Here is a 55,434-nt window from a genome sequence, read left to right on the forward strand (position 1 = left end):
GCGCGCGGGCGAGTTGGGCCAGCACCTCGCGGGAGGGGTGCGGGGCACGGGCCTGCTCCAGGCGCGCGTAGTACTCGGTCGAGATGAACGCCAGCTGTGCCACCTCCTCGCGGCGCAGCCCCGGGGTACGGCGGCGCGGCCCCGCGGGGAGCCCCACGTCGGCGGGGGTGATGCGCTCGCGTCTGCTGCGCAGGAAGCTGGCCAGTTCACGTCGGTCCATCTCCCCAGTCTGCGGGGGCGCCGCGCGGCCCAGCCAGGTACTGCCGGTGCCTGGATGAGCGGGGCGGCCGGCCCCAGGCTCGTCGGCATGAACCACACACCGATCACCACCACGACCTCGGAGCACACGACGGCCCCGGGCCCCTCCGGAACCTCGGGCGCCTCCGGCCTGCTCGCCGGCAAGGTCGCCTTCCTCACCGGCGCCGGCCGCGGCATCGGCGCGGCAGCGGCCCGGCTGTTCGCCCGGGAAGGCGCCCGGGTGCTCCTCGCGGCCCGTACGGAGAGCCAGCTCAAGGCGGTCACCGAGGAGATCCGGGCGGCCGGCGGCACCGCGGAGTACGTGGTGTGCGACCTGGCCGACCCGGCGAGCGTCCGGGCCGCCGTCGACCGGTCCGTCGAGCTGTACGGCCGGCTCGACGTGGCCTTCAACAACGGCGCGACGGGCCAGCCGCCCGGCCCGATGGACCAGCTGTCGGAGGCCGACTTCGACCATGTCTGCGCCGTCAACCTCAAGGGCCCGTGGCTGGCCATGAACGCCGAGGTCGCCGCCATCCGCGCCACCGCGCGGCGCGGGGCCGTCGTCAACACCTCCAGCGTCGGCGCCCTGATGGCCAACCCCTGGCTGCCCGCCTACGGAGCGGCGAAGCGGGCGGTCAACAGCCTCACCGCCTCGGCGGCCGCCACCTACGGCCCGGAGGGCATCCGCGTCAACGCCATCGCGCCCGGCACCACCCTCACCGAGATGCTGCACGAATGGGACGAGAAGACCCCCGGCATCATCGATCAGCTCAACGCGCAGACCCCGCTGGGCCGCGCCGCCGACCCGGAGGAGATCGCCCAGGCCGCCGCCTGGCTCCTCAGCGACCGCTCCTCCTACGTCACGGGCACGGTCCTCCGGGTCGACGGCGGCATGCGGGCCTGAGCCGGCACGGCGGCCTTGCGCCCGGTGCGGGGAGCACCCACCCGTCAGGCCACGCGCCGGCGGGTGCCGGTCCCCGCGGAGAGCCTGATCGCGTCGAGAAGGCGGTGCACCCGCAGTCCGGTGTCGAAGTCCGGAACGGTGCGTGAGCCGGTGCTGGTGCGCAGGTCGCGGGCCAGCCCGGCGTACATCCGGGCCACGTGGAAGCCCTCCGCGGAAGGGTCGATCCCCGAGGCCGGCACGTACCGGCCGGGAAGGGGCAGTTCCTCGCGCACCTCGCCCGCAGGAGGTGATCGGGGCTCGTCGCCTCGACCGTCTCTCCGGTTCCCACCTCGGCAGCCGCGGCATCATCCTGCAGAGCTACAGGCAAGGTCAAAAGGTATGGGGAGACGCCGCCATGGACTCCATGTGGTCCGCTTCCACGATCAAGGTCATCGGCCCCGGCATCGACGACCCAGACTTCGCCGACAAGCTCAGCAGGATGATCGGCGACCACGACGTGGTGAGCACCTCCACCTCACACTCCGAATCCGGCAAGTCCACCTCCGTCAGCATGCGGCAGGAACGCATCCTTCCTGCCGACGCCATCCGCGCCCTGCCCAAGGGCACCGCACTGTGCTTCGCCACCGGAATGCGCGTCGCCGTGCTCGATCTGAAGCCCTGGTACCTACAACCAGGAGCCGACGAGATCTCCGCAGCCTCCGAGCGTGCTTCACAGGGCATCACTCAGCGTGCCATCGCCAAGACAGCGCCTCGGCACCTCGACTTCGGCAAGGCAGCGTGAGCGCGCCTGGACCAAGTGGGGGGACACGGCCCCCTACGACGTCAACCGCCGCAGATAACGGGTGCGCCGCGGCCCGATCATCAGCACACCCACTACCGGCCCGGCTGCGGCGACCACGAGGCATGCCGTGCGCAGCACTCCACCGTCGTATCCGACCCCTGTCACCAGCAGGACCACGGCGAGGAAGGCGGCACCGAAGCAGATCGCGCCCGGTGTGTGGACATGGGGCTGCCACAGGGCGTAGGGGCCCACCGGGCCGGTCGGCTCGGGGTCGGGGTGGGTGTCGCTGACCGGTTCGCCCATCGGGGTTTCCGGGGGCGTGCCGATGGGTGTTGTTCCCCGTACGTAACGGCCGTCATCCAGTACGAGCAGGGCCGGGGTGGACCATTCGGGCCGGTCTTCCGTCCGGGGCGTCCAGTACAACCGGCCTTGAGCGCCTTGGAGGGTGTCTGCGAACGACACCGGGTCGAGGCAGCGGTCGAGGAACAGATCACGGGGGCCGTGCGACGAGGCGAGGCGCAACGAGGGTGACAGGAGCGGGCCCGGTTGCTTCGCAGCGCCTGGAGCGGTGGGGCGCCTGAGGAGGTTGCCGGCGCCGGGGCCGACGATCCGGACCCGAAGCATCCGGGGCTCGCCGTCACCGAAGATGCCGTCCGAAGCGTGGGGGGCGGCGCGCGGGCGGAGGGCTGCTGCGGCGGCGGACAAGGGGAACAGGCTGTACAGGGCCAGCATCACCAGGTCCCCCGGGCCGGCCGGCCCGCCGAGCAGCGCGCGCAGCTCGGCACGGCGGTCCAGAATGACCCCGGCGCCGGGGGCGTCCGCCGCGTAAAGTCCCGCGAACCGGTCACCCAGCTGCGGGAGTTGGGAGGTCTGTACCGTGCCCTTGAGCCGGGCTGTCCCTCTACTGGGCCGGTCGGCGGGCGACACCGTCACCGTGACCGCGGACTCGTAGTACCTGTAGTTCCTGCTGTTCTTCAGGTACGAGTGGTGAACCTCGGCGATGGCCACCTCCGAGATGCGTGGGTGATGGGCGAGGATCGCGGCCAGCTGGGGTGTGGCGGCCGTCGTCGAAAGGAAGAGCATGACGAGCGGCAGCGGGACGGCGGTGAGAGCGAGGACGACGTAGGCGAGGCGTCTTGCGGGCCACCATCGGAGCCGTCGTCGTCCCGTCGGGCCGGGTCGGGGCGGTGCCGGTGTCGCCCCGCCTGCCGGCAGCCACCGTCCGCTCGCCCGCAACCACCACGCCAGGACCGCTCCGGCTGACACCGCCAGGCAGGCGAGCAGATCCCAGCGGGGGTACGGGGCCACCTTCCGTACCAGCAGGCAGATCAGGAACGCTGCGGCACCGCCCCAGGCCACGGCGGTCGCCAGGGCGGTGCCGGCGTCACGCTTCCTCACCCGAATACGTCCTTCACTGATCCCTTCTCCGGCCCCTGCGGCGTCGCGGCGGCCTCGTTCTTCGCCTCGTCCGGCTGCTGTGACCAGATGGCGTCGTGCAGCGGTTTGCCGATGGCTCCGGCACCGCCGTAGATGATGCCCTGAGCGGGGCCCTCGACAGAGAAGTGCGGACCCTCCCGGCCGGGAGGCAGGTGAGTGTTCGCACCGTGTACGGCGGCGCCGCCTGCAGCGCCGCCGACTCCGTTGACGCCTGCGTCCCAGAGCATGTCGCGCCCGCTGACGTCGTTCGACGGGTCGTTGTCGAGGTTCTTCGTTCCGTCGACGGCGAACCCGCCGGCCATGCTTCCGGCGGCGCCGCCTGCGATGTCGCCGAGCAACGGTCGGCCCGCTTTGCCCAGTCCGCGGGCGACGGCGAGCCCGGGCCCGGTACCGACGAGGGAAGAGAGGCCTCCTTGCCAGGTCGCCTCGAACAGGTTGGTGTCCTGTCCGGTGAGCGCGTTGGTGATGACGGTGCCGCCGGTGTTGCTGGCCCAGTTGACCAGAACGTTCTTCAGAAAGCGGTGTTCCTTCGCCAGCCGGGAGATGGTCTTGAACGCCTGACTCACCTTGCGCAGGATCGTGCCGAGCGTTTTGGCAAGTTTTGCGGCGCGGGCAGCGAGTTGGGCGGCTCGGGCTGCCCCCGCGGCCGCCGAGAATCCCATGGTCAGGAACGAAAGGCCCACCGAGACGCCGATGGAGATGCCGATTTCCAGATAGATCTCATGTATTTCGCGGTTGATGTCTTCGATGGCATCCGCGGCTTCTTCGAGGCTCTCGGCTGCCTCCGGCAACTGCGGCAGGCTCTTCGTCATCGCCGCATCGAGGTTCTTCCAATGCGCGGCGAAGGAGTCGGCTGCCTGACCGCGCCAGCCGGAATCCATTGTCCGCTGCACTTCTCGGTCCAGGTCCCGGAACATGGTTTGGAGGTTTTCGTGGAGGTCCCGCCACCCCTTGGCAGCGGAACGCAAGACCTCCGGCTCGCCGCCGGGGTTGATGATTTCCAGGCCGGCCTCGTAAACCTGTTCCGCTACGGACTCGTCACCGCTCATGCGTGACGTCCCTGGTCAAAGCCGGTCGACAGGGACTCGTCCGTCGCCGTGGCATTCTGCTGGACCGTGCGCAGGCCCTGGCTGATCTGGTCGAAGTGCTGCCGCAGGCCGTTCAGCGTCTCCACCATGTCGTTGGACATCTCGATGTACGTGGAGGTGACCTCTTCGGATTCCGTGAGGACTCCAAAGCCGTCATGAATCACCTCGGCATCGGTCTTCGACCGGAAGTCCTTGATATAGCTCTCCAGGTCCGAACCGTAACTCTCGAAGCCCTTGGCCAACTTGGAAAGCGCCGCCGCATCCACTAACGACTCGTGGGCAGACACGAGTCACCCCCTGTTGTTTCTCGAAGCACACTGATGGCATGGCGCAGGCACGGTGTGGCGAACGCCCGCAGGGCAGCTTAGGAACGAAGTGATCAACGCGAGGGTGGCCGGAAGTTTTCTTGTCACGTCCTTTATGCGGCGACGTGAGTGGCGGCACCTGCTTCGACATTCCGCTGACGCGCCCCGTACTCTTCCGGACATGAAGCGCCCGGCATCGAGACCCAGGACCTGACGGACCCCCGTGACCTGCTCGCGGATCCGCCCCTTCTGGAGCGCGTCATCGCCAACCTGGTCGTCAACGCCATACGCCGCTCGCCCGGGGACCAAGGAGCGCTGATCAGGACTTGGCCCGGGCGGATGGTGGACCCAGACCGGGATCCACAGGGGCGCCATTGGCCCATGAGAAGCGGCACCCCGCCCAGGCCATCATCGGATTCTGCATCGCGAGCACCGTCCTGTTGTCCATCGCCTGGTGGGGCCGCGGCTTTGGGGCTCTCACGATGCCGGCAATCGCGGGCGGTTCCCTGCTTCTCCTGGCAGCCGTCATCGCACCCCGCTACCTAAGGAACTGGCCGCGGAAGACCCTGAATCTGCTCGAACGGTTCCGTCAGCAGCAAGCTGCACAGTTTCCCGTTCCTCCGCCCCCTCCCCCTCCGCCTCCGCCCGCAGGATCAACGCGTCATCGGGCAGGCCCCCGAAGCAGATTCGTAGGTGGCCGGGCCGCCGGTACCCGACATATGGGTTCCGACAAGATCACCTCTGACTGCCTCCTCGAAGATCACCCCACTTCTAGACTCCCATACCGCGGCCTTTCAGCGGCCGCCTTCCATGGCTAGGGCAGTAGGGGGAAGGGGAAATTCCCATGCCGAAAGATGACTCTTTTGTGGATGCAGAAGCACTGGTGAGGCTGACGAAGACCTTTGAGGCGTACGGATCCAGCCCGCAGGGCCACACCGAGGAACCCCCGGGGGACGCCGACTCCGCGGCAGCTCGCCACGGATCCCGAAAACCCATAAACAGCGACGAGTTGAGGCATGCGTACGTCGAGATGGCGAACCTCATGGCGGACAGTCTGGGTGCCCTGGTACGACAAGCGGGACGCCTCGACGACGCATTGCGTCCGGGAGAGCGCGCGATAGACAATTCCGCGGTACCCGATGCCGACCAGGGGCATCGTCCTGCCTACTGAAAGTGGCCGGCCCTCCCCCGCAGCAGAGAGCCGGCCACTTTCGGTGTTGGTGCCCGTGTGCGGGCGGCGTGGTCAGGTGCTGGCGGTGAGTTCTTCGATGCGGGTGGCGAAGTCGGCTTCGGGTAGCGGCAGGTCGACGTCATCAACGAAGCCGAGCGCGTCGGGGACGTAGGCGATGACGGCGTTGGCTGCCGCGGAGACGCCCGCTTTCTCCCTACGCAGGACGTCAAGGATCCGCAGGGCGGCGACCAGATCGCTGCAGTCGGCGAATTCGGGGGTCGATGGTTCGTGGCTTTCGAGTCTGGCCTGGTCGCGCCAGAGCTTGGCTTCGTGCCGCTCGCCGAGGGCCATGTGGTGCAGGTAGAGACAGCAGGCGGCCCCGATGTCTCCGGCGCCGGCGGCGAATTGCCACCAGAACTGGGCACTGTCGGAGCGGCGGGCCAGATGCAGCACACACCCCAGCACGCGGGCTGCTTCCGGCTCGAGAATGCGACGGGAGAAGAAGGTGCTGAGCTTGTGCAAGTCGCGGGCGACGACGGTCTCGCACAGCGTGTTCAGGTGCCGGGTCTGGATTCGGTGTGGCAGGCCCGCACGCTCGGCAGCCCGGGCCGCGGCCGCCCGGGCGGGCTCCATCTGGTCGTCGAAGGACAGGGCGCCCTGCCACATACGTTCGTTGATACGTGCGGTCAGCCGTGCCTCAGCCGCCGGGGTTCCGGAGTAGGCGCGTCTGGGCAGCCGGGCCTTGGCCAGTGCGCGATCAAGATCAGCAGAACTGCTCATCGTTCCTCCTTTTCAAGGCCCAGGGCGCGCTGCAGCCGGTGCCGGGCATAGCGGGTGGTGGACCGGACTCCCGCGGGGGTGACGCCGAGAATGTCGGCGGTCTCCTGGGTGCTGTAACCCAGGCAGTACTGCAGGACGATCACATCGTGCTGCCGCTCGGGCAGGGCCTGGATCGCCGTGTAGACGTGCATGCTCTCCGACAACTCGCCGATCGGGTCGACCGCGTCACGCAGGGCCGCGGTCTCGAACGCCGCCTGGTCGACCACGGTGGGGCGGCGTCCGCGTGCACGGGCATAGTCAATGGTCCGGTGTTTGACCACCACCCATGCATACGCATGGGGGTTCTCGTGCTCCAGTACCTCCGACCAGCTGAGGTAAAGCTGCTCGAAAGCGTCGTCCACGGCCTCCTCGGCATCGGCGAGGTTGGCGAGGTAGAGCTCGGACCAGTGGATGTAGACCTCTCGGAACAACTCGTGGAAGGCGCGGAAGTCAGCAGGCAGCTCAGTCATCGGGAGCGCTCTGAGGCGGCGGTATCGGGTCACCGCTCACCTCCCGGGCTCGGGCAGCGGCCTCGCAGCTCTGACAGGCCCATCAGTACCCCGGCCGCAGCAGCGCGCCGCAGTGCGGCCAGAGCGTCCCTACCGAAGACACGCGCGGCCATCGCGACTGTCAGTAGGTCGCCAACGAGATGAAGCTTCACGGTGCTTGGGAATCCCCTCCGCTGGTGAGAGAGGCGCCCTCCCCAACGCCTCAGAGAAACCTTGGTGTTCCTCTGGCTCTATAGCGTTTGCCGACCCCAGATCGTGCAACGGCTAACCGGAAAATCTTACGGATGGGGAAGCGCTCCACGCGAGAATCGCCCGTCTGCCCTCCAGACTGAGACGGCCGCCCAACTAACCACCGTGGCCGCAGCGTTGTGCTTCAACAGGCGCGGGCCGTGCGGGGCCGCCGGGCCCTGTCGCATGTCGCCACCGAGCACCGCTCTGAGCTGCGTCTACTACACCGAATTTCCTGATCCTGCCCTTCCTCATCGAGACCGCTCTGACGGAGGCGGTCGCAGTGCGCGATCGCAAACACCCCGCAGCAGAGCACGCGGGCGCGGCAGCAGGCTGCGCGGCTTGCCTCCGACTCTGCCGACCATCGCGGTGAGGGCGGAGGGCCGAGCCGTTCCGGGGTTTTTCACCTCCCTGGCCATCGCGTCAACAGGTTCGCACCCACACACGCATCACTCGACGCACAGCTCATCAGGGCAACGTCAAAAGCCATGCGGTTCCCTTGAAGGCAGGAACGACATGGAATGTGATGGGGGATGTGAACAGCGCCTGGCTCCTTCTCGACCGCCCGCCTCATCCGGCGGCCCTGGGTCGTGCGCCGCGCTGCACGGAGACCTCCGCCTCCCGCTGAGACGTCTCCCGCATTCCCACGGGGCGCCCTGACCTGATCAGGCGCCCCTTTCTCGTGCGTCCGTACGTCACGCCCCTGAGGGGCAGGTACGGCGCAATCAGCCCCTTTCCTCCCCTCCTGTGAATGGATCATGTCCGTCTTCGACCTTTCCTCCCGTACCGTCCTGGTCACCGGCGCCACCTCCGGCATCGGCTACGAGACATCCCGGCTGCTCGCCGAACGCGGCGCCACCGTCCTCGTCCACGGCCGCACCGCCGAGGAGGCGCAGGCCGCCACCGACAAGCTCGTCGCCACCGCGGGCGTCAACGCCGCCCAACTGTGCGGATTCGCCGCAGACTTCACGCGCCTGGAGGAGGTCGAGGCGATGGCGCGCCGCGTCGTCGCCGAGCACCCCCACCTGGACGTCGTGGTCAGCAACGCCGGCATGGCCGCCCCCGAGAGGCACACCCTCACCGCCGACGGCAACGAGATCGCCTTCCAGGTCAACTTCCTCGCCCACTACCTGCTGACCTGCCTCCTGGAGCCTGCGCTCACCAGCGAGCCCGGTGGCCGCGTCGTCAATGTGTCCTCGTCGCTGCACCGCACCGCCTCCATCCAGTGGAGCGACCCGCAGCGTGCCCGCCGCTACTCCCGGCTCGCCGCCTACGCCCAGTCGCAGCTGGCGCTCACCGTTTTCGCCGCCGACCCCCGCGTGACCGCCGTCTCCGTACACCCCGGAATTTGCGACACCGACCTGCTGCCGCTCTACGCGAACAGCGGTGAGCCGGCTGCCGAGGGCGCCGCCCATGTCGTGCGGCTGTGCGACCCGGCGGTCGAGATCGTCAACGGCGCCTACTACGACCGCGACCAGCGCACGGAGCCCGCGCCCGCCGCCACCGAAGACCGCACGGTCAAGCGCCTCACCAAACTCGCTGACCAGCTGGTCGGCCAACACGCCTGAGGAACACCGCCACCTGAAGGGCTCCACCGCCTGCAAAGCCCACAGGCGGTCCATCGACGTCGAAAGGCCGTACACCCACACCATGTCCAAGCGTTCCCGCCAGAAGAAGACCCGCCGCAAGAAGAAGGCCAACCACGGCAGCAAGGCCGGCCAGAGCTGAACCACCGGGCGGGGCGGCCCCCGTACCGCCCCGCCCGGCCCACCCCGCGAGCGTCACAAGGAGCCACCGTGATCAAGCTCTCCCCCGGTCAAGTCGCCGCAGTCTCCCACTGGTTCGACGGCGGACTCCCTGGGGCGACAGCGCTGGCCGAACACGCGCTGAGCCCGGGAGCCGGTCACTGGTGGGCGGACCGTCCCGTCGATCCCCGAGCCGTCGCCGTGGCCTGCGCCGACCACGTGCTGCTCCACGGCGAACCAACCGCCTTGGCCCCGCTCGCACTCGCCCCTTTCGCCGCGCACTACATCCAGGCCCCGGCCCGCTTCCTGCCCCTGCTGAGTTACGCGTTCGACCTCCTCGTGCCGTGGGAGCGGATGGGCTACGTGCACCGCGTCCACGTTGCGCCTCCGCACCCGTCGCGTGGGGTGACGGTGCGTCGGCTGATGCCTGAGGACGCTCCAGCAGTGGCTGCGCTGGGGCCTGAAGCTGCCTGGAGCCATGCCAGTTGGGGCGGCCCGGCACAGCTCGCCGCCTCCGGGCACGGCTGGGCGGCCTTCGCCAAAGACCGTGTGCTCGCCATGGCCTGTACGTACTTCCGCGGCAGCACCTACGAGGACGTCGCCTGCCTGACCGTCCCCGAACACCGCCGCCAGCGCCTCGCGCTGGCCTGCGTCAGCGCCCTGTGCCGGGACATCGCCGCCCGCGGCCACACCCCGAGCTGGACCTGCTCCCGAGACAACCGTCCCAGCCGGCTCCTCGCCTGGACCGCCGGTTTCCGCCTGGAACACGAGTACGTCCACTACCGCACCGGGCAGCCCGCGCGCCGCACCGCGGGGCTCGCCGCCTGAACACCACCGACGACCAGGAGCCCCCATGAAGACGCGTCGCACCCCGCGCACCACCCTCGCCACGGCGAGCATCCTCAACGGCCGCCACGAACTGTCCGTCCACAGCCTGAAGCGGCGAGACGACTCCTTCACCCTGCACTACACCATCGCACCGCCCCTGCCGGACGCCGGTGACACCACCCCCGTACTCCTGGCCCTCGAGGCGATGGACGACATCGGCAACGAATACTTCGACTGGGGCGGAGCCTACGGAGCCGCAGAGGGCGGCACGTACACCAACGGCAGCATCTCGGCACGGCCCGCCCTGGCGCCGAAGGCATGCGAGATCCGTGTGCGACTTACCTTCCTGCGCGACGGCGAGGAGCACCCCTGCCATCTGATGCTGCGCACGCAGGCCGTCAGGCCCTGAGTCCGAGCCCTCCAGGGGACGGGCCCACTCCGGCTATGCGCCTCCTCGCCCAGCCGTGCCCATGGCGTACCGGCCACCGTTCAGGGGACACCGGACCGCCATATTGACGATCGCCCTGGCGAGGAAGGCGCTGTACCTGCGTACCTGACGTGATCATCGCTTCGATGGCTGATCCGTTCGCGGTACGACAGGAGCACTCGATGGCCGCCTCCGCCCCTGCCGGTTCCGCGTCCGGAGCCGGTGTTCGGCATCGCGTCCGGGCGTGGATGCTGGAGGGGCTGACCGACATGGCCAAGCGCCATCCAGGTCCGCACGCCGGCCCGCAGAGTGCCCATCAGGGTCAGCGGTGGTGGCGGGTGATGTGCCTGACGGGCGTCGACTACTTCTCCACTCTCGGCTACCAGCCGGGCATCGCCGCCCTGGCGGCCGGACTGCTGTCGCCGGTTGCCACCGTCGTTCTGGTCATCGTGACCCTTGCCGGCGCGCTGCCGGTCTACCGCCGGGTGGCGAAGGAAAGCCCCCATGGCCAGGGGTCTATCGCCATGCTGGAGCGGCTGCTGTCCTTCTGGAAGGGCAAGCTGTTCGTCCTCACCCTGCTCGGCTTCGCCGCCACCGACTTCCTGATCACCATCACCCTCTCCGCCGCCGACGCCGCCACCCACCTGGTGGAGAACCCACACGTCAGCAGCGCCCTGCACGGCCGGCAGATGCTCATCACCCTGGTCCTGGTGGCGCTCCTCGGCGCGGTCTTCCTCAAGGGCTTCCTGGAGGCGATCGGCGTGGCGGTCGCGCTGGTGGGCCTCTACCTCGCGCTCAACGTCGTCGTGGCCGTCGTCGGCCTGTGGCACGTGTTCGCCGCGCCGCACGTCGTGCCCGACTGGACCCAGGCGCTGACCACCGAGCACGGCAACGCCCTGGCCATGATCGGCGTGGCCCTGCTGGTCTTCCCGAAGCTGGCCCTGGGCCTGTCCGGCTTCGAGACCGGCGTGGCGGTCATGCCCCACATCGAAGGCGACGCCGGCGACACCGAGGAGCGCCCCACCGGGCGGATCCGCGGCGCGAAGAAGCTGCTCACCACCGCCGCCGTGATCATGAGCGTCTTCCTCATCGTCACCAGCTTCGTCACGACCGTCCTCATTCCCGCGGCCGCCTTCAAGCCGGGTGGGGCGGCCAACGGGCGCGCCCTGGCCTACCTCGCCCACGAGTACCTGGGCTCCGCGTTCGGCACGGTCTACGACGTCTCGACCATCGCCATCCTCTGGTTCGCCGGCGCCTCGGCCATGGCCGGCCTGCTGAACCTCATGCCCCAGTACCTGCCGCGCTACGGCATGGCACCCCACTGGGCACGGGCCGTGCGGCCGATGGTGCTGGTCTTCACCGCCGTCGCCTTCCTGGTGACCTGGATCTTCGACGCCGACGTGGACGCCCAGGGCGGCGCCTACGCCACCGGGGTCCTGGTCCTGATCAGCTCCGCCGCCATTGCCGTGACCATCGCGGCGCATCGCGCCCGACAGCGCGGCTGGACGATCGGCTTCGCCGTGATCGCCGTGGTCTTCCTCTACACGACCGTCGCGAACGTCATCGAGCGGCCCGACGGCGTGAAGATCGGCGCTTGCTTCATCGCCGGAATCATCCTGATCTCGTTCCTCTCCCGCCTCGCCCGTGCCTTTGAGCTGCGGGTGACCAGCGTCGCGCTCGACGACATGTCCGAACGGTTCATCCGCGACGTCGCCCATCGCAAGATCCGGTTCATCGCGAACGAACCCGATACGCGCGACGTGGCCGAATACCGCGACAAGCTCCAGCAGATCCGCACCGACAACGACCTCCCGGTCTCCGAGGACATCATCTTCGTCGAGGTCACCGTCCTCGACCCGTCCGAGTTCGAGAGCGAGCTGCGGGTGCACGGCGAGGTACTGCATGGGCGCTACCGCGTGCTGTGTCTGGAAAGCACCACCATTTCCAACGCACTGGCCGCGCTGCTGCTGCACGTACGCGACATGACGGACCAGCGGCCGCACATCTACTTCGAGTGGACCGAAGGCAATCCCTTCGCCCAGTTCCTCCGTTTCTTCCTCTTCGGCCAGGGTGAGGTCGCCCCGGTCACCCGTGAGGTCCTCCGGGAGGCCGAACCGGATCGCGAGCGCCGGCCCCGCGTCCACGTCGGCTGACCGCCCGCACAGCGGCTCCGCGTCAAGAACGCGATAAAGATGAGCGACACGGCATCAGGGGGTTGTCAGGACTGGTAGTGCCCGCGCTCATCCTGCCTAATGTCAGCGAAATGGGACGGCGAACCGCTCCCGTCGCCGCGGCGCAGACCCGGCGGCCGGACACAGCCGTCGACCGCCACTGGCGTGCGGATGCCCGACGCGCCCTTCGTTATCCCCTGGCGTTCGTCGGTCTGATCATGATGCTCGACTGGGGCGCGGGCAGTCTCACGCTGCCCCGCGCCGGGCTCTGGACCGGGCTCGGGGTGGCCATCCTCGCCGTCTTCCTGCCGTCGCGCGTGACCGCGGGCGACGGGTGGCTGGCGGTGCGAGGCCTTATGGGCGAGCGCCGCGTACGCACCGACGCGTTGATCACCGTCCGCCGGTGTGGCGTCATCGCCTCCGACCTCGTACTGCGAGACGCGCACGGAGGGTGGCTGGAATTGGACCCTCACGTCCTGGAGACCAATCCGCTCCTGTGGCACCTGCTCGACGCCGGCGCCCGCCGCTCCCTCGAACGCGGCACGCTGCGCCACGGCGGCCAGGTGCTGCAGGCGTTGGCGGAGCGGATCGACGGGCAGGAAGCGCGCGCCGTGTTCAGAGCTTCCGGGCTGCGGTAAGCGCAGCGCTGCAGCTTCGGGCTGCGGTGCTCACGGCGATGAGCGCTCATCCTGAGTCAGACGTGCGCCGGACGACACACCGGGGGGAAGCATGGGGCGACACGCGAGAGCGGGCCGGCCAGGCGACACAGGACGAGGACAAGGTAAGGGGCCGGCATCGGGCGCGCGCGTGATCTCTACGCCGCGGCCCGATGCCGATTCCCTGCCTGAGCAGCCAGTTACGGTTGCCGCAAAGGCCCACGACTCGCCGCAGAGCCGCACATTCGCTGCGATAGGTACCCTGCTGGTCCTCGGCATCGTCGCCCTGGCCGGTCTGCTGCTGCGCATGCCGCTGGACGACTTCCGTTACGCCTCCGGCGCCTCCGGCACACCGGGTACCTTTTCTGCCACGCGCTGCCACACCGTCCCCGTAGGGCGCGGCGGCTCATCGCGGGCATGCACGGGGACGTTCGCCGCGGCGGACGGCGGGTTCACCGATCACGCGGCGCACCTCACCGACGCCCGAATCAAGCTCGGCCGGGCCATCCCCCTGCAACGCGCATCGGACGGACGCTACGTCCGGCCCCTGGCATCCGCTGCGGCACGGGACCTGGCAGGCGTCTTCGCGATCGTGTGGGGAGCCGGATTCCTGTTGGTGTTGGTTGCCGTGGGCTGGACGGGGGTTCGCTTACGAGGGGGCCTCCCGCTGCGGTCGAGCCGGCAGCCCGGCGGCAAGCTGCTGCCCCTGCTCGGCTGGCTCTACGTCGGGAGTGGCGCGGCGGCTGTGCTGTCCCTCGTCGCAGCAGTGGTGCTGGCGCTGACCGGCCGCTGAGCCTCCACGCCGCGCCGGTCGTGCCGGCGCACAGCAGCGGAAGCGGCCAGGCACCCTCCGCGCGGGAGGCAGGCCACCGCCAGGCGTTAAGGGTGTGGCAGTAACCCGAAAACAACCGGTAGGTTTCCGTGCGGAGTGCCGGGAAGTCTGGTCGGCGGCAGTTCAGCCTTTGCCGAAGCCATCGAGAGATGAGTACGTGACCGACCTTACTGCCCTCCTTCTTCTCGTCGTGTTCGCCACGTTGGTGGCCACCGGCGCCCGCCATTTGCGCATCCCCGCTCCCTCGCTGCTCGTCGTCGGCGGCCTGCTCATCGGGCTGCTTCCCTGGATACCGGACGTCCAGGTCACGCCCGAAGTGATCAGCGTGGCGGTGCTGCCGCCTCTGCTGTACGCGTCCGCCGAGGAGATTCCGTGGCGCGAACTGCGCGGGGTGTGGCGTCCGGTGACCGTCCTCGCCTTCGGCCTGGTGCTGGCCAGTGCGGCAGCCGTGGGTGCGGTGGCCTCCGCGGTCACCCCGCTCAGCACCACCATGGCGTTCGTCCTGGGCGCGGTGCTGGCCAGCACCGATCCGGTCGCGGTCACGGCCCTCGGACGCAAGATCGCGCTACCGCCCCGCATCCAGGTGCTCGTCCAGTCCGAGAGCCTCTTCAACGACGCCACCAGCCTCGTCCTCTTCAAGGTAGCGGTGGGCACGGCCGTGGCCGCCACCGCCGTCACCCTGCCGGCGGCCGGTGGACAGTTCGTCGTGCTGGGCGGTGGCGGGGCGCTGGTCGGCGGCGCGGTCGCGGGCGCCGTGACACTGATCCGGCGCCGGACCGAGGACCCGGTCCTGGAGACGGTGATCGCCCTGGTCACGCCGTACGCCGCCTACATACTCGCCGAGGACCTGCACACCTCCGGGGTGACCGCGGTCGTGGTCGCGGGCGTGGTGCTCGGCAGCACGGGCCATCGGCTCACCAACGCCACCATCCGGCTCCAGGTGCACGCGGTCTACGGCACCGTGATCTTCCTTCTGGAAAGCGTCGTCTTCGCCCTCATCGGCCTGGAACTCCCCACCGTTGTAAGGCAGTTGGGGCCGGACGAACGCGGCTGGCCGTTCGGTGTGCTCGCGGTGGCGGGCACGGTCATCGCGGTGCGTCTCCTCGGGGTGCTTCCGCTCTCCGTCATCATGCAGCGCCGCCGCGGCAACGGTGCGGTCACCTGGCGCATCCCCGCGGTGGTCTCCTGGGCCGGCACCCGTGGCGTGATGCCGCTGGCCGCCGCCCTGTCCATCCCGCTGGCCGCCGACGACGGCAGCCCGCTGCCGCACCGGCCCCTGATCCTGGTCCTCACCACCGGCGTCGTCGTCTTCACCCTCGTCCTGCAGGGCTTCACCCTGGCGCCCGTCGTCCGCTGGTCGAAGATCGCGCTGGAGCCGGAGCACACAGCCCGCGAAGAAGCAAACGCCCGGTCCGGTCTGGCCAGGGCCGGACTGGACTGCCTGGACGAGCTCGAAGCCGCCGAGGCGGCGCCCGCCCCGCTCATCGACCAACTGCGGCGCGGCCTGCTGGCCCGTCTGGACCAGGCCGACGCCGACCAGGCCGACGACGTGACATCGTCCTCATCCGTCTCCGCGGCCGGCTACCGGGAACTCCGGCGCACGGTGATAGCCGCCCAGACCACGAAGCTGCAGGCCCTGTACGCGGCCAACCACGTCAGCGACACCACCCGGCGCCGACTGCAGCGCAGGCTGGACCTGGAGGAGGCCGGACTCGGCGACGAGTGAGCACGGGACCAGCGCTCAAGGCTGCGACGCACGGAGAGCCGCACGCAGCGTCAGAACCGGTCCCGGAACTTGATGCCGGCCAGCAGAAGACCGACCAGCGACGCCGCCACCAGCAGCCCCACGATGCGCTCCACGCTCACGACACCACCGCCGGCACCATGTCTGCGCACACCACACGGACCTCCTCAGTTCTCTGCCCACCCCCGCACGGGTCCACCGTGACGGCCCGCGCGAGGACACGCGCACGCCACGCCGGTTCCCTAACGACATTCCAACGGTGTCGGCTCGCTGCCCGCCTCCGTGAGCGCTACACCGCCACCGTCTGGAACCCATCAAGAACACGGAACGCCACCACTGAAAATCAGCCATCCCGGGGAAGCCGCATGCAGTATCCGTGCGGGCCGCTGGGAGGGACGACATGGCAGTCCATGGTGGGAACCTGGAGGGCGGGGTCCGTATATCCGACGGCTCCGCTGCTCTGTCCGACGCCCCATATCCGCCCCTGGACGCCCTGCATCGCGCGATACAGGCCGCGCGCCGGGCCCTGCACGACTCGGCAGTGGGCCCGGGGGACCTCGACGCCATCATCTACGTCGTCCGGCGGCGGCAGGTTCCGCCCCGCTGGCAGTCGGCCCGGGTGGCATACGCGCTCGGCGCACGGGAGGACATCGCCGCCCTCGACATCCCCGGCTCGCGCGCCGCCCAGTGCATGGCAGCGGCGCTGAGCGTCCCCGGCGGGCCGGTGCGCCGAGTGCTGATCGTCGAAGCCGAGGGAACGGCGCGGCCGTCGGCCTCCCTCGTCACGGGATGAAGCGGCACGACGGCGCGGGGCGGTGCGCCGCGGTCAGTGCGCCTGTCCGGCGGCAACCGCCACCGGAACCGGTGCGGCCGGCAGGGACACAACCATCGTCAGGCCCCCTCCGGGCGTTTCCTCGGGCGTAAGTGTGCCGCCCATGGCCTCCGTGAGCCCTCGGGACAGTGCCAGGCCCAGCCCGAGGCCGGTGGTGTTGTCGGTGTCGCCGAGACGTTGGAAGGGCTCGAAAGCCTGCTCCCGGTCGGCGAGTTGGATGCCCGGCCCGCGGTCGGTGACTCTGAGCTCCACCCGTCCCGCCAGTGCACTCGCACCGATCGTGACCGAACGCCCGCCGGGTGAATGCCGCACCGCGTTGGAAATGAGGTTGGCGAGGACGCGCTCCAGCAGAGGAGGGTCCGCGACGACATCGGGAGCGGTGTCCAGCCCACGGGTCACGACGTGGACGTGGTCCTTCGGGGGCGAACCGGGCAGGGTGTCCAGCGCCGAGGGCAGGACCTCGGTGAGCGCGACGGGCTCCAGGTGGAGGGTCAGCGCTCCCGCCTGCAGCCGGCTCAGGTCGAGGAGGTTGTCGATCAGGCGGCTGAGCTTGGCCAGGGACTCCTCGGCGGTGGCGAGGAGCTCCTCACGGTCCTCTGCCGAGAAGTCCACGTCACTGCTGCGCAATGAGCTGACCGCGGCCCAGCATCCGGCCAGGGGCGTCCGGAGATCATGGCCAACCGCGGCAAGCAGTGCGGTCCGCATCCGGTTCGCCGCCTTGACGGGCTCCACCTCGGCCGCGGCCTCGGCGAGCCGGGCGCGTTCGACGGCCGCGGTCAGGTGCGCGGCGAATGCGGTGAGCACGCGGTGCTCGGAGGCGGGCAGCCGCCGCCCGCTCAGCACCAGGACGCTGTCGTCCCCTATCGCCACCTTGGTCTGGTACTCGGCCGCCGCGTCGCCGGCGACACCCGGCTCCGGCTCCTCCCGCCGCGGCCGCAGCTCGATGCCGTCCATGCCGAAGGTCTCGCGGGTCCGTTCCAGGAGTGCGGGCACCGCACGGTCACCGCGCAGGATGCCGCCCGCCAGCGACGTCAGCGTCTCGGCCTCCGCGGTGGCTCGCGCGGCCCGTCTGCTCAGGCGCAGCGAGCGGTCGACGATGGCCGCGACCGTGACGGCGACGATCGTGAAGGCGGCCTGGGCGACGACGATGTTGGCCTCGGCGAAGGTGAAGTGGCCGACGGGCGGGATGAAGTAGTAGTTCAGCAACAGCGAGGTCGTCACCGAGGCGAGCAGCGCCGAGACCACCCCACCGATGCAGGCGACGCCCAGCACGGTGAGCAGGAACAGCAGGGCCTCGCTGGTGAGGTTGAGCGCGAGCGGGGCCGAGACCGTACGCAGCGCCAGTGTCAGCAGCAGGGGCGCGATGAGGCCGGCCACCGGCCCGGCCACCCGGCGGGAGCGCGACAGGCCGCTGCCGGGCGCGGCCCATTTCCGGCCCTGCCCGGCATGTTCGTGGGTGACGGTGTGGACGTCGATGTCGCCGGAGAGCTCGACGACCGTCTCCCCCCACGCCGCGGGGCGCCAGTACGCGCCGCAGCCTGCCCCGGCGGCTGGCGCCGATGACCAGCTGGGTGGCGTTCTGGGCCCGGGCGAAGTCCAGCAGCGCGGCCGGCACGTCGTCACCGACCACCGCGTGGTAGCTGCCACCGAGGCTCTCCGTGAGCCGCCGCTGATCGGCCAACGCGGCAGGCGAGGAACCGGACAGGCCGTCGCTGCGGGTCACGTGGACGGCCAGCAGGTCGCCGTCGGAGGAACGAGCGACGATCCGGGCGGCGCGACGGATGAGGGTCGCGCCCTCCGCACCACCGGTGAGCGCCACCACGACGCGTTCGCGGGTCTCCCACACCGGGCCGATGCTGTGCTCATGGCGGTATTTGCGCAGCGCCTCGTCCACCCGGCCCGCCACCCACAGCAGCGCGAGTTCCCGGAGCGCGGTGAGGTTGCCGAGCCGGAAGTAGTGCGACAGCGCCGCGTCGACCTTCTCCGGCGGGTAGATGTTGCCGTGCGCCATGCGCCGTCGTAGCCCCTCGGCGGGCAGGTCGACCAGTTCGATCTGGTCGGCATGGCGGACGACTTCGTCCGGCACGGTCTCGTACTGCGGCACGCCGGTGATCTTCTCGACCACGTCGCTGAGCGAGTCCAGGTGCTGGATGTTGAGCGTGGCCACCACGTCGATCCCGGCGGTGAGGAGCTCGTCGATGTCCTGCCAGCGTTTCGGGTGGCGGCCGCCCGGCGCATTGGTGTGCGCGAGTTCGTCGATGAGCGCCACCTCGGGCCGCAGTTCCAGAACGCGGTCGAGATCGAGCTCGGCGAACTCCGCACCACGATGCCTGCGCATCACGCGCGGCAGCACGTCGAGCCCTTCGAGCATCGCCTCGGTGGACGGGCGACCATGGCACTCGGCCAGGGCCACCACGACGTTCTTGCCACGGGCGGCGCGCCGCCGGCCCTCGTCCAGCATCCGGTAGGTCTTGCCCACGCCGGGGGCGGCCCCGAGGAAGACCTTGAGCTTGCCGGGACGTGCGCCCGGCTCGTCGGTCGCATCGCTGCCCCGCGCCATCTCGTACTCCTTCGCGTCTCAGCAGCATCGTCACTTCACGTCGGCAAATACCGGGAGGGAGTTCGAAGACGTTGACGCAACTCTGACCCGCGGCCTGCTTCAGGGGGTGTGCTGCTGTCATGGAGCCGTCAGGGTCTTTGTCGCCCGCGTCAGGGAAGCGCCAATCCGGCGTGACCGCCCCGCTCTTCGGGATTTCCATGGGCCACGACATGAACGTGACACAGGACGAGGAACAGGACCCCATGGACGGATCCGGGGCACGGCGGCGCGTCGTCGCCGGGGTGAGTGGTTCGCTGGGGAGCCTGACGGCGCTGCACCGCGCCGCCGACGAGGCCCGCGCGGTCCGGGGGAACCTGCGGGTCGTACTGGCCTGGGAGCCGCCGGGTGGCGACATCGCCCACCGGGGCGGCCCCTGCCCGGCGCCGATGGCCGCCTGGCGCCGGATGGCGAAGGACCGTCTGCTGACCGCCCTCGACACCGCTTTCGGCAGCGCCGGCCCCGGCGTACCGCTGGAGCCGCTGGTCGTCCTGGCCAAACCGGGCAAGGCCCTGCTGATGGCCGCCGACCGGCCCGACGACCTCCTGGTGGTCGGCGCCGGCAGCCGAGGCCGGCTGCGCCGGGCGGTCTGGCCCTCCGTCGCCCGCTACTGCGTCGCCCGCGCCTGCTGCCCGGTACTGACCGTGCCCCCTTCTCCCCTGCGGCAGGCCCTCGATACCGTTCACCGCCGCAACGTCTGGCGACTCCCCCTGGACGTACGGGAACTGGCGGACTGACGTCCCCGTCCCTCGTGCCAGCGGGTGCGCTGCGGCATGCCTCCTTCGCCGCGCGCCAAGGCGACGTCAATATTCACCGGCTGCGCGGTAAGGATCCGTGAAGGCCGTCGACTTTCCTGCCGTTCGACGCTCTACGGGACGACCCTTGCCTCATCGGTACCGGCGGCACTCGCCTCGGGCCGAAGCACCATGAGGTGGACCATGCAATATCCCTTGCGTGACCGCATCGCGTTGGGTGCTGCGCTAGCCGGACCGCTGGCTCTCGGGCTGGTGCTTGTTCCCTTCCGTACGGGCGTATCACACACGAATCTGGCACTGATCTTCGTCGTCGCGGTCGTGGCGATCTCCGCTCTCGGCAACCGCTTCGCCGGAGCGATCGCCGCGCTGTCCTCCGCCTGCTGGTTCGACTTCTTGCTCACCAGGCCCTATCAGCAGTTCACCATCGCCGGCACCGGTGACCTGGAGACGGCCGTTCTCCTCCTGGCAGTCGGCCTGGTCGTCTCGCAGCTCGCGGCCCGCGCCCGGACCATGCGCATGATCGCCATCACCGACGCAGCTCACCTCGCACGACTGCACGACACGGCACGCCTCGTCCACAGCGGCTCACCGGACGCGGTGGTCGGACAGGTCCGGCAGCAACTCGTCGACGTCCTCGGGCTGGCCGGGTGCCGTTTCGAGTACGGCACGCTGCTCGGCCATCCGCCGCGGCTCGATCAGGACGGTGGCCTGGTCGTGGCACGCAGGCGGTGGGACATCGAGCGGCTCGGCTGGCCGGAGGGTGAGGTCGAACTGCGGGTCGCTGCGGAGGGACTGTTCCTCGGGCGATTCATGCTCTCCCCCGTTGCGGGGTCCGTTCCCTCCTTGCAGGCACGCCTGGTCGCGGTGTCACTGGCAGACCAGGCAGGGGCAGCGCTGAGCGGTGCGCGGCCGGTCCCGGAAACCTGAGCGTCGTCGTCGCCCTCGGCGCCGTGCTCCTACGCGTGTCTGCTCAGGCAGGAGGGCGGGTTGAGTCCTCGCCGTTAGAGATGCGTCAACGTCGCGCCAACGGCCGTAAGGGCCCCGTCAAGGAGGGGCGAAAACGAGCCACGGCGCGATTCCCTCTCCTCGTCCGTTCCTCCGAACCTCTCCTCAGGAGTGCACGATGGCCGATCTGGCCTTCGTGGTCACCACGCTCGCGGTCTTCGCGCTGGTGGCCCTCGTCGCCAAGGGGGTGACGAAGCTGTGACTGCCGAAAACCTCATCGGCCTGATCGTGGCCGTCGCCCTGCTGGGCTACCTCGTCCTCGCCCTTGTGTTCCCGGAGAGGTTCTGAGCCGCCGATATGAGCCCCGTTCTTGCTGATGTGCTCCAGGTCACCGCGCTCATCGGCGCGCTCGCCCTGGTGCACCGCCCGCTCGGCGACTACATGGCCGCCGTCTACTCCTCCAAGAGGCACCTGCGAATAGAGAAGTGGATCTACCGCAGCGTCGGCGCCAATCCCGACGCGGAGATGCGCTGGCCCGCCTACCTGCGCGGCATCCTCATCTTCTCGGCGGTGGGCACGCTGTTCCTGTACGTGCTGCAGCGCGTGCAGGACAAGCTGCCGCTGTCACTCGGCTTCAAACCGATCACCCCGGACCAGGCCTTCAACACGGCTGCGTCCTTCATAGCCAACACCAACTGGCAGTCGTACTCAGGTGAAGTGGCCATGAGCCATGTCACCCAGACCGCCGGTCTGGCCGTGCAGAACTTCGTCTCCGCCGCCGTGGGCATGGCGGTCGCCGTGGCACTCGTACGTGGCTTCGCCCGCTCCCGCACCGGCGACCTGGGCAACTTCTGGTCCGACCTGGTGCGCGGCACGGTCCGCATCCTGATCCCGCTCTCGTTGATCGCCGCGATCATCCTTGTGGCGTGCGGTGCGATCCAGAACTTCGGCGACATCCACCACATCACCACCCTCACGGGCAGCAAGCAGGCCATCAGCCCCGGCGCGGTCGCCTCGCAGGAGGCCATCAAGGACCTGGGGACCAACGGCGGCGGCTTCTTCAACGCCAACTCCGCCCACCCCTTCGAGAGCCCCAACGGCCTCTCGAACCTGCTGGAGATCTTCCTGCTGCTGGTGATCCCGTTCTCGATGCCGCGGACCTTCGGCAAGATGGTGGGTTCGATCAAGCAGGGTTACGCGATCGTCGCGGCCATGGGAATCGTCTGGTTCGGCGCCGTCATCGCCGTGACCTGGCTGGAGTACGCCCACCCCGGCACCGCCTCGCACCTCGCCGGCGGCGCGATGGAGGGCAAGGAGCAGCGGTTCGGTGAAGGCGCCTCGTCGCTCTTCTCCGTCTCCACGACCATGACGTCGACCGGATCGGTCAACTCCTTCCACGACTCGTTCAGCGGCCTGTCGGGCGGTGTGCTGCTGCTGGGCATGATGCTCGGCGAGATCACGCCCGGCGGCGTGGGCTCGGGCCTGTACGGCATGCTGATCATGGCGATCATCGCGGTGTTCCTCGCCGGCCTGATGGTGGGCCGTACGCCCGAGTACCTCGGCAAGAAGATCAGCACCCGCGAGATCAAGCTCGCGGCCTGCTACATCCTGATCACCCCGGCGCTCGTGCTGATCGGCACGGCGATGGCCATTGCCCTGCCGGACGGCAAGGAAGCCATGACCAACATCGGGGCGCACGGATTCTCCGAGGTGCTCTACGCCTACACCTCCGCCTCGAACAACAACGGTTCCGCCTTCGCCGGCTTCGGCGCCAACACGCCGTTCTTCAACACCACGCTCGGCCTGTGCATGCTCCTCGGCCGGTTCCTGCCGATGGTGTTCGTCCTCGCGCTGGCCGGCTCGCTCGCCGAGCAGAAGCCGGTCCCGGAGACCGCCGGCACGTTGCGTACCGAGAAGCCGCTCTTCACGGGTCTGCTGGTCGGCACGCTGCTGATCGTCACCGGTCTGACCTTCTTCCCGGCGCTCGCGCTGGGCCCGCTCGCCGAAGGGCTGTCGTCATGACCCTCGAATCCACGAAGCAAGAGGACGACATGTCCACCGATACTCCGACCCGGGCGCCGCACAGCGACGTGCCGACCGGACACAAGGACGGCGGGCGCGTCGGCGCCGGCCTCTTCGACCCGAAGCAGCTGGTCACATCCCTGCCGGACGCGATACGCAAGCTCGACCCCCGGGTGATGGTCAAGTCCCCCGTGATGTTCGTGGTCCTGGTCGGCTCGGTGGTCACCACTGTGCTGGCCCTCAAGGACCCGGGCAGCTGGTTCGGCTGGGTCATCGCCGTCTGGCTGTGGCTGACCGTGATCTTCGCCAATCTGGCCGAGGCGGTCGCCGAGGGCCGCGGCAAGGCGCAGGCCGACACCCTGCGCAAGGCCAAGACCGACACCGTGGCACGCCGGCTGAACGACGGCGCGGAGGAGCAAGTGCCCGGCACCGAGCTGCGCATCGGCGACCTCGTCGTCTGCGAGGCCGGCGACATCATCCCCGGTGACGGCGATGTCGTCGAAGGCGTGGCGTCCGTCGACGAGTCCGCCATCACCGGCGAGTCCGCCCCGGTCATCCGCGAGTCCGGCGGTGACCGCTCGGCCGTCACCGGCGGGACGAAGGTGCTCTCCGACCGCATCGTCATCAAGATCACCACGAAGCCCGGTGAGACCTTCATCGACCGGATGATCAACCTCGTCGAGGGCGCCGCACGGCAGAAGACCCCCAACGAGATCGCGCTGAACATCCTGCTCGCCTCGCTCACCATCGTCTTCCTGCTGGCCGTCGTCACGCTGAAGCCGTTCGCCCTCTACGCAGGCGCGGACAAGCAGACCTCGCTGATCGTGCTGACGGCTCTGCTGGTCTGCCTGATCCCGACGACCATCGGTGCTCTTCTCTCCGCGATCGGCATCGCGGGCATGGACCGGCTGGTGCAGCGCAACGTCCTGGCGATGTCCGGCCGGGCCGTCGAGGCCGCCGGCGACGTCTCGACCCTGCTGCTCGACAAGACCGGCACCATCACCCTGGGCAACCGCCAGGCCGCCGAGTTCGTCCCCGTACGCGGCACCACGGAGGCCGAGGTCGCGGATGCCGCCCAGCTCTCCTCGCTGGCCGACGAGACCCCCGAGGGCCGCTCGATCGTCGTCCTCGCCAAGGAGAAGTACGGCCTGCGCGAACGCCACCAGGGAGAACTGGTGGACGCGGAGTGGGTGCCGTTCACCGCCCAGACCCGGATGTCGGGTGTGGACGTCGACGGCCGCAAGGTCCGCAAGGGCGCCACCGGTTCGGTCATCGCCTGGGTCCAGGAGCGTGGTGGCGAGGTCGCCGAGGACGCCCAGCAGCTCACCGACGCGATCTCCCAGGCCGGCGGCACCCCGCTGCTGGTCGCCCTGGAGGACGAGCGCGGACCGCGCGTCCTGGGCGTCATCCACCTCAAGGACGTCGTCAAGGAGGGCATGCGCGAACGCTTCGACGAGCTGCGCCGCATGGGCATCAAGACCGTCATGATCACGGGCGACAACCCGCTGACGGCCAAGGCCATCGCCGACGAGGCCGGCGTGGACGACTTCCTCGCCGAGGCCACGCCCGAGGACAAGATGGCGCTCATCAAGCGCGAACAGGCCGGCGGCAAGCTCGTCGCCATGACCGGTGACGGCACCAACGACGCCCCGGCACTGGCCCAGGCGGACGTCGGCGTGGCGATGAACACCGGCACGTCGGCCGCCAAGGAGGCCGGCAACATGGTCGACCTCGACTCCAACCCGACCAAGCTCATCGAGATCGTCGAGATCGGCAAACAGCTCCTGATCACCCGGGGCGCGCTGACCACCTTCTCGATCGCCAACGACGTCGCGAAGTACTTCGCGATCATCCCGGCGATGTTCTCGGTGGCGTACCCCGGCCTGGACAAGCTCAACATCATGGGCCTGGCCTCGCCGGAATCCGCGATCCTCTCGGCGGTCATCTTCAACGCGCTGATCATCATCGCGCTGGTGCCGCTCGCCCTCAAGGGCGTGCAGTACCGGCCGATGAGCGCCGACAAGATGCTGCGACGCAATCTCGGCATCTACGGCCTGGGCGGACTGATCGCACCGTTCATCGGCATCAAGATCATCGACCTGCTCATCTCCCTGATCCCCGGAATCGGTTGATCGCCATGAACAACTCCGTAGCAAGCACCCTCCGGCTGGCCTGGGCGTCGCTGCGCGTCCTGCTCGTCCTGACCGTCCTGTGCGGCGTCCTCTATCCGCTGGCCGTCACCGGCATCGCGCAGGGGCTCTTCCACGACAAGGCCAACGGCTCCGAGGTGAAGGTCGACGGCAAGGTCGTCGGCTCCGAGCTCATCGGCCAGAGCTGGAACATCAAGGGCACGGACAAACCCGACCCCAAGTGGTTCCAGGGCCGCCCGTCCCACAGCAACTACGACCCGATGGCCACCGGTTCCAGCCAGCTCGGCGCCAGCGACCCCACCCTCGTCAAGAACGTGAAGGCGGCGAAGAAGCAGGTCGCCGAATTCAACGGCGTACCGCAGTCCGAGGTCCCCAAGGACGCCGTCACCGGTTCGGCCTCCGCCATCGACCCCGGCATCTCCCCCGACTACGCGGAGATCCAGGTGAAGCGCGTGGCCCGGCACAACGGGCTGAGCGTCTCGCAGGTCGAGAAGCTGGTGAAGGACAACACCGACGGCCGTACCGCAGGGTTCCTGGGCGAGCCCGCGGTGAACGTCCTCAAGCTCAACATCGCGGTCAAGGAACTCGCCCAGAAGTGAGGGAACGTGTCGCGGGTGGCCGGCACGGGGGGCCGGCCACCCTCGGCACCGCACGTACAACAGGAGAAGGGGTACATCGATGACCCGGGTGCTGGTGGTCGAGGACGAGCCACCGCTCGTGCGTGCTCTAGAGATCAATCTCAAGGCGCGCAGCTACGACGTGGACACCGCATCCGACGGGGCTCAGGCGCTGCGACTGGCTGCCACTCGCCCGCCGGACGTCGTCCTGCTCGACCTCGGACTGCCGGACATGGACGGCATCGACGTGATCAAGGAACTGCGGGGGTGGAGCCGGGCCTCGATCCTCGTGGTCTCCGCCCGCCGTACCTCCGACGAGAAGGTCGCCGCGCTCGACGCGGGCGCCGACGACTACATCACCAAGCCGTTCAGCATGGACGAGCTGCTGGCCCGCTTGCGCGCCGCAGCACGCAGAATCGATACGGCGAAGCCGTCCGGCGAGCCTGCGGTGGTCGTGACGGAGACCTTCACGCTCGACCTCGCCGCCAAGAAGGTCCAGCGCGACGGACGGGATGTCCGGCTGACCCCGACGGAGTGGCATCTGCTGGAGGTGCTCGTCCGCAACCGCGGCCGGCTCGTCAGCCAGCAGCAGCTGCTGGAGGAGGTATGGGGGCCTTCCCACAGCACACAGACCAATTACCTCCGTGTCTACATGGCGCAGGTCAGGCGCAAACTGGAGGCGGACCCGGCGCACCCCCGGCACTTCTTCACCGCGCCGGGTATGGGCTACCGCTTCGACCTCTGACGCCCCGGGCCCCGGCCCTTGATCACCACAACACTGAGAGCGGGAGCACGTGGCACGCGGCAAGCTTCGGATTTATCTCGGCGCGGCACCGGGCGTCGGCAAGACGTACGCGATGCTGTCCGAGGCACATCGGCGCGTGGAGCGCGGTACGGACTGTGTGGTCGGCTTCGTCGAGCACCACGACCGGCCGCGCACCGAAGTGATGCTGCACGGCCTGGAGCAGATTCCACGCCGGGAGCTGGCATACCGCGACACGGTGTTCACCGAGATGGACGTCGACGCCATCCTGGAGCGCCGGCCGGCCGTGGCGCTGGTCGACGAGATGGCGCACACCAACATCCCCGGCTCACGCAATGCCAAGCGCTGGCAGGACATCGAGGAATTGCTGGAAGCCGGCATCCATGTGATCTCGACGGTGAACATCCAGCACCTGGAATCCCTGGGAGACGTCGTCGAGTCGATCACCGGGATCCGGCAGAAGGAGACCGTCCCCGACGAGGTCGTGCGCCGCGCCGACCAGATCGAGCTGGTCGACATGTCTCCGCACGCACTGCGCCGTCGCATGGCGCACGGCAACATCTACAAGCCCAACAAGGTCGATGCGGCGCTGTCGAACTACTTCCGGCCCGGAAATCTCACCGCGCTGCGCGAACTCGCACTGCTGTGGGTGGCCGACCGGGTCGACGAGTACCTCCAGGAGTACCGGAGCGAGCACCAGGTCTCGAAGATCTGGGGATCGCGTGAGCGCATCGTCGTCGGCCTGACGGGCGGCAGCGAGGGCCGTACGCTCATCCGCCGCGCCGCCCGCCTCGCCGAGAAGGGCGCCGGCGGCGAAGTACTCGCCGTCTACATCGCCCGCAGCGACGGCCTGGCCTCCGGCTCACCCAAGGAACTCGCCGTACAGCGCACCCTCATCGAGGACCTCGGCGGTACCTTCCACCATGTCCTGGGCGAGGACATCCCCTCCGCCCTCCTGGAATTCGCCCGGGGGGTGAACGCCACCCAGATCGTGCTGGGAACCTCCCGCCGCAAGGCGTGGCAGTACATCTTCGGCCCCGGCGTCGGCGCGACGGTCGCCCGCGACTCCGGGCCCGACCTCGACGTCCACATCGTCACCCACGAGGAAGCCGCCAAGGGCCGCGGTCTCCCCGTCGCCCGCGGCACCCGGCTGGGTCGGGACCGCCTCATCTGGGGCTGGCTGGCCGGAGTGGCCGGGCCGGCGCTCCTGACGCTGCTGCTCCTGCAGGTCGGGGCGGGCCTCGGTCTCGCCAACGACATGCTGCTGTTCCTGACGCTGACCGTGGCGGCGGCGTTGCTCGGCGGGCTGCTTCCGGCACTGGCCTCGGCCGTGGTGGGCTCTCTGCTGCTGAACTGGTTCTTCACACCGCCCCTGGGCCGGCTCACCATCGCGGATCCCAAGAACATCCTGGCGCTCGTCATCTTCGTGCTGGTGGCGATATCGGTGGCCTCCGTGGTCGACCTCGCCGCCCGGCGCACCCATCAAGCCGCCCGACTGCGCGCCGAGTCGGAGATCCTGTCCTTCCTGGCAGGCAGCGTGTTGCGCGGGGAAACCTCCCTCGACGCACTGCTGGAGCGGGTACGCGAGACCTTCGCCATGGACACCGTGGCACTGCTGGAACGGGAATCCGAGACGGCGCCCTGGACCTGCTCGGGCAGCGTGGGTGACACGAGCCCGCTCTCGCGCCCGGAGGACGCGGACGTCGACATGCCCGTCGGCGATCACCTGGCGCTCGCGCTGTCGGGCCGCGTCCTGCCCGCCGAGGACCGCCGCGTGTTGGCGGCCTTCGCGGCCCAGGCCGCCGTCGTCCTCGACCGCCAGCGCCTGCAGTCCCAGGCCGACCACGCCCGCAAGCTCGCCGAGGGCAACCGCATCCGCACCGCCCTGCTCGCGGCCGTCAGCCACGACCTGCGCACCCCGCTGGCCGGTATCAAGGCCTCCGTCAGTTCCCTGCGCTCCGACGACATCGAATGGTCGGCGGAGGACCAGGCCGAGCTCCTCGCCGGCATCGAGGAAGGCGCCGACCGCCTCGACCACCTCGTCGGCAACCTCCTCGACATGTCCCGGGTCCAGACCGGCACCGTCACGCCGCTGATCCGCGAGGTCGACCTCGACGAGGTCGTGCCGATGGCCCTGGGCGGCGTGCCGGAGGACAGCGTCATCCTCGACATCCCCGAGGAACTCCCGATGATCGCCGTCGACCCGGGTCTGCTGGAGCGCTCGGTCGCCAACATCGTCGAGAACGCGGTGAAGTACAGCCCCGATGGTGAGCCGGTGCTGGTGTCCGCCAGCGCGCTCGGTGACCGCGTCGAAGTGCGCGTCGCCGACCGCGGACCCGGCGTGCCCGACGAGGCCAAGGACCGCATCTTCGAACCCTTCCAACGCTACGGCGACGCCCCGCGCGGTGCGGGCGTGGGCCTCGGCCTGGCCGTCGCCCGCGGCTTCGCCGAGGCCCTCGGAGCCACTCTCACCGCCGAGGACACCCCCGGTGGCGGCATGACCATGGTCCTCACCGTTCCCGCTGCTGCGGGCCACCCGTCCACCGGCCCCGACCTCCCGGCCGCGGTCACCTCGTGAGCGGCCCAGGGCCTGGTGAGCAGCCCGCCCGTCCTTCCGAAGGACGGGCGGGCTGCTTCATGTCCGCGGGTCCGCCGGATGCGGCTGCACGCCCGTCATGAGGAAGTCCAGGCCCCGCCGGGTGGACGCCACCACGACCCGGTCCCCCGCGCGCAGCACCCGCCCGTGCGAGGGGCGCCAGTCGAAGCCCGGCCGGTCGAGGCGTAGGCCGCCGCCGAACGTGTCCGATGAGGACGACGAGGAGGGCGGCGTCGCGGGGCCGACGGCCAGAACGCGCCATTCGTTCTCGCGGAAGGCGTGGTGGACGGAGCGGCCCTCCAGTTCGGGGTGGCCGGCGACGTCCACGGCGGTGAAGAGCAGCGAGCCGCGTTCGACCGGCATGATGCCCAGGACGTGCCGCCCCATCATGGCGGCCGCGAAGGAGGGCGCGGCGAGCGCGGAGACGGAACGGCTGCGGGTGGTGGCGTCGGGGTAGGAGGCGCGCATCGTGCGGGAGACGGTGGCGGCGAAGTCGTCGTCGTACAGCCGCATCACCACCCGTATTTGGGGGTTGGCCTCGCGCGCGGCCATGACGATGTCGAGGTTCTCGCCGTCGTCGCGGGTGAGCACGAGCAGGGACTTGCTCTGGCAGATGCGCGCTCTGTCGAGGACGCCGGGCGCACCGGCGTCCTCCAGCAGCAGGGGTACGCCGAGCTCCCGGGCGAGGGCGACGCCACGTGCGTGCGGATCGCGTTCGATGACCACCACTTGGTGCTCGGTGGTGCGCAGTTGGGCCAGTACCCGCGTACCGATCTTGCCGAGGCCGACCAGCACGATGTGATCACTCAGGTCCTCGGCCGGCGGGTGCCCGACGGATGCCTTCCGGAACGCGTCGGTGGCGTTCATGGTGGCGGCGACCACGAGCGGCAGCACGGCCAGGCCGACGAACCCGGCGATCAGCTGGAGCACGCGGCGGGCCGGGGACTCGTCGGTCGCCGGATCGCCCATGGTGAAGATGTCCAGCAGCGGCAGGTACACCGACTTCCACAACGGCCCGGGCTCGGCGAGTGCGGTGGCACCTGCCAGCACCAGCACGATCGCGGCGAGGGCACCGAAGACGGCGATCACCTCGCGGGAAAGGAACACCGTCCACGGCAGATGTGCCAGCCGGTCGCGCAGCCATACGCCGTAGTTACGCCGGTCGCGCTGCGGCGCCTCGGGCGGGTGGTGGTGAGTGACCTCCTCCAGCATCAACCGGCCGTGGGTGAACTGCCGGTGGTAGGACGTGACGGTGTCGGGCAGCAGCTGCGTGCCCTCCTCCCCCGGCGTTTCGGGGCTGTCCTCACTGGCCGGGTCGTCCTGATGGGCGCCGGAGAGCACGGCGAGCGTCGCCAGGTCGGCAGAGCGCGGAGGAGTGCGGGCAGGCCGGACCACCCCGCGGAACACTTGGCCCTCCACCTGGAGCGTGTGCCCCTGCCCGACCGCGGCGGCGGCCACCAGCTCGGGCACCGCGGTGTCGGTGTCGGACAGCACGGTGGTGGACGTGTCCAGCCCCGCCATGTCATCGGTCCGTCCGAGCGCCAACACCGCGCGGTCCAGCAGCCGTTCGAGGTGCTCACCGCGCTCCCGGTTGTACATCCGGATGACCAGGCGGATCGTCGGGTTGAGGGTGCGGGCCAGCAGCGCCGCCGTGACGTTGACCTGGTCCTCGCGGTAGGTGAGGGCGAGCGCCGCGGCCCGCTCCACACCCGCGGCGCGCAGCGTCTGCTCGTCCGGACGGGCGGCCACCAACAGCTCGACGGGAGAGCGCGGATCGCGGTGCAGCGAGGCGATCTCCGGCGCGTGCCCCTCCCTCCGCGACGGCAGCACGACGGTGACCGCCTCGCCGCACACCGCGTCCAGCGTCACCGCCAGCCGGTGGGCGAGCCCGTCGTCCCCGCAGATCACCATGTGCTGAGAACGCTGGCCAAACGGCATGCGTAGGTGAAGAGTTGACGTCACGTCATCAAGATTGCCGGGACATGACAGGCGGTTCCGGTGCGCACACCAGTTCGGCGTCAAGGTTGCGTAAGGACGGCCGGAGGCCGGAACGGCCTGGCAGTGGCCTTCGCGCACCTGACGGCCGGTAGGTACGTGGACGGGGGTGCCGGCGCGGAGGTGGGAGGGGATCCATACGCAGCCCGCAGACGAGTGTGCCGACGGAGGCCAACTGACGCAGGCTGTACGGGCCGATTCGTTTGCATCCGGGGGGCGAGGCGCGCGGAAGGTGGAGCAGGAGATCGGGGCGATCGCCTTCGAGGCCACTGGTCGTCCGTGAAGAGACCTTGCCTGATCGTCGGCCCGTAAGAGAGCCGCAAATACCGTACGTAACAGTGCCCGCACCGCTCCGTGACGCCGTAAATTCCCTGGCGGCCGACAGATGCGCGAACGACAGCTTCCGCGCCCGCCACCTGCACGCCGCTATGCCGCCACCTCGACCGGCACCCGCCCCGTCCCCCACGCCGCCACTCGTTCCGCAGGCGGCCGCGCTCCCGGAAAGTTCCCGCATGGCTCCAGCCCCCCACACACCAACGGCGCCGACGCAGCACGCGACCGGGACGGCCTCCCCCGCTCCCCAGGGCGCCCCGCACCCCGGGGGCCACCGACGGCGTCGCAAACCGGCCGGCCTCCTGGACCCAAGGGTGCTGCTGACCTCCCTCCCCGAGGCACTGCGCAAGCTGCGCCCGCGGGCGCTGGCCACCAAGCCCGTGCTCTTCGTCGTGGCCTGCGGTTCCCTCCTCACGACCCTGGATGCGCTGCTCGACCCGTCCGTCTTCACCTGGCTGATCAGCATCTGGCTCTGGCTGACCGTCATCTTCGCCAATCTCGCCGAAGCGGTCGCCGAGGGCCGTGGCAAGGCCCAGGCCGCGTCCCTGCGCAAGGCGCGCACCGACATCACCGCCCGGCGACTGCGCAACAACTGGCGCGTCGGCCTGGACGTCCGTACGGCCGAGACCGAGACCGTCCCCGCTGCCGAGCTGCAGCCGTTCGACTTCGTGGTGGTGGAGGCGGGCGAGGCGATCCCGGCCGACGGCGACGTCGTCGACGGGGTCGCGGCGGTCGACGAATCGGCGGTCACGGGCGAATCGGCACCCGTCATCCGCGAATCCGGCGGTGACCGCTCCGGGGTCACCGGCGGCACCACCGTGCTGTCCGACCGCCTCGTCGTGCGCGTCACCTCCCGTCCCGGGCAGTCCTTCCTGGACCGGATGATCGCGCTGGTCGAGGGCGCGACCCGGCAGCGCACCCCCAACGAGATCGCGCTGCACATCCTGCTCGCCGCGCTCACCATCGTCTTCGTCCTCGTCGTGGTCACCCTGCAGCCGATGGCCTCCTACGCCGACGCGGCCCAGTCGACGACGGTCCTCGTCGCCCTCCTCGTCACGCTGATCCCGACGACGATCGGCGCGCTGCTCTCCGCGATCGGCATCGCCGGCATGGACCGCCTCGTCCAGCGCAACGTGCTGGCCATGTCCGGCCGCGCGGTCGAGGCGGCCGGCGACATCAACACCCTGCTGCTCGACAAGACCGGCACCATCACCCTCGGCAATCGCGAAGCCGTCGCCTTCGTCCCGCTCCCGGGCGCCGACGAACTCCAGCTCGCGGACGCCGCCCAGCTCTCCTCCCTCGCCGATGAGACCCCCGAAGGCCGCTCCGTCGTCGTCCTCGCCAAGAACACCTACGGACTGCGGGCGCCTGCCGAAGGGGAGCTCCAGCACGCCGAGTACGTCGACTTCAGCGCGCACACCCGGATGAGCGGCGTCGATCTGCACTGGGCCGACGGAACCGGTTGCGCCATCCGCAAGGGCGCGGCCGCCCAGATCATCGAGTGGGTAACGCACCGCGGCGGCCAAGTCCCCTCAGAGGTCCGGACGTTCACCGATGCGATCGCTGCTTCCGGCGGTACGCCCCTGCTGGTCGCGACGCACGACGCGTACGGAGCCCGGGTTCTCGGCGTCATCCACCTCAAGGACGTCGTCAAGGACGGCATCCGCGAACGCTTCGCCGAACTGCGCCGGATGGGAATCCGCACGGTGATGATCACCGGCGACAACGCGCTCACCGCGAAGGCCATCGCCCAGGAAGCAGGCGTAGACGACTACCTGGCCGAAGCCACCCCCGAGGACAAACTCGCCCTGATCACCCAGGAGCAGGAGGGCGGCAAGCTGGTCGCGATGACCGGCGACGGCACCAACGACGCCCCCGCACTGGCCCAGGCCGACGTCGGCGTGGCCATGAACACCGGTACCTCGGCCGCCAAGGAAGCCGGCAACATGGTCGACCTCGACTCCAACCCCACCAAACTCATCGAGATCGTCGAGATCGGCAAACAACTCCTCATCACCCGCGGCGCACTGACGACCTTCTCCATCACCAACGACGTCGCCAAGTACTTCGCGATCATCCCCGCCATGTTCGCCGGCGCCTATCCCGGTCTGGCCGACCTGAACGTCATGGGCCTGCACAGCCCGACGTCCGCCATCACCTCCGCGATCATCTTCAACGCCCTCATCATCATCGCCCTCATCCCGCTCGCCCTGCGCGGCGTGCGCTACACCCCCGCCTCCGCCCACGACCTGCTGCGCCGCAACCTCACCCGCTACGGCCTCGGCGGCCTTGTCGCCCCGTTCCTCGGCATCAAACTCATCGACCTGTTGGTCTCCCAGATCCCCGGGCTCGGCTGAGCACTTCCAGAAAATCCCGGGGCTTCGCCTGCGGCAGCATCGCTGGTCCGCGGCCATGCTCTCGACGGCAGCCGGCGGGCGAGGTGCTAGGTGACAACGCCGCCCGGACACGGCCCGCTCGGGGTCCCGCCGGTAATGCTGCTGAACTCCGCGACCTGCGAAGCGCGGCGAGAGACCACCGGTCGCAGCGCGCCCAGCAGCGCAGCATGGAAGGCGATGGGTCCTTGAGTGCCGCTCCCGCGACGGGGCTCAAGCAAGCCGACCGAGCCGACCGAGCCGACGGACTCCCGCCGTCAGCACCGCTGGACGGTCACGGCCATCCCCGAATCGACCTGCAGGACGCTTCGACGGGACCTGACGGGACATCAGGAAAGTCAGCAACTAGTCAGCATAGGCATCATCAGAGCTGACCAGAGATGGTGGAACCCGCAACGTGACGTGAACCGAGGTTAACCGTGTGACCTGGCAAGACGCTGGTCACGAGGCCAACCCCGGCCCCGCCTGCACCCGATTCGGGCGATCCCCCGCGTCGCCCGAATCAGGCTGCTCTCCGGATTCCGCCCGAGGGGACGGACTTCCGGTGGCCGTCTGAGTATATTGGCTCTCAGCCAGTCAACGCAGGAGTTACAGGATGTCCCCCCGCAGCGCATCGGTCAATGAAGAATTGCGGCGGCGCTCCCGCGAGCGGCTGTTGCAAGCGACGGTCGATCTGGTAGGGGAGCGCGGGTACGAGGCGACGACGCTCGGGGACATCGCCCAGCGGGCCGGGGCGGCGCGCGGGCTGATCTCGTATTACTTCCCGGGCAAGCGGCAACTGCTTCAGTCCGCCGTGCACCGGCTGATGCACCTCACCCTGCAGGCGGCGCTGGAGCGCGAACCGCGGCCCACCGGGCCGGACGCGGGACGGGAACTGCTGGCCCGGGCCATCGACGCGATCCTCGGACTGGCGCACGACCGGGCGCTGCTGATGCGGACACACATGGCGGGGATCCTGACGGCCGAGGGGTTCATCCGGTGTCCCGAGCAGCAGCGGCTGGCGCAGTTGCTGCGGGAGACGGTCGTGGCGTACGGCTCGGCGGACCCGGACACCGACTATCCGCTGCTGCGGGCCCTGTTGATGGGCGCGGTGGTGCCGATGCTGCTGCCGGGGGCACCGATGCCGCGGGCCCGGCTGCGGGCCGAGCTGTTCCAGCGGTACGCGCTGGACTGGGAACTGGGCGTCCCACCGGGCGAGGAGCCGGCCGCGGTGACGCGACCGCGTGACAACTCCCCTCAGCTGGCGGGTGGTTGAGGCTCCCCTTCGGGCGGGTGGGGCCTGGGGTGGAGGTACCTCCGGGGCCTCGGCGGCCGGGTCAGCGCTTGTTGTGACGTGGCGTCAAGAGACCCTCGTCGCGGGCACCGGCGATCAGCCGCAGTGATCGCCGGCGGTTGCGTCCGGTGGCGAGCATGACGGCCAGCACCGGGTCGCGCCCCTCGCGCTGGGCCTGCCGGTAGGCGTCCGCGGCGAGCTTGCGGCGCTCGGCGACCCGTTTCCGGGCGAGCGGCGCCGGGCGGGTGCGCGCCTCCGCCCCGTCCCCCTGCGTCGCCACCTTGCCGGTCGCTTCCGCGGCCGGCTCCTCCGTCTCGGCGCGGCCCTCCGCCTCGGTCCGGGCGCGCTCGTCGCCTTCGGGACCCGCCGTTTCCGTCCCACCGACCGCCTCCGCCGCCGCGTCGGCCGACTGCTCGGCGAACGGCTCCGACTGCCCGGCCGGCGGCTCCGGCGGTTCGGTGATCCGGGCCGTTCCACCGGCGCCCCGGGCCGGTCCGGTCGTCGGCTCCGTGGGCGCCGCCGGCCCCTCGGACGGCCGTTCCGAAGCCCGGTCGGTCAGCGCGGTGTCCGGCACGCCGGCGGTCCGGCCGGTCGGCGCAGGGTCTGCCACGCCGGCCGTCGGGCCGGTCGCCGATGCGTCCTCCACGGCAGCCGCCGGTCCGGGTGCCGGACCGGCCGACGGTTCCCGGGGCGGGCCGGCCGGTGCGCTTGGCGCCGGGCCGCTCGCGGGTGCGCCCGCCGGGCGCACCATCCGCTCCGGTGATCCGGCGGCCGGGCCGGGCTGGCGGGGTGTCGGGCGGTGCTTCCGCGGGCGCCCGGTGGCCGCCCGGAAGGCGTCGTCCAGGGGGCCCTCGATCCAGCGGCCCAGGTCGGCGAGGCCGTCCAGGGTGAGCGGCGGGTCGGCCCGTACGTCCTCGACGGTGATGTGGTCGTCGGAGACCGTCACGAGGACGTCGATGCGGGCGCCGTCGGCGAACGTCAGCCGGGCGCTGCACCAGGGGCCCAGCGGGTCGAGCCGGGGTGCGGTCGGGCCGGCCGGCTCGTCCGGTGCGGCGGGCGTGCGCGCGGGCGCGGCGGAGCCGTGCGCCTGCAGCTCCCACGTGGGCCACTCCCGTGGCGCGCCCTGGGCTTCATATCGGTGATTAACGGTATAAAAGTCACTTTCCGACACATTGAAAACCTAGCCTCCAGCCCACCCGGCCCAGTAGCGCGGCACGCTCATCCCACCGGGAGCAACCCCGATAGCGCATCTCCCGTCGCGCGCCCGCCGGTGCGATCCTGGGGTTATCCCGCGGAAGGGGCCTCTCGTGCTTCGTGTCGCAGTGATCGGTTCGGGACCCAGCGGCGTCTACACCGCCCAGTCCCTCGTCGAGCAGGAGACCGTGCCGGACATCGAGGTCTACGTCCTGGACCGGCTGCCGTGCCCGTACGGCCTGGTGCGCTACGGCGTCGCCCCCGATCACGAGAAGATCAAATCCCTGCAGAACAACCTGCGTACGGTGCTGGAGCACCCCCGGGTGCGCTTCGTGGGAAATGTGGAGGCAGGGGCTCCGGGGCTGGGGGTCGCGGAGCTGCGGGAGATCTTCGACGCGGTGGTGTTCTGCGTGGGCGCGGCCACCGACCGGCATCTGGGCATCCCCGGCGAGGACCTGCCCGGCAGCCACCCGGCGACCGATTTCGTCGCCTGGTACAGCGCGCACCCGGACGCGGCCGCGACCCGCTTCGCCCTCACCGCGCGGTCGGCCGTCGTGATCGGGGTCGGGAACGTGGCGGTGGACGTGGCGCGGATGCTCTCGCGGGCGGCCGCCGAGCTGGCCGCCACCGACATGCCGCAGGGTCCGCTGGGGGCGCTCGCGGACAGCCGGGTCGAGGACGTGTGGATGGTGGGCCGACGCGGGCCCTCCCAGGCCAAGTTCACGACCAAGGAGCTGCGCGAGCTGGGGTCGCTGCCGGGCACCGAGGTGCTGGTGCGGCCGGAGGAGCTGGCGCTGGATCCGGCGTACCGGGACCCGGCCGGCCTGCCGGCGGTGGCCCGGCGCAACGTCGAGGTGCTGCGGGGCTGGACGGAGCGGCCGAACGGCGGCGGCGCCCCGGTGGGCCGGCGGCGCCGGATCCATCTGCGGTTCTTCCTGCGGCCGGTGGAGATCCTCGGCGACGCCGGCGGGGTGCGGGCCGTCCGGTTCGAGCGGACCGCGCCCGACGGGCGGGGCGGGGTCACCGGAACCGGCCGATTCGAGGAGATCGAGGGCCAGTTGGTGCTGCGCTCGGTGGGCTACCGGGGGACGCCGCAGCCGGGGCTGCCGTTCGACGAGGCGACCGGAACGGTGCCGCACATCGCGGGGCGGGTGCTGGAGGACGGGGCGCCGCTGCCCGGCGTCTATGTGGCGGGCTGGATCAAGCGGGGCCCCACGGGGGTGATCGGCACGAACCGGCCGTGCGCCAAGGAGACCGCGCAGTCGCTGCTGACGGACGCGGCCGCACTGGCGGGGCGGGCGACGGCCGGGGACCCGGTGGCCGCGCTGGCCCGGGCGGGGCAGCGGCCGGTCCTGTGGCCGGGCTGGCTCGCCATCGAGGCCGCCGAGGCGGAATGGGGCCGGGGCCTGGGGCGCGGCACGGTCAAGCTGACGGACTGGGCGGGCCTGCTGGAGGCGGCCCGGGCGGCGGACACGGGCCGCTGAGGCCGGGCGGGCGGTGCCGGCGTCACTCCTCCCCGAGCCGGCAGGCCTGGAGGTCGGCCGCCCTCAGGACGCCGTCGATCAGGCCGGGGAAGAGCGTTTCCAGGTCTGCCGTGCGCAGCCGGTTCATCTTGGCCGTGCCCCGGTAGAACTGCTCGATCACGCCGTGCTCCCGCAGCACCCGGAAGTGGTGCGTACAGGTCGACTTGCTGACCGGCAGCTCGATGTCCGCGCAGTTCAGCTCACCCTCGGCGGCGGCGAGCCGGCACACCACCCGCAGGCGCATGGGGTCGGCGAGGGCGTGCAAAACGCCGGCGAGCCGGATCTCCTCGCGGGCCGGGTGTGCGAGCGCGCGCGATCCCGGCACGGCGCCGGGGGAAGTCGTATCGGTCGGCATGACGGCTCCTGTGGGGTCTGCGGGCCCGCTCTCCGGGTTCCGGGGGCCTGACGCCCGGTCCGCAGGGTCATTGTACGAGAAGCGTCGTAGTTTGACACCTGCCGTAGTACGGTGGTTATCGTACGAGCGCGGGGCCGGTCCGGCTCCCGTCCTTCCCGGCACACCCAGGCACAGGAGCCCGCCGTGAGCGCACTGTTCGAGCCCATCACCCTTCGCTCGCTGACCATCCCGAACCGCCTCTGGATGGCGCCCATGTGCCAGTACTCCGCGGCTCCCGAGGGCCCCGAGGAAGGGGCGCCCAACGACTGGCACTTCCAGCACCTGGCCGCGCGGGCCACCGGCGGCACCGGGCTGATCCTCACGGAGGCGACCGCGGTGCGCCCCGACGGCCGGATCAGCCCGTACGACCTCGGGCTGTGGAACGACACCCAGACCGAGGCCTTCCGGCGCATCACCGCCTTCCTCAAGGCCCAGGGCACCACCCCCGGCGTCCAGATCGCCCACGCCGGACGCAAGGCATCCACCGAGCGCACCTGGGTCAACCGCGGCGGCCCGATCCTGCCCGGTCAGCGGCACGGCTGGGAGCCGGTGGGGCCGAGCCCGCTGCCGTTCGACGAGGGGTTCACCACGCCGGCGGAGCTGTCCGTCGCGCAGATCCAGGAACTGGTCGGGCAGTTCGGGGCGACCGCGCGCCGGGCGCTGGCGGCCGGCTTCGAGGTGGCCGAGATCCACGGCGCGCACGGCTACCTGATCAACCAGTTCCTCTCCCCCTTCACCAACCGGCGCACCGACGCCTACGGCGGCTCGTACGAGAACCGGACGCGGTTCGCGCTGGAGGTCGTGGACGCCGTGCGGGCGGAGTGGCCGGACGAGCTGCCGGTCTTCTTCCGGATCTCGGCGACCGACTGGCTCACCGAGGACGCGAGCGACGACCGCACGGGCTGGACGGCCGACGACACCGTGCGCTTCGCCCGGGACCTGCGGGAGCACGGCGTCGACCTGCTGGACACCTCCACCGGTGGCAACGCGCCGGACGCGAAGATCACCGCCGGGCCGGGCTACCAGGTGCCGTTCGCCGAGCGCGTCAAGAAGGAGACCGGCCTGGCGGTGGGCGCCGTCGGACTGATCACCGAGGCGCGGCAGGCCGAGAAGATCGTCGCGGACGGCCAGGCGGACGCCGTGCTGCTCGGCCGGGAGCTGCTGCGCTCCCCCAGCTTCGCGCAGCACGCGGCGCGGGAGCTGGGCGCCGAGGTCCGGGGGCCGCAGCCGTACCACCGCGCCGTCTGAAGCCGGTCCGAAGCCCTCGGACGGCGGTCTGCGGCACGCCGTCGCACGCCGTCCGACCTGCGCGGACGCGCTCCGGGACGCCGTTGTCAGTGGTCGGGTGCAGACTTGCCACTGTCTGAGACAACGGCGTCCCGGAGGTTCGGACCATGACTGACGTACTACTCGCGGTGGGCACCCGCAAAGGGCTCTTCATCGGCCGGCGACGGCGCGGCGCATGGGAGTTGAGCGGTCCGCATTTTCCCTCGCAGGCGGTGTACTCCCTCGGGATCGACACCCGCCGGGCGACACCCCGGCTGCTGGCCGGTGCCGACAGCGCCCACTGGGGCCCGTCGGTGTTCCACTCCGACGACCTGGGCGAGAGCTGGCAGGAGCCCGCCCGCCCCGCGGTCAAGTACCCGAAAGACACCGGGACTTCGCTGGAGCGGGTGTGGCAGCTGCATCCGGCGGGCCAGGCCGCCCCGGACGTGGTGTACGCCGGCACCGAGCCCGGCGGGCTGTTCCGCTCCGAGGACTGCGGCGAGACGTTCGAGCTGGTCCGGGCGCTGTGGGAGCACCCGAGCCGTGAGCAGTGGGTGCCGGGCGGCGGCGGGCTGGCGGTCCATACGGTGATCACCGACCCGCGGGACCCCGACGCGGTCACCGTCGCGGTGTCCACGGCCGGGGTGTTCCGCACCCTGGACGGCGGCGCCAGCTGGGCCCCGTCCAACAAGGGCGTCAAGGCGGTCTTCCTGCCGGACCAGCATCCGGAGTTCGGCCAGTGCGTCCACAAGATCGCCCAGGACCCGGTCGACCGCGACCGGCTCTATCTGCAGAACCACTGGGGCGTCTACCGCAGCGACGACGCGGGCGCGCAGTGGACGGACATCGGCGCCGGGCTGCCCTCCGACTTCGGCTTCGCGGTGGCCGCGCATCCGCACCGCGGCGAGGTCGCCTACCTCTTCCCCATCACGGCCGACATCGACCGGGTGCCCGCCGAGCACCGCTGCCGGGTCTACCGCACCTCCGACGCCGGCGGCAGCTGGGAGGCGCTGAGCCACGGCCTCCCCGAGGAGGACCATTACGGCACGGTGCTCCGCGACGCCCTCTCCGTCGACGACGCCGATCCCGCGGGGGTGTATTTCGGCAATCGCAACGGCGAGTTGTACGCCAGCGCGGACGACGGCGACAGCTGGCGGCAGCTCGCCTCCCATCTGCCGGACGTGCTGTGCGTCCGGGCGGCTGCGGTGGCGTGAGGAGAGAGGTGGCCCGGGCAAGGGGGTGAGCGGTGACGCGATCGCACTTACCGGAGGAAGAACGGCACGGCGCCCTGCGGCAGTTGGGGTGCTCCGGGTGGGGACCGTGCGCGGCCGGCCGGACCGGGTCCGTCGAAGGACAGGGAATTGAAGCGGAAGGCGCCGCGGCCAGTAGGGTGATCCCGTGGCTGCACGACCTCTTCAAGACATCGTCGAACCAGGCTGGGCCAAAGCGCTGGAGCCCGTCGCCGACCGGATCGCCGCGATGGGCGACTTCCTGCGGGCGGAGATCGCCCAGGGGCGTACCTATCTACCGGCCGGCAACAACGTGCTGCGCGCCTTCCAGCAGCCGTTCGACGAGGTACGGGTGCTCATCGTCGGACAGGACCCCTACCCCACCCCGGGGCATGCGGTCGGGCTCAGCTTCTCGGTGGCGCCGGACGTCCGTCCGCTGCCCGGGAGCCTGGAGAACATCTTCCGCGAGCTGCACTCCGACCTCGGCCTGCCCCGGCCGTCGAACGGCGATCTGACGCCCTGGACGCGCCAGGGCGTCCTGCTGCTGAACAGAGCGCTGACGACGGCGCCGCGCAAGCCCGCAGCCCACCGCGGCAAGGGCTGGGAAGAGGTCACCGAGCAGGCCATCCGCGCGCTGGTGGCCCGCGGCCGTCCGCTGGTGTCGATCCTGTGGGGGCGCGACGCACGGAACCTTCGCCCGCTGCTGGGCGACCTGCCGGCCGTCGAGTCCGCGCACCCCTCCCCCATGTCCGCCGACCGGGGCTTCTTCGGCTCCCGGCCGTTCAGCCGGGCGAACGACCTGTTGGTCCGGCAGGGCGCGGCGCCCGTCGACTGGAGGCTGCCCTGACTCCGGGCGATAGTGTGCCCGGCATGACGAATGCGAACATCCCTGCGGGTTGGTACGCCGACCCACAGGGCACCCCCCACCAACTCCGCTGGTGGGACGGGTCCCAGTGGACGGCGCACACCCACCCGGGACAGCAGCCGGCGGCCCCGGACCGGGCCGCACAGCCCGGCCCCCAGCAGCCGCAGCAGCAGTACGCCCCGGCCCAGCAGCAGCCGGCCGGGCAGCAGCCCCAGCCGGCCGCCCAGCACCACGCGCAGCAGCAGATGGCCCCGCAGCAGGCGCCGCAGCAGTCCGTGCCGGGTCAGACGCCGTACCCCGGCCAGCCGCAGAGCGGCGCCCCGTACGGCCAGCCCGGCCCCGGTCCGCAGGGCCAGGGTCAGCCGATGCCCGGCCAGCCGATGCAGCAGCCGTACGGCCAGCAGCCGATGCCCGGCCAGCAGCCCGGCCCGTACGCCGGGGCCGGCGTGGCGCACCAGGTGCAGCAGCAGGCGGGCGTGGCACCGACGGGCCAGGGCGGCGGGACGCTGTTCACCGAGCCGGTCCTGGTGGTCAACCAGAAGGCCAAGCTCATCGAGGTCACCAACGAGTACAGCGTCTTCGACCAGCACGGCAACACCCTGGGCGCGGTCGTCCAGGTCGGCCAGAGCACGGCCAAGAAGGTGCTGCGGGTGGTCTCCAGCCTGGACCAGTACATGACCCACAAGCTGGAGATCCGGGACGCCTACGGCCAGCCGCAGCTGGTGCTGACCCGGCCCGCGAAGCTGATCAAGTCCCGGGTCATCGTGGAGCGTCCGGACGGCTCGCCGGTCGGCGAGATCGTCCAGCAGAACGCCATCGGGAAGATCAACTTCGGGCTGATGGTGAACGGCCAGCAGATCGGCGCCATCAAGGCCGAGAACTGGCGGGCCTGGAACTTCGCCATCGTGGACCACACCGACGCCGAGATCGCCCGGATCACCAAGACCTGGGAGGGCCTCGCCAAGACGATGTTCACGACCGCCGACAACTACGTCCTGCAGATCCACCAGCAGCTGCCCGATCCGCTGCTCAGCCTCGTCGTCGCCACGGCCCTGACCGTCGACACCGCCCTCAAGCAGGACGCCCGGGGCCTTGGCTGACGCCTCCGGCGACGTCGTCCTCGGCGTCGACTCGGGCGGGTCGGGGCTGCGGATCGCGGTGGCCCGCGCCGGCGGCGCCACGGCGCGGCCGCTGGCCGTCCGCACCTCCCGTGAGCCGGTGCGCACCGGCCCCGCCGGGATCGACGCGGACCACCTGCTGTCCCAACTCCTGCCGCTGGCCGGGGAGTTGGCGCGGGAGGTGGGGGCGCGGGACTTCCCGGCCGTGTGTGTCGGCGCCGCCGGTATGGCCTCCATGGGCGACGACCTGCGCGCCCGGCTGCCCGGCGCGCTGGCCACCGCGTACGGGGTGCGCGGGCTCGCCCTCGCGGCCGACGCCGTGACCGCGTACGCCGGGGCCCTCGGGCAGCGGCCCGGCGCCGTGGTCGCCGCGGGCACCGGCATGATCGCGCTCGGCACCGACCTGACCGGGGAGGCGGGCTGGCGCCGCGCGGACGGCTGGGGCCATCTGCTGGGCGACTGCGGCAGCGGCGCCTGGATCGGCCGGGCCGGACTGGAGGCCGCACTGCGCGCGTACGACGGCCGGCCCGGGGGTTCGGCCGCCCTCCTGGCGTGCGCGGAGGCGGTGTTCGGCCCGGTCACCGGGCTCCCCGGAGCGCTCTACCCGCGCCCCGACCGGCCCTCCGTCCTGGCCTCGTTCGCACCCGAGGTCGGCCGGTGCGCCGCGGCGGACGACGCGGTGGCGCGGGGCATCCTGGGCGCCGCCGCGAGCCATATCGCCGATGCCGCGGCCACGGTCTGCCCGCCGGGCGCCGGCCGCGCGGTGGCCTGCACCGGCGGGCTGTTCGGCCTCGGCGAACCGCTGCTGGCCCCGCTGCGCACCGCGCTCGCCGAACGGCTGCCGGACGCCCCGCTGACGCCCGCCGCCGGGACCCCGCTCGACGGGGCGCTGGCCCTCGCCGCGGCGCTCGCCGGCGACCGGCTGAAACTCCCCGCCGATGGGAAGTTGTTGCAGATCACACGGCCTGCGCCGGGGTAACGCGACCATGACGCGCGGGATAAATCGGGACGGATACCTCGGCACCGAACCCTCCCTCCGCGGACGGGGGGTCCGAGGCGTTAGCATGCGGCGCCATGAGTTCCCCCACTGGGCCCGCACCTGGCTCGCCCCATTTTGACGCCGCACCCCCGAGCCCGGGAGGCGCACCCGGCCTGCCCGTACGCATGCCGCGCGCCCGGCAGTCCGGCCGCCACCGCAGGCCGGAGCCGCTCGCCGCACCCGAGGGCGCACCCGCCCTGGTGCTGGCCGTGCCCGGCACCCCTTCCCCCGCCGCGCGCAGCCTGGCGGAGGAGGTCTCCAGCATCGCCCGCTCCGAACTCCCCGGTCTGGACGCCCGGATCGGCTACGTCGACGGCGGTGACGACGAGTTCCCGTCGCTCGAAGCGGTGCTGGCGCAGGCCGCCGCCGAGCGCAGGGCCCGCGAGAGCGCCGACGGCCAGGAGGACCCCGGTCCGGTCGCCGTGGTCGTCCCGCTGCTGGCCGGCCCGGACAGCGCGCTGCTGCGCCGGATACGCCAGGCGATGATGAACAGCGGCTCGGGCGCCGAGCTGACCGACGTCCTCGGCCCGCACCCGCTGCTCGCCGAAGCTCTGCACGTCCGGCTCTCCGAGGCCGGGCTGGCGCGCGCCGACCGGGCCCGGCTGTTCACGGTCGCGACGGCCGCGGACGGCATCATCCTCGCCACCGTCGGCGGCGAGGAGGCCGTGCAGGCCGCCGGGATCACCGGCATGCTGCTGTCCGCCCGGCTCGCGGTGCCGGTGCTGGCCGCCGCGCTGGACGAGGAGGGCGCCATCTCCCGTACGGCCGAGCAGCTGCGCGAGTCCGGTTCGCAGCAGCTGGCGCTGGCTCCGTACCTGATCGGCCCGGAGATCGCCGACGGCCTTGTGGGGGCGGCCGCGGCGGAGGCGGGCTGCGCGGCGGCCGAGTCCCTGGGCGCGTACGGCGCCGTGGGCCGGCTGGTGCTCTCCAACTACGCGGCCTCGGTGGGCATCACCCTCCCGACGCAGACGCCGGGTGTCCCGGTCCGCTAGGAGACCGGACGACGCAACGCAACCACCGGTATCCGATACCGGCCGGGGCCGTCCTCGCACGCTTCGTGCGGGGACGGCCCTTCGCCGTTCCGGGCCGACGGCACACTCCCCCGGCGGCCGGCACGCCTCCCGGGCGGAAGGCAGCGGTCCGGTTCCTGCCGTGAGCGGCGCAGACGGCCGTCAGACGGCCTGGAGGCGCGGCGGGTGCGGCACGGGACCCCGGGGAGCCGTACGCTCGCGAGAGGACCGCACACGGCCCCTCCCTGGGCGCTCACCCCTACGCGAAGGAAGCCCATGTCGAACATCGACATCGTCCGAGCCGGATTCGCCGCCTACCTCGCCCAGGACCGCGACGCCATCGACCGGCTGCTCGCCGACGACTTCGTCTTCACCAGCCCCCAGGACGACCACATCGACCGGGCCACCTTCCTGGAGGTGTGCTTCCCGACCGCGGACCGGCTGCGCCACCAGGAGATCCTGGACACGGCCGAGATCGACGACGAACAGGTCTACGTCCGCTACGAGTACGAGCTGACGACCGGTGAGCGGCACCGCAACGTCGAGGTGCAGACGGTGCGGAACTGCCGGATCGCGGAGGCGCAGGTGTACTTCGGCGGCCGCTTCCCGCGGGAATGAGCGCCCTGGTCGCCCGTCAGACGAACACGACGCAGGAGGCCGCCGGCGCCTCGATCGCGCCGCCCCGCACCGGGACCCCGCTCTCCGGGTCGACGGTGAACCAGGTGACGTCGCCGGAGCGCTCGTTGGCCACGTAGAGGTGCCGGCCGTCGGGGTGCAGGGCGAGGGCGCGCGGCCAGTGGCCGCCGCAGGGCACGGTGGTGACCAGGGTCGCCGCGCCGCCCGACGGGTCAAGGGCGAGCACGGAGAGGCTGTCGTGGCCCCGGTTGGCGGCCCAGGCGAACCGTCCGTCCGGAGAGACGACCAGTCCGGAGGGGTACGTTCCGGCCGCCTCCGCCCCCTCCGGCAGCAGCCGGCACTCCCCCAGCGGCGTCAGAGCGCCGCGCGCCCCGTCCCACCGGCAGACCGTCACCGCGGGGTCGAGTTCGTGGATGACGTAGACGTGGTGGCCGTGCGGGTGGAAGGCGAGGTGGCGCGGGCCGCTGCCGGGCCGGAGCGGCACCTCGTCGTGCACGGCCGGCGCCCCGTCGGCCGGGTCGGCGAACGCGCAGATCCGCACGGAGTCGGTGCCCAGGTCGACGCTGAGCAGCCACCGCCCGTCCGGAGCGGGTGCGACGGCATGGGCGTGCGGCCCCTCCTGGCGGTCGGCCTGCGGCCCGCTGCCCTGATGGGCGAGCACCCCGGCCATGCCGCCGAGCGCACCGTCCGCGCCCACCGGGAGCGTACTGACGCTGCCGGAGCTGTAGTTGGCGGTGACCAGGCGCCCCTCCACCAGGGCGAGATGCGTCGGATCGGCGCCGCCGACGGGGACGGCGGGGCCGAGCAGTTCGGGCCCACCGGGTGTGAGGAGGAAGGCGGCCGCGGCCCCCTCGGCGGTCTCGCTGACCGCGTACAGCCGCCGGCCGTCCGGATCCGGCACCAGATAGGAGGGGTTCGGGACGGCGTCGGTGGAGAGCAGGACGGTGAGCGCCCCCGTCTCCGGGTCGACCGCCGCGGTGGTGATCCCCCGTCCCCCGTTCGTGGTGAACGACCCGATGTACGCCCGCCGCCCCGGCGCCGCACCCTCCGCCTCCGCGCCCACTTCGCCCGCCACCGCCCCGTCCGTCACCGCTCCACCCTTCGTCCGTCGGGCCGTCGCGCGCCGGCCCGTTGCGCGCCGGGATGCGCCACGCACCCGGCGTACGTATCCCTTACCGCGGGGCACGGCGGACACGCCAGTACGGACGCCGCCGGTACGGACACCGCTGGGCCGGGACCGCCGGTCAGGCCCCGGCGAGCGGGGAGGGCCGGGTGCTGCGCAACGGAGCGGCCAGGTCGGACAGGGCCCGCTCCAGGCCGTGCAGGTGGGCGAGTGCGGGCTCTGGCACCGCGTACTCGGGCACCGCCCCGGTCTCGGCGGCGGCGCGGGACCGGCCCGGTGTGGTGAGGGCCTCCACGGCGGCCTCCACCCGCCAGCACGCGGCGGCCAGCCGGTCGTCGTGCGAGGCCTCCGGGTCCGCGGCGATCGAGGCGAGCCCGCGGACCTCCCGGGCGCAGTCGTCGAGCAGCGCCAGTACCCGGCGCGCCTTCTCCTTGCGGCCGCGCAGCGGGCTCAGCGGGTGCACGAGCGGGGCGAGGGAGAGCCGGACCCGGCCGAGCAGCAGTTCCAGTTCGGCGATCCGCGGGGTGGGATCGGCGGTCCTCGAACCGGCGAGCCGGGCGGCGGCCTCGGTGGCGCAGGCGTGCACACAGCGCAGGGCGCGCTCGATCCAGGCGTCCGTGGTGGCGTGCGTGGTCACCGGCAGGACGAGCAGGACGGCCAGTGCCGCGCCGAGCGCGCCGACGCCGGTCTCGGTGAGCCGGAGGGCCAGCAGGTCCGGGGTCAGGACGCCGAGGAGCCCGTAGAGCAGACCGGCCATCACCGTCACCGCGAACATCATCCAGGTGTACGAGACCGGGGCGGTGTAGAAGATCCCGAAGACGCAGAGCGCGATCAGGGCCACGGAGGGGACCGCGGCGCCGTGCAGGGGGATGGCCACGACCGTCCCGGCGGCGATGCCGAGGACGGTGCCGAGCACCCGGCGGAAGCCGCGGACCAGGGTCTCCCCCCGGGAGGCGGTGTTGACGAAGATCCACCAGGTGGCGCCGACGGCCCAGTACCAGCGCTGGTCGGAGAGCACCTGGCCCGCCAGGAGGGCGAACCCGCCGCCGAGCGTCGCCTGGATCGCCTGGCGGGTGGTCGTACGGGCCAGTCCGGTCCCGGACGGCGGCGCGGGCGCGGCGGCCGGCGGCAGCTTCCGCTCGTAGCACCAGAGCCCGAACCGCACGGCCGAGGACATGGCGATCGACAGCGCGACGGCGCCGTAGAGCTCGACGAGCTGGCCGGGCACCGTGTGCAGGAACTGCGTGGCGAAGAACATCATGAACGCGAACACCCCGAGGGCATGGCCGCGCGGGCCCCAGCGGCGGGCGTAGACCCCCAGGCCCATGACCGCGAGGAAGGCCGCGTCCCGGGCCGGCGGGAGGTCGTGCAGGCCCGCGGCGAGTGCGAGCACCGGGAAGCCGACGGCGGGCAGCAGCAGGGTGGTGACGGCCTGGCCGCGGACCGTGGCGTCGGTGACGGTGAAGAGGGCCAGCAGTGCGGCGAGCCCGCCGGTGACGGCGGCGACCAGGGAATGCCCGGCCAGGCCGCAGGCGGCGACCGCCAGGGCGATGCCGAGGACGGCCCGCACGGCGCTGCGCAGCCGCAGCCACCCCGGGTCCGGAGCCACGAACACCCTCTTCAGCACTGCTTCCCCACCCTTCGACGGTCCGGCATGACAAAGGCGCCGCGGGGATCCGCAGCGCCATCGACCCCACCATCAGAGCATCCCTCCGGCGAATGGCTCAACAGAGGTCGAAATCGCTGTGCCATTGGCCCACCCGGTGGCATCCATTCCGGTTCCGAGGAGGTCCAATGGCCGGGCCGCGCGGGACGGCACGCGGGATGTCCGCGCTGGCCGGTGCCCTGCCGGAGTACGCCGACGGGCCGGCAGCCGTCTCACCCGGCGGCCCGGATGCTGGGCCATTGGTACATTCACCGGCAGAGTCCGCCGACCGTGAGGAGGCCGTGGACCGTGCCCGTGGACGCCCTGGACGCCAAGATCCTCCGGCTGCTGCTGGAGCAGCCGCGCACCAGCGTGCGGGAGTACGCCCGGCTGCTCGGCGTGGCGCGGGGCACCGTGCAGGCGCGGCTGGACCGGCTGGAGCGGGACGGCGTGATCACGGCGTACGGACCGCGGCTGTCGCCCGCCGCGCTCGGCCATCCGCTGCTCGCCTTCGTGCACATCGAGGTCACCCAGGGCCATCTGGAGGAGGTGGCCGACGCGCTCGCGGAGGTGCCGCAGATCATCGAGGCATTCTCGACGACCGGCGGCGGCGATCTGCTGACCCGGGTGGTGGCCCGGGACGCGGCGCACCTGGAGGACGTGATCCAGCGGCTGATCAGCCTGCCGGGGGTGGTCCGCACGCGGACGGAGATGGCACTGCGCGAGCGGGTGCCGCACCGGATGCTGCCGTTGGTCGAGGACGTGGGCGGGACCGCCCGGCAGCGGTGAGCCGGGCCGGCGTTCGGCGTTCGGCGTTCGGCGTTCGGCGTTCGGCGTTCGGCGTTCGGCGTTCGGCGTTCGGGGCGGAACGCCTTGGCATGCTGGAGGGCATGAGTGCCTCCCCCACCTCCCCGGTCACGCCCACCCCGGTGATCTTCGATCTCGACGGCACGCTGGTGGACAGCGAGCCGAACTACTACGAGGCGGGGCGCCGGCTGCTGGCCGGCTACGGCGTGCCGGACTTCGGCTGGGAGCAGCACGCCCGTTTCATCGGCATCGGGACGCGGGAGACGCTGGAGATCCTCAGCGCGGAGCTCGGGATCGACGCGCCCGTGGACGAGCTGCTCGCGGGCAAGAACCGGCTCTATCTGGAGCTGGCGCGGGCGCACACCGAGGTCTTCCCGGAAATGCGCCGCCTGGTCCGGCTGCTGTCGGCGGCCGGGCATCCGATGGCGGTGGCGTCCGGTTCCTCGCGGGCCGCGATCGAGGCGGTGCTGGCCGGGACGGGGCTCGACGGGCTGCTGACGACGGTCGTGTCGGCGGAGGAGGTGGCGCGCGGCAAGCCGGAACCCGATGTGTTCCTGGAGGCGGCGCGCCGGCTGGGGGCCGCGCCCACGGACTGTGTGGTGCTGGAGGACGCGGCGCCCGGTGCGCTCGCGGCCGCCCGGGCCGGGATGCGGTGCATCGCGGTCCCGTACGTGCGCGGCACGGCCGACGACCCGGGTTTCGCGGGCGCCGGGCTGCTGTTCCGGGGCGGCCAGCGGGAGTTCACCGCCCGGGCCGCGTACGCGTGGCTGGGGCGGGCGGCGCAGCGCCCGGCGGAGGAACCGGCGGGGGAGACCGCGAGGCCGTCCTGACGGAAGCGCCGGACGGCCACGCTCCGGCCGGTCTGCGGCGCGGAGCGTGGCCGTCCCGGTCACCCGGCCCGCGGCGGGGTCACTCCAGGCCGAGCGACTTGCAGGCGGAGGCGAGGTCGTCGGCGCAGAGCAGGTCGACCCGGACCAGGCCGTCGCGGACGACGGTGTCCTTCAGGTTCTTCCGGTTGACCAGCTGCGCCTTGAACAGCCGGGCCGGAATGGCGGCCTTGCTGCTGCTGGTCGCGGTGGTGGACGTCAGCGAGCTGATCTTCTTGCCACGGAGCAGCCGGAAGGCAATTTCTGCCGCCGTTTCGGCCTCCGGCCGGACTTCCTTGTAAATGGTGAAGGACTGGGTGCCGGCGATCACCCGCTGGAGGGCGGGGAGTTCGGCGTCCTGGCCGCCGACCGGAATGTTCTTGAGGCCCGCCGACTTGAGCGCCTCGGCGATACCGCCGGCCATACCGTCGTTGGCGGAGTACACCGCGTCGAATCCCTGCGGGCCGCGCGCCTTGATGACGTCGGACATCTTCTTCTTGGCGGTCGCCGCGGACCAGTCGGGGATGTCCTTCTCATACACGATCTTGTGGACCTTGCCGTCGAGGACGTCATGTGCGCCCTTCTTGTAGGACGGCGCATTCGGGTCGGTCGGCGAGCCGTTCATCATGACGATGTCGGAGTTGGCCGCCTGCGATCCGAGAGCGGCGAGAATGCCCTCTCCCTGGAGCCGGCCGATCTTCTCGTTGTCGTAGGAGACATACGCCGCGACGTCGCCCTCGGCGAGCCGGTCGTAGGCGATGACCTTGACGCCCTTCTTGGCAGCGGCGTCCACCCAGCTCTTGGCCGCCCGGGAGTCGACCGGGTCCAGGATGATGACCTTGACGCCCTTCTTCACCATGGCGTCGAACTGCTGTTTCTGGGTGCCGACTTGCTGCTCGGCGTTGCGGTAATCGACTTTGCATTCGAGGCAGAGGGAGGCCACCCGCGACGTAATGATGCGGCGGTCGAACTTCTCGTATCGGTCCGCTTTGTTCTCCGGGAGGAGCAGACCGATGGAGTCCTTGCCGGCACCCGCGTCCTGGTGATCTTGGCCGCAGGCCGCCAATGGCGCCGCAAGAGAAAGCGCCATTGCGCCGGTGAGCGCACGCCGCATTATTGCATTCATTTTTTCGGTACCTCCCATGGGGCCGCCTGACCCGGCCCAGAACGGCTGAAGTGAACGCCACCACCTGCCCGGTAGTCAAGAATCGAAGCAATAACGATGCGAAGGTGGGGCACGAGTTGAGACTCCGAAGTGAGAAGGAGTCCGGATACTCGGAGTGAGCCTTTCGCCCCCTATCAGCCCGCCAGGACTTCAACCCGCCCCTTCTGGGCCGGAGTTGTCCGATCACGCTGAGTGAACATCAACTTCGCTGTTATGTACATCGAGGCGACGACTCATCCCCTTTTTCCGAGAGGTGCACATGGCGAGCTGTCGACGCAAAAAGTCCGTTTGGCGAGAGAGGCGGTTTCCCAACCGCTTTCACTCCGCACTGCCCCTATTTCGGGGAAATGGCCTTTCACGCCGAAAGCGGGGACCCACCCGATGGACGGTCCCCCGATGGACGGTCAGTGGCCGATGGTGCGTGCGATGTCCAGGGTGAGCCGCTGCCACGGGTCGCGGGGGTCGCGTCCGGTGAGGTCGCCGATCCGGCGCAGGCGGTAGCGCAACGACTGCGGGTGGAGGCCCAGCCTGCGGGCGGCGGCGTTCGCGGAGCCGGTGTCGAGGTAGGCGGTGAGCGCGTCCAGGAGGTGCCGCCGGCCGGGGCTCAGGAGCGGATCGAGCAGCAACCGGGCGATCTGGTCGGGGGTGGTGGCGGGGCGGCCGGCGAGGAGCGCGAGGACCTGGGCGTCCCCGTCGGTGAGGAGGCGTGCGGGGTGGTGGGCGTGTGCGGGGGCGGTGTCCAGGGCGTCGGCCGCGAGGCGGTGGGCCACGGCGATCCGCTCCAGGCTCTCCCCGGAGATCGCGCAGCCGCGCAGCGCCCGCTCGTGCAGCGCCGCGGGCGCACCCCCTTCGCCGCCCGCCGGGAGCAGCAGGACGAGGCGGGATCCCCGTACCGTCGCCAGCGCGGCGACGTCGGACGCCCCCGCTCCCCCGTCACCGGTCAGCGCCGCGAGCAGCTCGTCCGCCAGCTCCCCGGAGACGGCCGGCCCGATCTCCGCGCCGGCCGGTGCCAAAGGCGCAGCGGCCTGACCCGGATGACTCGGCTCGGCAGGTTCGACCGGTTCGGCCACCAACAGGCAGTACGGGTCCGGGAGTTGGACGCCCAGACGGGCGGCCCGGCCGGTCAGGGCGCCGATGGAGGCGTGCCGCCCGGCGATCAGGTCGTCGAGGAGCAGCCGCAGCGCCCGGCCGCGGTCCCCCGCGAGGTCCTCGTTCGCGGCCTCGTAGGTCCCCGCCATCTCTTCGGCCAGGGTGTCCAGCGCGGTCAGCAGCATCCGGGTGAGGGCGAAGGCGTCCTCGGCGGTGGGCCGGGGCGTGCAGACCGCGATCTCGTCCGCGATGACGGTCGCCGCGACCCGGTAGGCCCGCAGTACGGCCTGTACGGGGCGGCCGTCGGCGGCCCGGGCCGCCGCGATACCGCGGAACCGGCGCAGATCGGCCGGCCCCAGCACGCCGTCCGTGGCCCACAGGTGCAGCAGCCGGTCCAGCGCCCAGGCGGCGATCGCCCGCACCTCCGGAAGCCGGCGGTCGTCGAGCGCCGCGTACGCCGGGACCTGCGCGTGCACCGCGTCGACGACGGCGTCGACGACACGGGGAGTGGCGGTCAGCTCCTGCCGGATCCGCTCGCGGTCGTTCATCACAGGGTGATAGTCGCAGCGGAAGAATGTGCGCACCACCGTGGACGGATCTTGTCACTGTCGCAAGGATCACGGGGACGGCCCGACGGCCCCGCGGTCGCGACGGACGCATCGGACCGGTGGGCCCCAGAAAGACGCGCACGAGAGAGGCGGGACGGCCGGATGGCGAAGCACTGGGCGGACTTCCAGTACGAGATCTACCTGAACGGCATGACGGGCGCGGTACCCCGGCTGCCGACCGATCTGACCCGGCTGGAGGAGCTCACCGAGCAGCGGCTGGGCCCCGGCCCGGTCGGCTATGTGGCGGGCAGTGCGGGCAGCGGCAGCACCGCGGCCGCCAACCGGGCCGCCCTCGACCGCCGGCGGATCGTCCCGCGGATGCTCCGCGACGTGCACGAACGCGACCTGTCCGTCGAGGTGTTGGGCCGCCGACTGCCGGCGCCGATGGCGCTCGCCCCGGTCGGGGTGCTGTCGATCCTGCATCCGGACGCCGAGCCCGCCGCCGCCCGGGCCGCCGCGGCACACGGCGTCCCGTACATCCTCTCCTCCGCCTCCAGCACCCCGATGGAGCAGGTCGCCGAGGCGATGGGCGACGGGGAGCGCTGGTTCCAGCTGTACTGGGCGAAGGACCGCGAGGTCACCAGGAGCTTCCTGCACCGGGCGAAGGCCGCGGGTTTCACCGCACTGTTCGTCACCCTCGACACCCCGCTCCTCGCCTGGCGGCCGCGCGACCTCGACCAGGCGTACCTGCCGTTCCTGCACGGGGTGGGCACCGCCAACTACTTCTCCGACCCCGCGTTCCGGGCCGGGCTCGCCAAGCCGGTCCACGAGGACCCGAACGCGGCCGTGCTGCACTTCGTCCAGATGTTCGCCGACCCCGCCAAGACCTGGCCCGACCTGGCGTTCCTGCGGGAGAACTGGGACGGCCCGATCGTGCTCAAGGGCATCCTGCACCCGGATGACGCACTGCGGGCGGCCGAGGCCGGCGTGGACGGCGTGGTCGTCTCGAACCACGGCGGCCGTCAGGTGGCCGGCTCGGTCGCCGCCGCCGACGCGCTGCCCCGCGTCGCCGAGGCGGCCGGCGACCGGCTCACCGTGCTCTTCGACAGCGGCATCCGCACCGGCGACGACATCGTCAAGGCGCTGGCGCTCGGCGCGCAATCGGTGCTGGTCGGACGCCCGTACGCATACGGTCTCGGCCTCGACGGCCAGGCCGGCGTCGAGCACGTGATCCGCTGTCTGCTCGCCGAGTTCGACCTCACCCTCGCACTGTCCGGGCACGCCCGCCCCGGCACGCTGACCGCCGACGACCTCACCACGGCGTCCGCGTAACGCTCGCCCCCCTTCCGCATGACCACCGCGGCGCGCACCGCGCCCGACACCGAGAGGCCCGCCATGAAGAACGTGCTCGCCGTCATCTCCCCGCACGTGGGCGGCCGCGCCGCCGGCGCCGCGCTGGCCGGCGTCTTTCCCGGCCACGCCCACGTCACCGTCGTCGAGAGCACCGACGAGGACCCCGCGGCGCTGGCCGCGGCGCACGTCATCATCACCGGCCTCGCCCCCGTGACCGCCGAACACCTCGCTGCGGCAGCGGAGTTGGAGCTGGTCCAGTGCGCCAGCCACGGCTTCGACTACGTCGATCTGGACGCCGCGCGCGACCGGGGCGTCCCGGTCTGCAACATCGGCTCCAGCGGCGCCGAGAAGCAGAACGTGGCCGAGCAGACCTTCGCCCTGATGCTCGCGCTCGCCAAGCAGCTGGTCCCCGCCCATACGGCGCTGACCGAGGCGGACTGGGCGCTGCCGCGTCTGCAGCAGTCGATCACCGAGCTGTCCGGGAAGACCCTCGGCATCGTCGGCCTGGGCCACATCGGGGTGGAGGTGGCACGGCGCGCCGTCGCGTTCGACATGAGCATCGTCTACGCCGGACCGCGGCCGGTCGACCCGGAGACCGCGGCCCGGCTCGGCGGGGCCCGCCATCTGGACCTGGACGAGCTGCTCCGCACGTCGGACTACGTTTCCCTGCACGCCCCGCTCACCGAGGCGACCCGGCACCTCCTCGACGCCGAGCGACTGGCCCTCCTGAAGCCGAGCGCCTTTGTCATCAACACGGCGCGGGGTGCCCTGATCGACCAGGACGCGCTGGCGGACGCGCTGGCCGCCGGGACCCTCGCCGGCGCCGGCATCGACGTCTTCGACCCCGAACCGCCCACCGCGGCCCTGCGGCTCCTCAAGGCCCCGAACGTCGTCCTCTCCCCCCACGTCGCGGGCGTCACGCGAGAAACACTGGTCCGCATCGCCCTGGCGGCCGTCGAGAACGTCGTCACCCATCTGGACGGCAAGCGGGTGCGCGACGTCGTGGGCTAGTCCCCACGTAGCCGTCTGTCCCGCCGCGGGGCTTGCTCGCCGTTGCGCTTTGCGGCGCCCCGTGCGTACCTGTCCGTCCCGCCGCGGGGCTCGCTCGCCGTTGCGCCTGGCGGCGGGCGTGGTGTTGTCGGGTGCGGTGCCGGCCCTCCAGACTTCGTCCTCCGGTCCAGCCCCTCCCGTGAGTGGGAGGTAAGAGGTGGTTGGGGGCGGGCCTCATCCGTTGCCTGCGGGCACATGGACGTCACGTGCACCCCCACCATCGTTTCCTTCTCCCCTCACGGGAGGGGACGGGCCGGAGGGGCCGGTTGTGTGGACGTAAAGCGTCAGCAGTCCACACAACCGGCCCCGGAGGCCCGTCACCGCACCCACAAACCACCCAGCCCGCCGCAGGCGCAACGGCG

47 protein-coding genes and 2 pseudogenes (1 of these 49 only partly in view) are annotated in these 55,434 nt (G+C 71.2%); 34 read left to right on the top strand and 15 right to left on the bottom strand.

Annotated features, from left to right (window positions below; genetic code table 11):
• Positions 1 to 220, bottom strand: partial view of a helix-turn-helix transcriptional regulator gene (locus V2J85_RS22855; protein WP_261954460.1) — the beginning only. 632 nt of this gene lie to the left of the window's left edge; the window shows 220 of its 852 coding nt (coding positions 1-220); the start codon lies at positions 218 to 220; its stop codon lies beyond the left edge, outside the window.
• A gap of 54 nt (positions 221 to 274) precedes the next feature.
• On the opposite strand from V2J85_RS22855, the gene V2J85_RS22860 reads away from it, so the two are divergent.
• Positions 275 to 1,141 carry an SDR family NAD(P)-dependent oxidoreductase gene (locus V2J85_RS22860; RefSeq protein ID WP_261954461.1) on the top strand — a complete coding sequence of 289 codons (867 nt, stop codon included), beginning with the start codon at positions 275 to 277 and terminating at the stop codon, positions 1,139 to 1,141.
• A gap of 44 nt (positions 1,142 to 1,185) precedes the next feature.
• Here the strand turns inward: V2J85_RS22860 and V2J85_RS22865 are convergent, their stop codons facing one another.
• On the bottom strand, positions 1,186 to 1,413 hold the full coding sequence (locus V2J85_RS22865; protein ID WP_261954462.1) for a hypothetical protein: 228 nt from the start codon (positions 1,411 to 1,413) through the stop codon (positions 1,186 to 1,188).
• A 50-nt stretch (positions 1,414 to 1,463) separates the two neighbouring features.
• On the opposite strand from V2J85_RS22865, the pseudogene V2J85_RS22870 reads away from it, so the two are divergent.
• A pseudogene (locus tag V2J85_RS22870) lies at positions 1,464 to 1,922 on the top strand (TraG/TraD/VirD4 family protein); the annotation flags it as partial.
• 33 nt (positions 1,923 to 1,955) lie between these two features.
• On the opposite strand, the gene V2J85_RS22875 reads toward V2J85_RS22870, so the two are convergent.
• From V2J85_RS22875 to V2J85_RS22885, 3 genes are read right to left on the bottom strand one after another with little or no spacing between them, the layout of a single operon-like run.
• Positions 1,956 to 3,320 carry a hypothetical protein gene (locus V2J85_RS22875; RefSeq protein ID WP_261954463.1) on the bottom strand — a complete coding sequence of 455 codons (1,365 nt, stop codon included), beginning with the start codon at positions 3,318 to 3,320 and terminating at the stop codon, positions 1,956 to 1,958.
• Positions 3,317 to 4,408, bottom strand: a complete 1,092-nt coding sequence (locus V2J85_RS22880) for a WXG100 family type VII secretion target (protein ID WP_261954464.1) — start codon at positions 4,406 to 4,408, stop codon at positions 3,317 to 3,319. The genes V2J85_RS22875 and V2J85_RS22880 overlap by 4 nt, the downstream gene beginning before the upstream one ends.
• Positions 4,405 to 4,734, bottom strand: a complete 330-nt coding sequence (locus V2J85_RS22885; RefSeq protein WP_330822597.1) for a hypothetical protein — start codon at positions 4,732 to 4,734, stop codon at positions 4,405 to 4,407. Before V2J85_RS22885 ends, V2J85_RS22880 begins: the two co-directional genes overlap by 4 nt.
• Positions 4,735 to 5,596: 862 nt before the next feature.
• On the opposite strand from V2J85_RS22885, the gene V2J85_RS22890 reads away from it, so the two are divergent.
• Positions 5,597 to 5,923, top strand: coding sequence for a hypothetical protein (locus tag V2J85_RS22890; RefSeq protein ID WP_261954466.1), 327 nt, complete (start codon positions 5,597 to 5,599; stop codon positions 5,921 to 5,923).
• A 72-nt stretch (positions 5,924 to 5,995) separates the two neighbouring features.
• Here the strand turns inward: V2J85_RS22890 and V2J85_RS22895 are convergent, their stop codons facing one another.
• A complete protein-coding gene (locus tag V2J85_RS22895; RefSeq protein WP_261954467.1) occupies positions 5,996 to 6,703 on the bottom strand; it encodes a hypothetical protein in 708 nt (235 codons plus the stop codon).
• A complete protein-coding gene (locus V2J85_RS22900) occupies positions 6,700 to 7,212 on the bottom strand; it encodes an RNA polymerase sigma factor (RefSeq protein ID WP_261954468.1) in 513 nt (170 codons plus the stop codon). The genes V2J85_RS22895 and V2J85_RS22900 overlap by 4 nt, the downstream gene beginning before the upstream one ends.
• A 1,025-nt stretch (positions 7,213 to 8,237) precedes the next feature.
• Here V2J85_RS22900 and V2J85_RS22905 point away from each other — a divergent pair.
• The 9 genes from V2J85_RS22905 to V2J85_RS22945 all read left to right on the top strand — a co-directional run bounded on the left by V2J85_RS22905 (position 8,238) and on the right by V2J85_RS22945 (position 16,675).
• Entirely contained in the window at positions 8,238 to 9,047 is an 810-nt protein-coding gene (locus V2J85_RS22905) for an SDR family NAD(P)-dependent oxidoreductase (RefSeq protein WP_261954469.1), read from the top strand.
• Between the two features lie 82 nt (positions 9,048 to 9,129).
• On the top strand, positions 9,130 to 9,207 hold the full coding sequence (locus V2J85_RS41620; RefSeq protein ID WP_474064967.1) for a hypothetical protein: 78 nt from the start codon (positions 9,130 to 9,132) through the stop codon (positions 9,205 to 9,207).
• A 68-nt stretch (positions 9,208 to 9,275) separates the two neighbouring features.
• A complete protein-coding gene (locus V2J85_RS22910; protein ID WP_261954470.1) occupies positions 9,276 to 10,052 on the top strand; it encodes a GNAT family N-acetyltransferase in 777 nt (258 codons plus the stop codon).
• Positions 10,053 to 10,077: 25 nt separating this feature from the next.
• The gene (locus V2J85_RS22915; RefSeq protein ID WP_261954471.1) at positions 10,078 to 10,461 is read left to right on the top strand and encodes a hypothetical protein; all 384 of its coding nucleotides are present in this window, start codon (positions 10,078 to 10,080) and stop codon (positions 10,459 to 10,461) included.
• Positions 10,462 to 10,661: 200 nt separating this feature from the next.
• Positions 10,662 to 12,632 carry an APC family permease gene (locus V2J85_RS22920; RefSeq protein ID WP_330822621.1) on the top strand — a complete coding sequence of 657 codons (1,971 nt, stop codon included), beginning with the start codon at positions 10,662 to 10,664 and terminating at the stop codon, positions 12,630 to 12,632.
• A 110-nt stretch (positions 12,633 to 12,742) separates the two neighbouring features.
• Complete coding sequence (locus tag V2J85_RS22925; protein ID WP_261954472.1) at positions 12,743 to 13,288, top strand: hypothetical protein; 546 nt, start codon at positions 12,743 to 12,745, stop codon at positions 13,286 to 13,288.
• Positions 13,289 to 13,457: 169 nt separating this feature from the next.
• Entirely contained in the window at positions 13,458 to 14,099 is a 642-nt protein-coding gene (locus V2J85_RS22930) for a hypothetical protein (protein WP_261954473.1), read from the top strand.
• 196 nt (positions 14,100 to 14,295) lie between these two features.
• Positions 14,296 to 15,864 carry a Na+/H+ antiporter gene (locus V2J85_RS22935; RefSeq protein ID WP_330822600.1) on the top strand — a complete coding sequence of 523 codons (1,569 nt, stop codon included), beginning with the start codon at positions 14,296 to 14,298 and terminating at the stop codon, positions 15,862 to 15,864.
• Positions 15,865 to 16,282: 418 nt separating this feature from the next.
• On the top strand, positions 16,283 to 16,675 hold the full coding sequence (locus tag V2J85_RS22945; protein ID WP_261954476.1) for a beta-ketoacyl-[acyl-carrier-protein] synthase family protein: 393 nt from the start codon (positions 16,283 to 16,285) through the stop codon (positions 16,673 to 16,675).
• Positions 16,676 to 16,708: 33 nt separating this feature from the next.
• Here the strand turns inward: V2J85_RS22945 and V2J85_RS22950 are convergent.
• A pseudogene (locus V2J85_RS22950) lies at positions 16,709 to 19,274 on the bottom strand (ATP-binding protein).
• Between the two features lie 209 nt (positions 19,275 to 19,483).
• Here V2J85_RS22950 and V2J85_RS22955 point away from each other — a divergent pair.
• The 8 genes from V2J85_RS22955 (at position 19,484) to V2J85_RS22990 (ending at position 29,140) form a co-directional block, all read left to right on the top strand.
• Complete coding sequence (locus tag V2J85_RS22955; RefSeq protein WP_261954478.1) at positions 19,484 to 20,047, top strand: universal stress protein; 564 nt, start codon at positions 19,484 to 19,486, stop codon at positions 20,045 to 20,047.
• 201 nt (positions 20,048 to 20,248) lie between these two features.
• The gene (locus tag V2J85_RS22960) at positions 20,249 to 20,992 is read left to right on the top strand and encodes a DUF4118 domain-containing protein (protein WP_330822604.1); all 744 of its coding nucleotides are present in this window, start codon (positions 20,249 to 20,251) and stop codon (positions 20,990 to 20,992) included.
• A gap of 276 nt (positions 20,993 to 21,268) precedes the next feature.
• Positions 21,269 to 21,358: a K(+)-transporting ATPase subunit F gene (gene kdpF / locus V2J85_RS22965; RefSeq protein ID WP_018542562.1), complete on the top strand. Its 90-nt coding sequence runs from the start codon at positions 21,269 to 21,271 to the stop codon at positions 21,356 to 21,358.
• Positions 21,359 to 21,367: 9 nt separating this feature from the next.
• The gene (kdpA, locus tag V2J85_RS22970) at positions 21,368 to 23,032 is read left to right on the top strand and encodes a potassium-transporting ATPase subunit KdpA (RefSeq protein WP_261954480.1); all 1,665 of its coding nucleotides are present in this window, start codon (positions 21,368 to 21,370) and stop codon (positions 23,030 to 23,032) included.
• A complete protein-coding gene (gene kdpB, locus V2J85_RS22975) occupies positions 23,029 to 25,164 on the top strand; it encodes a potassium-transporting ATPase subunit KdpB (protein ID WP_330822605.1) in 2,136 nt (711 codons plus the stop codon). Before kdpA ends, kdpB (V2J85_RS22975) begins: the two co-directional genes overlap by 4 nt.
• Before the next feature lie 5 nt (positions 25,165 to 25,169).
• Complete coding sequence (kdpC, locus tag V2J85_RS22980; RefSeq protein WP_261954482.1) at positions 25,170 to 25,781, top strand: potassium-transporting ATPase subunit KdpC; 612 nt, start codon at positions 25,170 to 25,172, stop codon at positions 25,779 to 25,781.
• A gap of 79 nt (positions 25,782 to 25,860) precedes the next feature.
• Positions 25,861 to 26,544 (top strand): response regulator, encoded by a 684-nt coding sequence (locus V2J85_RS22985; RefSeq protein WP_261954483.1) that lies wholly within the window; start codon positions 25,861 to 25,863, stop codon positions 26,542 to 26,544.
• A 49-nt stretch (positions 26,545 to 26,593) separates the two neighbouring features.
• On the top strand, positions 26,594 to 29,140 hold the full coding sequence (locus V2J85_RS22990) for a sensor histidine kinase (RefSeq protein ID WP_261954484.1): 2,547 nt from the start codon (positions 26,594 to 26,596) through the stop codon (positions 29,138 to 29,140).
• Positions 29,141 to 29,197: 57 nt separating this feature from the next.
• Here the strand turns inward: V2J85_RS22990 and V2J85_RS22995 are convergent, their stop codons facing one another.
• Complete coding sequence (locus tag V2J85_RS22995; RefSeq protein WP_330822606.1) at positions 29,198 to 31,069, bottom strand: NAD-binding protein; 1,872 nt, start codon at positions 31,067 to 31,069, stop codon at positions 29,198 to 29,200.
• A 596-nt stretch (positions 31,070 to 31,665) separates the two neighbouring features.
• Here V2J85_RS22995 and kdpB (V2J85_RS23000) point away from each other — a divergent pair.
• Both kdpB (V2J85_RS23000) and V2J85_RS23005 read left to right on the top strand, forming a co-directional pair.
• Positions 31,666 to 33,843: a potassium-transporting ATPase subunit KdpB gene (kdpB, locus tag V2J85_RS23000; RefSeq protein WP_410011228.1), complete on the top strand. Its 2,178-nt coding sequence runs from the start codon at positions 31,666 to 31,668 to the stop codon at positions 33,841 to 33,843.
• 631 nt (positions 33,844 to 34,474) lie between these two features.
• On the top strand, positions 34,475 to 35,134 hold the full coding sequence (locus V2J85_RS23005) for a TetR/AcrR family transcriptional regulator (RefSeq protein WP_330822607.1): 660 nt from the start codon (positions 34,475 to 34,477) through the stop codon (positions 35,132 to 35,134).
• 61 nt (positions 35,135 to 35,195) lie between these two features.
• On the opposite strand, the gene V2J85_RS41400 is transcribed toward V2J85_RS23005, so the two are convergent.
• Positions 35,196 to 36,323: a DUF6214 family protein gene (locus tag V2J85_RS41400; RefSeq protein ID WP_419836824.1), complete on the bottom strand. Its 1,128-nt coding sequence runs from the start codon at positions 36,321 to 36,323 to the stop codon at positions 35,196 to 35,198.
• 136 nt (positions 36,324 to 36,459) lie between these two features.
• Here V2J85_RS41400 and V2J85_RS23020 point away from each other — a divergent pair, with 136 nt between their 5' ends.
• A complete protein-coding gene (locus tag V2J85_RS23020; RefSeq protein WP_330822608.1) occupies positions 36,460 to 37,830 on the top strand; it encodes an FAD-dependent oxidoreductase in 1,371 nt (456 codons plus the stop codon).
• A gap of 22 nt (positions 37,831 to 37,852) precedes the next feature.
• Here V2J85_RS23020 and V2J85_RS23025 read toward each other — a convergent pair whose 3' ends face one another.
• Entirely contained in the window at positions 37,853 to 38,224 is a 372-nt protein-coding gene (locus V2J85_RS23025) for an ArsR/SmtB family transcription factor (RefSeq protein WP_261954489.1), read from the bottom strand.
• Positions 38,225 to 38,407: 183 nt separating this feature from the next.
• On the opposite strand from V2J85_RS23025, the gene V2J85_RS23030 reads away from it, so the two are divergent.
• The 7 genes from V2J85_RS23030 (at position 38,408) to V2J85_RS23060 (ending at position 45,408) form a co-directional block, all read left to right on the top strand.
• A complete protein-coding gene (locus V2J85_RS23030; protein ID WP_261954490.1) occupies positions 38,408 to 39,511 on the top strand; it encodes an NADH:flavin oxidoreductase/NADH oxidase in 1,104 nt (367 codons plus the stop codon).
• A 146-nt stretch (positions 39,512 to 39,657) separates the two neighbouring features.
• Entirely contained in the window at positions 39,658 to 40,743 is a 1,086-nt protein-coding gene (locus V2J85_RS23035; protein WP_330822609.1) for a WD40/YVTN/BNR-like repeat-containing protein, read from the top strand.
• A 184-nt stretch (positions 40,744 to 40,927) separates the two neighbouring features.
• Positions 40,928 to 41,605: a uracil-DNA glycosylase gene (locus V2J85_RS23040; protein ID WP_261954492.1), complete on the top strand. Its 678-nt coding sequence runs from the start codon at positions 40,928 to 40,930 to the stop codon at positions 41,603 to 41,605.
• 23 nt (positions 41,606 to 41,628) lie between these two features.
• Positions 41,629 to 42,723: an LURP-one-related family protein gene (locus tag V2J85_RS23045; RefSeq protein ID WP_330822610.1), complete on the top strand. Its 1,095-nt coding sequence runs from the start codon at positions 41,629 to 41,631 to the stop codon at positions 42,721 to 42,723.
• Positions 42,716 to 43,720 carry an N-acetylglucosamine kinase gene (locus tag V2J85_RS23050; protein WP_330822611.1) on the top strand — a complete coding sequence of 335 codons (1,005 nt, stop codon included), beginning with the start codon at positions 42,716 to 42,718 and terminating at the stop codon, positions 43,718 to 43,720. Before V2J85_RS23045 ends, V2J85_RS23050 begins: the two co-directional genes overlap by 8 nt.
• Positions 43,721 to 43,815: 95 nt before the next feature.
• A complete protein-coding gene (locus V2J85_RS23055) occupies positions 43,816 to 44,772 on the top strand; it encodes a sirohydrochlorin chelatase (RefSeq protein WP_410011230.1) in 957 nt (318 codons plus the stop codon).
• A gap of 294 nt (positions 44,773 to 45,066) precedes the next feature.
• Entirely contained in the window at positions 45,067 to 45,408 is a 342-nt protein-coding gene (locus V2J85_RS23060) for a nuclear transport factor 2 family protein (protein WP_330822612.1), read from the top strand.
• Positions 45,409 to 45,424: 16 nt separating this feature from the next.
• Here the strand turns inward: V2J85_RS23060 and V2J85_RS23065 are convergent, their stop codons facing one another.
• Together V2J85_RS23065 and V2J85_RS23070 are read right to left on the bottom strand one after the other, a co-directional pair.
• Positions 45,425 to 46,489, bottom strand: coding sequence for a lactonase family protein (locus V2J85_RS23065; protein WP_330822623.1), 1,065 nt, complete (start codon positions 46,487 to 46,489; stop codon positions 45,425 to 45,427).
• Between the two features lie 181 nt (positions 46,490 to 46,670).
• Positions 46,671 to 48,176, bottom strand: coding sequence for an FUSC family protein (locus V2J85_RS23070; protein ID WP_330822613.1), 1,506 nt, complete (start codon positions 48,174 to 48,176; stop codon positions 46,671 to 46,673).
• A 327-nt stretch (positions 48,177 to 48,503) separates the two neighbouring features.
• Between V2J85_RS23070 and V2J85_RS23075 the strand changes: the two genes are divergently transcribed.
• Entirely contained in the window at positions 48,504 to 48,983 is a 480-nt protein-coding gene (locus V2J85_RS23075) for an Lrp/AsnC family transcriptional regulator (protein ID WP_261954497.1), read from the top strand.
• Positions 48,984 to 49,084: 101 nt separating this feature from the next.
• Positions 49,085 to 49,831, top strand: coding sequence for an HAD family hydrolase (locus V2J85_RS23080; RefSeq protein ID WP_330822614.1), 747 nt, complete (start codon positions 49,085 to 49,087; stop codon positions 49,829 to 49,831).
• Positions 49,832 to 49,910: 79 nt separating this feature from the next.
• On the opposite strand, the gene V2J85_RS23085 is transcribed toward V2J85_RS23080, so the two are convergent.
• Both V2J85_RS23085 and V2J85_RS23090 read right to left on the bottom strand, forming a co-directional pair.
• Positions 49,911 to 50,993: a sugar ABC transporter substrate-binding protein gene (locus V2J85_RS23085; RefSeq protein WP_330822615.1), complete on the bottom strand. Its 1,083-nt coding sequence runs from the start codon at positions 50,991 to 50,993 to the stop codon at positions 49,911 to 49,913.
• 443 nt (positions 50,994 to 51,436) lie between these two features.
• Positions 51,437 to 52,669 carry a PucR family transcriptional regulator gene (locus V2J85_RS23090; RefSeq protein ID WP_330822616.1) on the bottom strand — a complete coding sequence of 411 codons (1,233 nt, stop codon included), beginning with the start codon at positions 52,667 to 52,669 and terminating at the stop codon, positions 51,437 to 51,439.
• Between the two features lie 162 nt (positions 52,670 to 52,831).
• On the opposite strand from V2J85_RS23090, the gene V2J85_RS23095 reads away from it, so the two are divergent.
• Positions 52,832 to 54,001 carry a lactate 2-monooxygenase gene (locus V2J85_RS23095; protein ID WP_330822617.1) on the top strand — a complete coding sequence of 390 codons (1,170 nt, stop codon included), beginning with the start codon at positions 52,832 to 52,834 and terminating at the stop codon, positions 53,999 to 54,001.
• An 18-nt stretch (positions 54,002 to 54,019) separates the two neighbouring features.
• Positions 54,020 to 55,033 (top strand): 2-hydroxyacid dehydrogenase, encoded by a 1,014-nt coding sequence (locus V2J85_RS23100; RefSeq protein ID WP_261954502.1) that lies wholly within the window; start codon positions 54,020 to 54,022, stop codon positions 55,031 to 55,033.
• Positions 55,034 to 55,434: the final 401 nt, after the last annotated feature.

Origin of the sequence: Streptomyces bugieae (genome assembly GCF_036352915.1) — a bacterium.
GTDB classification, from domain to species: Bacteria; Actinomycetota; Actinomycetes; order Streptomycetales; family Streptomycetaceae; genus Streptomyces; species Streptomyces endophytica.

What these genes read in the sequence shown, in the direction of transcription:
- V2J85_RS22860 (WP_261954461.1), top strand. Translation starts at nt 275, where the DNA reads ATGAGCGGGGCGGCCGGCCCCAGGCTCGTCGGCATGAACCACACACCG.
- V2J85_RS22880 (WP_261954464.1), bottom strand. Translation starts at nt 4,408, where the DNA reads ATGAGCGGTGACGAGTCCGTAGCGGAACAGGTTTACGAGGCCGGCCTG.
- V2J85_RS22890 (WP_261954466.1), top strand. Translation starts at nt 5,597, where the DNA reads ATGCCGAAAGATGACTCTTTTGTGGATGCAGAAGCACTGGTGAGGCTG.
- V2J85_RS22895 (WP_261954467.1), bottom strand. Translation starts at nt 6,703, where the DNA reads ATGAGCAGTTCTGCTGATCTTGATCGCGCACTGGCCAAGGCCCGGCTG.
- V2J85_RS22900 (WP_261954468.1), bottom strand. Translation starts at nt 7,212, where the DNA reads ATGACTGAGCTGCCTGCTGACTTCCGCGCCTTCCACGAGTTGTTCCGA.
- V2J85_RS22905 (WP_261954469.1), top strand. Translation starts at nt 8,238, where the DNA reads ATGTCCGTCTTCGACCTTTCCTCCCGTACCGTCCTGGTCACCGGCGCC.
- V2J85_RS41620 (WP_474064967.1), top strand. Translation starts at nt 9,130, where the DNA reads ATGTCCAAGCGTTCCCGCCAGAAGAAGACCCGCCGCAAGAAGAAGGCC.
- V2J85_RS22915 (WP_261954471.1), top strand. Translation starts at nt 10,078, where the DNA reads ATGAAGACGCGTCGCACCCCGCGCACCACCCTCGCCACGGCGAGCATC.
- V2J85_RS22920 (WP_330822621.1), top strand. Translation starts at nt 10,662, where the DNA reads ATGGCCGCCTCCGCCCCTGCCGGTTCCGCGTCCGGAGCCGGTGTTCGG.
- V2J85_RS22925 (WP_261954472.1), top strand. Translation starts at nt 12,743, where the DNA reads ATGGGACGGCGAACCGCTCCCGTCGCCGCGGCGCAGACCCGGCGGCCG.
- V2J85_RS22945 (WP_261954476.1), top strand. Translation starts at nt 16,283, where the DNA reads ATGGCAGTCCATGGTGGGAACCTGGAGGGCGGGGTCCGTATATCCGAC.
- V2J85_RS22955 (WP_261954478.1), top strand. Translation starts at nt 19,484, where the DNA reads ATGAACGTGACACAGGACGAGGAACAGGACCCCATGGACGGATCCGGG.
- V2J85_RS22960 (WP_330822604.1), top strand. Translation starts at nt 20,249, where the DNA reads ATGCAATATCCCTTGCGTGACCGCATCGCGTTGGGTGCTGCGCTAGCC.
- kdpA (WP_261954480.1), top strand. Translation starts at nt 21,368, where the DNA reads ATGAGCCCCGTTCTTGCTGATGTGCTCCAGGTCACCGCGCTCATCGGC.
- kdpB (WP_330822605.1), top strand. Translation starts at nt 23,029, where the DNA reads ATGACCCTCGAATCCACGAAGCAAGAGGACGACATGTCCACCGATACT.
- kdpC (WP_261954482.1), top strand. Translation starts at nt 25,170, where the DNA reads ATGAACAACTCCGTAGCAAGCACCCTCCGGCTGGCCTGGGCGTCGCTG.
- V2J85_RS22985 (WP_261954483.1), top strand. Translation starts at nt 25,861, where the DNA reads ATGACCCGGGTGCTGGTGGTCGAGGACGAGCCACCGCTCGTGCGTGCT.
- V2J85_RS22995 (WP_330822606.1), bottom strand. Translation starts at nt 31,069, where the DNA reads ATGGTGATCTGCGGGGACGACGGGCTCGCCCACCGGCTGGCGGTGACG.
- kdpB (WP_410011228.1), top strand. Translation starts at nt 31,666, where the DNA reads ATGGCTCCAGCCCCCCACACACCAACGGCGCCGACGCAGCACGCGACC.
- V2J85_RS23005 (WP_330822607.1), top strand. Translation starts at nt 34,475, where the DNA reads ATGTCCCCCCGCAGCGCATCGGTCAATGAAGAATTGCGGCGGCGCTCC.
- V2J85_RS23025 (WP_261954489.1), bottom strand. Translation starts at nt 38,224, where the DNA reads ATGCCGACCGATACGACTTCCCCCGGCGCCGTGCCGGGATCGCGCGCG.
- V2J85_RS23035 (WP_330822609.1), top strand. Translation starts at nt 39,658, where the DNA reads ATGACTGACGTACTACTCGCGGTGGGCACCCGCAAAGGGCTCTTCATC.
- V2J85_RS23045 (WP_330822610.1), top strand. Translation starts at nt 41,629, where the DNA reads ATGACGAATGCGAACATCCCTGCGGGTTGGTACGCCGACCCACAGGGC.
- V2J85_RS23055 (WP_410011230.1), top strand. Translation starts at nt 43,816, where the DNA reads ATGAGTTCCCCCACTGGGCCCGCACCTGGCTCGCCCCATTTTGACGCC.
- V2J85_RS23060 (WP_330822612.1), top strand. Translation starts at nt 45,067, where the DNA reads ATGTCGAACATCGACATCGTCCGAGCCGGATTCGCCGCCTACCTCGCC.
- V2J85_RS23080 (WP_330822614.1), top strand. Translation starts at nt 49,085, where the DNA reads ATGAGTGCCTCCCCCACCTCCCCGGTCACGCCCACCCCGGTGATCTTC.
- V2J85_RS23085 (WP_330822615.1), bottom strand. Translation starts at nt 50,993, where the DNA reads ATGAATGCAATAATGCGGCGTGCGCTCACCGGCGCAATGGCGCTTTCT.
- V2J85_RS23090 (WP_330822616.1), bottom strand. Translation starts at nt 52,669, where the DNA reads ATGAACGACCGCGAGCGGATCCGGCAGGAGCTGACCGCCACTCCCCGT.
- V2J85_RS23095 (WP_330822617.1), top strand. Translation starts at nt 52,832, where the DNA reads ATGGCGAAGCACTGGGCGGACTTCCAGTACGAGATCTACCTGAACGGC.
- V2J85_RS23100 (WP_261954502.1), top strand. Translation starts at nt 54,020, where the DNA reads ATGACCACCGCGGCGCGCACCGCGCCCGACACCGAGAGGCCCGCCATG.